Source organism: Ideonella alba, from assembly GCF_018069875.1.
Classification (GTDB): domain Bacteria; phylum Pseudomonadota; class Gammaproteobacteria; order Burkholderiales; family Burkholderiaceae_C; genus Ideonella; species Ideonella alba.
On sequence record NZ_JAGQDF010000001.1, the window covers coordinates 561047 to 618717 of the forward strand.

The following is a 57671-nucleotide window of genomic DNA, read 5'->3' on the forward strand; positions in this document are numbered from 1 at the left end:
AGCAGGCGTTGGTCACTTCGCCATCGCTGCCGCACACACCTACGTAGAGTCTTCACAAATCGTCCGACGACGTACTTGGCAACGACGTGAAGCCCTGAGACGATTGGGACCATGAAGCAGCCCAGCCTGGGGCTGGGAGGGACGGCCAAGGGAACGCGACGCCGTGAGTTCCTGGACGAGATGGAGAAGGTCGTGCCCTGGGCTGACCTGGTGGCCTTGGTGTCGCCGTACCTCCCTGAAGGCAAGCGTGGTCGCCCGCCGTTCTCGCCCGAGACCATGTTGCGCATTCACTTCATGCAGCAGTGGTTCGCGCTGAGCGACCCGGCGATGGAAGAGGCACTGCACGATATGCCGGTGTTTCGCGAGTTCGCAGGCCTGGAAGGCTGGGACGAGCGGCTGCCCGACGAGAGCACGATCCTGCGCTTCCGGCATGTGCTGGAGAAGCACAAGCTGGCTGCCCAGATCCTGCAGACCGTCAACGACCTGCTGAGCGCCAAGGGCGTGATGCTTAAGAGCGGTACCGTGGTGGACGCTACCCTGATCGCCGCGCCCAGCTCGACCAAGAACAGCAGCGGTGAGCGCGACCCGGAGATGAAGCAAAGCCGCAAGGGCCAGCAGTGGTACTTCGGCATGAAGTGCCACATCGGCGTGGAAGTCGAGTCGGGCTTGGGCTACACCGTCAAGGGCACCGGCGGCTCGGTGAACGACGTGATCGAGGCTAACGGCCTGGTTCGCAGCGGTGACAGCGAAGTCTTCGCAGACGCTGGATACCAAGGCGCAGGCATACGGCCCGACGCCCGCGACGATGTGCGCTGGAACATCGCAGTGCGGTCTGGCAAGCGCCGCATGCTGGACCTGGCCAAGCCCATCGAGGCGCTCACCGAAAAATTGGAGCGGGTAAAAGCTGGGATCAGAGCACGGGTCGAACATCCGTTCCGAGTGGTCAAGTGCCAGTTCGGACACATCAAGGTGCGCCATTGCGGGCCGGCCAAGAACACGTCGCAACTGCACACGCTGTCTGCACTGGCAAATCTTTGGCTGATGCGGCGCAAACTGATGGGAGCGTAGGCGTGAGTGCGCCCGGAGTTCACGAAAACGGCCGTGCCGGTGCCTCTCTCGGGGCTAATGAGCTACGAAAGCGGGTGAATCCGGGCTGGAAGCATCACATTCCTGCCAGATCAGGGCATCAGCAAGAGTTCGATGCGTTGTGCAGACCTTCCTCAGTCCAGTGCATTAGTGGGGCTTGGCTTCGCATTGGCGGCCAGTGACGAACCGCCCCCGGCCGGACTGCTTGGCCGTGTAGCAGGCCGCGTCAGCTGCCTCGTACCAGTCTTCCGGTCGCCGATGCTCGGCACTGAGCATCACGATCCCCTGACTGGCCCCCACGGCAAAGGAGTTGCCCTCCCAGGTCATGACGTGTTCGGCGATGGCTCGCTGGATCTTGCCGGCGATGCGAGTGGCGGTGCCTTCGTTGCAGTTCTCTAGCAGTACGGCGAACTCGTCGCCACCCATGCGCGCGACCAGGTCGCCACTGCGAACGCAGTTGGCGATGAGCGCCGCGATCGCCTTGAGCATCGCGTCACCGGCGGCATGGCCACCTGTGTCGTTCACTGGCTTGAAGTGGTCCAGGTCGATGGCGATCAGCGCTGCCAGGGACTGCGTGGCGACGTTGTCGATCAGTCGCTGGGCGCGGCGGTGGAAATTCTTGCGGTTTCCCAGGCCGGTCAAGGGGTCGTGCGACGCCGACCACTCCAGGTCCTCCCGGTCACTGACCTGTTGGCTGACATCCACCACGGTCCAGATCGTGCCGCGCTCAGGATCTTCCAGCAACACGGGCCGGCCCCGCAATTGTCCCCAGAAGACGCTTCCATCGGCGCGCAGCATGCGCCAGTCGCCCATATAGGCCCCAGTGCTCTCGAAAGCTTCAGGCACCAGCTTGCCCAACATGGCGTAGTCTTCGTTGGACGCAAAGATGGCGCTCGCCGGCTGGCCGTTGAGCTCATCAAGGGCGCGGCCGAAAATGCGGCAGAACTCGGCACTGACCAGCTCGAAGTGCTGATTGCGGGTGAAGGCGATACCAACGGGTGCGGCGTTCATCACCGACTGGAGCTTGCGCAGGATTTCTGCATTGAAGGCCTCCAACTGCGCCCGCTCTGCAGCAACGTGATGCAGCACATGAGCCAGGTTGCCGATCTCACCGGCATACTCCGGCCACGGACTGCGCTCGCTGAGGTCGTTGTCGAAGAGGTGCCTGGCGCGCTCAGCCAACGCGTCCAGTGGACGGAACAGACGCCAGAGCCAGAGGACCAGCCCGGTTGCCCCCAATGCTGCCAGGGCTGCAATCCAGCCTGCGACTTTGGCACGAGCTGCCTCGATGGGGGCATCCACGCTGCTGCGGGACCGGACCCGCCAGACCAGCCAATCGGAGGCCTCGACGCCTGCCACGGAGACCAGATAGCGGTCACCATCCAGACCAATGCCCAGGGGCTCGACAGGTGCGCCCATTGCCTGCCACTGGAGCCAGGCGTCACTCACCGTGGGTTCCTGGCTGGCTTTGCGAAGCAGCCAGCTCGGGTCGGAATGGGCCAGGATCTTCCCCGCGCTGTCGGAAATGATCAGCTGGGCTGTGTGGTCCGCATCTTTGTCCCGGTCGGTCGCCACGTCGTTCAGGATGCTTCGCTCGCGAAGCCGCTGCGAGGCCCCGATCACCGCCACCAGGCGCCCGGCCTGGATGACCGGTTGCGCAAACACGATCACGGGACCTGCGGCGGTCTTGCTGTCTATGACGTCCGACACCACCGGACGCATCTCGGTGACTGCTGTCTGGAAGTACGGCCGATCAGCCAATTGCAACGACATCTCGCGGATCCCGGCGCCGTCGCGCAAGCCGAGCACCGCTCCGTCGGGACGGCTGACCAGCACACTTGTGAAGACGGCCAGCAGTGCGGATTGGTCCTCCAGAAAGCGCAGGGCGTCTGACTTGTCGACGCCGTTGTCAGCGCGCAGGCTCTCCGCGGCCAAGGCCAGCATACGTTGCCGTTTGATCAGGTCGTGTGAGAGCAACGACGCAACCTGGACCACTTCGTCCAGTTCATGGAGTCGCACCTCTGCATGAACCTGTACCTCGGACTGGTGCACCAGCAACAGCGCGGCAAGGCCGGTGACTGCCAGCAAGAAGGCCACGGTCACGATGGCGACCCGCGTGCGCAGGCTCTCTGCGACGCTTCGACCGAGCGCAGCCCAGCCAGCGGCGGGATTCCCGAGGTGAACGCGCAATGTCTTGAAGTTCATGGGCTGTCGGCATGGGCCATGGCTCGGCGTGGCCCAACGGGGGGCTGGAGGCCCTGAGCGATGCCATAGGTCTCGCCTGTGGTTCCGGCCTACTCCGCAGTCTCCCCCCCCCCCCCGCAGCGAATGTATGGCCAGCATCCCACTCTCGCAGGACGGAGCCTTGGCCTATCTCGGGAAAAGCGCAACAGGGTCAGCGCAAATGCCTCGCCAAGCGGCGAGGAGCCACGCAATGCCCTGAGGGGGTGCTCGTTGGCCAAGTTGACCCGCATCAACCCTTCAATTCGGGCGCTCCGCAGCGGATCACCTCCCGAGAATGCGCAGTTACAGAGCACAAGTCCCTGTGCGTTGGGATCGTCTTGCCTGCGGGCCACCACGACCAAGAGAGCAGCCATGTCAGCTACCCTTCCTTCCAGCGCCCCTGTGGTGCTGCCCTCACCGGCGATGTCTGACGCCGGCGGGTTCTTCGCGCACCACGGTATCTGGGCCCCGGGGGTGCGGCTGTTCCGGCGCCTGAGCTTTGCCACAAAGGCGCTGATCATCTCGTTTGCCTGTGTGCTGCCGTTGTTGGCGTTGCTCGTCTGGCAGCTGTTCAACGAGGCCGAACAGGCCCTGCAGTCCCGGATGGACGCCACACGGCAGCATGTCGAGATCGCGCATGGTCTGCTGGTCTGGGCACACGCCCAGGAGACTTCGGGCGCGCTTAGCCGGGAACAAGCGCAGGAGCAGGCCAGGAAGATGCTGGCCGGGCTGCGCTACGACGGCAGCGAGTACTTCTGGGTCAACGATATGCAGCAGCGCATGGTGATGCATGCCGCCAAGCCGGACCTGGACGGCAAGGACATGTCCGCGACCAAGGACCCGAACGGCTTGGCGGTCTTCGGGGCCTTCGTGCAGACGGTCCAACAGTCTGGCCAGGGCTTTGTCCGCTACCAGTGGCCCAAGCCGGGCAGCGAGTTGCCGGTGGACAAGCTCTCCTATGTTAAGGGATTTGCACCGTGGGGCTGGGTGCTGGGTTCGGGGATCTATGTGGGCGAGCTGCGCGAGGCCTGGCAGCGGCAGGCGCTGCTCAACGGCGGCACCGTGTTGATGTCCATGCTGCTGGCGGCTTATCTGTTCCTCAGCTTCTACCGGGTCATGGACGGTGGCCTCAAGGAGACCCGGCGGCACCTGCGCGCCATGACTGACGGGGATCTGACCACCTCTCCAGCGCCCTGGGGCCGCGATGAGGCGGCTCAGCTGATGCTCGACCTGCGGGCGATGCAGGACTCGATGCGCTCGATGGTGCTGCGGGTGCGCCGCTCGGCCGAGGACATCGTCCACAGCAGCAGCGAGATCGCCAGTGGTTCGATGGACCTGTCCGCACGCACCGAGCAGGCCGCTGCCAACCTGCAGGAATCCGCCTCGGCCATGGAGGAGATCTCGGCCACCGTCCACAAGACCTCGCAGAACACCGAGGAGGTGGCCTCTCTGGCCAGGCACAACGCCGAAGCCGCCGCGGCGGGCGGTCAGGTGATGGGCGAAGTGGTGCAGACGATGGACGGCATCCGCACGTCCTCGGCCCGGATCGGCGAGATCATAGGCACCATCGATGGCATTGCCTTCCAGACCAACATCCTGGCACTGAACGCCGCGGTCGAGGCCGCCCGGGCGGGCGAGCAGGGTCGCGGCTTCGCGGTGGTGGCCTCCGAGGTGCGCACCTTGGCCCAGCGCAGCGGCTCGGCCGCCCAGGAGATCCGCACGCTGATCGGCTCGAGCGTCGACCAGGTGGAAAGCGGCGCCGAAACCGTTCGCCGTGCAGGTGCGACGATCGACGAGATCGTCCAGTCCTCTCAGCGGGTGCACGCCCTGCTGGGCGAGATCGCCACCGGCTCCAGGGAGCAAAGCCAGGGCATCGGCCAGATCGGCCAGGCGGTGCAGGACCTGGACCGGATGACCCAGCAGAACGCCGCTCTAGTAGAGGAGACCGCGGCAGCATCGTCGGCCATGAAGGACCAAGCACAAGTGCTGTCTCAGGAGGTCATGCGCTTCAAGCTGCCGGCGGGCCTGGAGGCGCCGCCTTCACAGGCCCCTGTCTCGGTGGCCGACTTTGACTTTGACAAGGCCATTGACGCCCACCGCCAGTGGAAGGTCAAGCTGCGCAAGGCCATCGCCGACCACAGCCAACTGGACGCCGACACCATCTGTCGCGACGACCGGTGTCCGCTCGGGCAATGGATCCATGGCCCGGGCGGCCGCCAATGGGGCAGCAGACCGACATTCGCGGACTTGCTGGCCAAGCATGCCGAGTTCCACCAAGTCGCCGGCGGCGTGGCCAAGCAGATCAACCAGGGCCGCTACGCGGAGGCCGAACGCTTGATCGGGTCCGGATCGGCGTTTGCGCAGGTGTCGACCGAGGTGGCGACGATCTTGACCAAGGCCAAGCGGGGTCTGTGATTCTGCCGCCTTGGCCAGGCGCTTCGGTCTGGCATCTACTGGGATGGCACCTGGCTTGGCCGGCGCGACTCGACGCGTTCCTGACTTCGAAGCACCGAGGAAGCGGCCGGTGCCGGTAGTCTCTCGATCGGTCCTTCAGCGTATCGGCATGCGCTGCCAGTGCAGTGCATCAAACGCGGTAGGCCGCGATGAGGATTGATGTGGCGAGGCACATCAGCGCATTGCAGCCACTGACGGCGATGGCGCGGTTCAAGCGGCGTCCGTTGTGTTCGTAGAGCCAGGCCGCCATCGTCGCATTGGCGCCCACCCAGGTGACCCAGGTCAGCAATGAGTGCTGGCTGCTGTCCCCACTGCTGAAAATGGCCAGCAGGGTCGGCAGGTAGGCCAGCACCCGGACAGAATTGAACAGTGTGAACAACCATGTCAACACCACAAGGTAGGTGCCAGGCATGGGGCGGGCTGAACCCAGAGAAGAAGTTGTCGTGTTCATTCGGGCCTCGTCGCGGTGTCGATGGGGTGCATCATCGAAAGGCGAAGCTTCGTTGGGAAGGTGCCCTTTGTTGTCGCCACGTTGAACCGGAAGTTCACGCCCAGGCCCGGACCACCTGCCGGTCATTGGCACCCTGGGTGTGAGGCCGCATTGGTGCTCGGATGCCACGCTGACTGAACCAGGAGTTCAGTCAGCCTCTTCCGATACAGCGCTTCCCATGAGTTTGTCGACGCGGAACACTGTGCACCATTCGGAAGACGGAGCAACGAATGAACCTGCTGTCGAAGACCCTCGCGATCGGCGCAATGGCGCTGTGTATGAGCTCGTCAGGCGCCCAGCCCGCGAACCCCGGTAAGCCAATCCGACTGGTCGTACCGACGCCGGCTGGCGGCCCGAGCGACGCGGCGGCGCGTGCCCTGGCCAAGGGCATGGCCGCGAGCCTTGGCCAGGACGTGCTGGTGGAGAACCGCCCTGGCGGCAACACTGGCATCGGGGCTGGCCTGGTGCTGAACGCAGTTCCCGACGGCCACACGCTGCTGTTTGCGCTGGGAGCCAGCGTGGGGCTGCCCCAACTCAGCAAGGCGTCGCCTTACAAGTCCATCGCCGAGTTCACGCCGATTGCCGCGATCGGCGGCAACACGCAGTGCCTCGTGGTGCCCGTCAGCCTGCCGGTGAAGTCTCTGGCCGAGTTCGTCGCGTATGCGAAGACCAGTGCCAAGCCGCTGTTGCGCGGCGCGAACAACGCGGCCGAAGACATGGTGGCCGGTCAGGTGATCAGCACGTTCGGCATCGTCCTGGAACGGGTGCCCTACAAAGGGGCACCTCAAATGCTGCCAGACCTGCTGGAGGGGCGTATCCAGGTTGCCGTGCTGCCGGTTGGCGCGAGCGTCCCGCACGTGAGGTCGGGCCGGCTGACGATGCTCGGCTGCAGCATCGCCGATCGCATAGCCGCGCTGCCGACGGTGCCCACACTGGCCGAGTCCGGGGTCAGCGCGGCGCCGCTGATCACCGCGCATTTCGTCCTGGGCCCTCCCCGACTGCCGACTGACATCGTCGACCGCCTGGCTGCTGCTGCGCAGCAGGCGGCGCAGTCGGCAGACTTCAAGCAGGAGATGGAGCGCCTGCTCATCGTCGGCAAGGCCCTGCCACCTGCCGAGGCCCGCGTGCTGATGCTTCAGTCGGAGGCGCAGTACGTGCAGTTCGTCCGTGAGACGGGTGCCACCATCGACTGATGCCAAGAGGTTCAGCGGTGGCTCAACCAACTGGATGCACGGCGGCTGTTGCCGAGGTGCCAGGCCGGGCGACCGTCGACGCTGGCCTGCCCCTTCGCATCCGTGAGCTGCGCCAACTCGGCGCAAAGCGAGGCGACGAACTCGGCGAAGACACGCAGGCGCAGCGTCCGACGCATTGCGGGCCGGAAGTACATGGCCAGCGGCGGCGGGTCCATCAGCTCCCAGTCGAGCAGCGCGGGCACCAGGCGACCGCTCGCCAGGTCGGCCTGTGCCGTGGCCCACGCGATGCGCATCACGCCACCATCACTGAGAGCCAGCACCAGCAGGTTGTCGCGGTGGTTGGAGTTCAACCACCCCCGAACCACCACCTCTTCGATCACCTCGCCCTGCGGCCCAGTCTGCCGGTAGCGCCAGAGGTCCAGCAGCTTGCCGTAAGGATTCCGATAGCTCAGGCAGACGTGGTCGGCAAGGTCGCGCGGGTGGCGAGGAAGGCCCTGGCGCTTCCAGTAGTCGGGCGTGGCTGCCGTGACCTGCGCCATCACCGGCAACTCGCGTCGTACCCAGGCGCCGGCCTCGAACCAGCCGTGCAACAGCAGCAGGTCGCAGTCCTTCGCGGCAGCTTCCTCAAGGTGCAGCACGGAGCGAAGGTCCAGCGTCAGATCGGGAAAGCTCGCATGAAAGTCCGACAACGCTGGCACGATGCAGTGCTGAAGCAGAAATGGCGTGCCCCCCACGACCAGCGTGCCTTGCGGCCGCTGCCGCGCCTGCCGCAGTCCGTCGTCGGCCGCCTGCAACTGCGCAAGCAATGGCGCGCAGGCTTCGGCGTACTGTGCGCCATCGGCGGTGAGCTGCAAGCCGCGACTGCCTCGCTGGAAGAGCGTGGCCCCGAGTTCGGCTTCGAGCGCGCTGACCAGTTTGGCGACGGCCTGCAAGGTCACGCCCTGCTGGCGCGCGGCGGCCGACAGGCTGCCGCTTTGGGCCGCCGCGAGAAAGTACTGAATGGCCTTGAGCTTGTCCATGAGACAGGAAGTGTCGCTTGAACATGCCGAGCAACGCAATTGGCCACTGCAACGGTTTCTGCCATGGAGGTGCTCATGTCAGCTGAACCTGCTGAGTTGCCGGTTCTCTCGCCATTCGTCTTTGACGACGGTGCTGCCTACGAGCTGATGATGGGCCGATGGAGCATGCTGGTGGCGCAGCCCTTCCTGGTCTGGCTGTCGCTGCCGGCCGGCCTGAAATGGCTTGACGACGGTTGCGGTGATGGCTCGTTTACCGAGTCGCTCCTGCTGCATCAGCGTCCGTCAATGGTGCTCGGCGTGGACCCTTCACCGGCCCAACTGAGCTACGCACGCCAGCGGATCAGTCACGCCAGGGTTCGTTTTCTGCAAGGTGATGCTCAGGCACTGCCGCTGCCGGATGCATCCGTCGATGCAGCCGTGATGGCTCTGGTGCTCTTCTTCGTGCCAGACCCCTTGCAGGGCGTGCGTGAGATGGTGCGCGTGGTCCAGTGCGGCGGGACCGTCGCCGCCTATCAATGGGACCTGGACGGTGGAGGTCTACCGCTGCAACCCATTCTCGACGCAGTGCACGCTGAGGGCTACCAGTCGCAGGCACCGCCGAGCGCATGGTCGGCAACTATGGCGGCATCGTGCAGCCTGTGGCGAAGCGCCGACATGATAGACGTGCAGACGCGGCAGTTCGGTGTCAGTCGCACCTTTGACAGCTTTGACAATTACTGGCGCACGGCCTACGGAAGTCCGCGCCTGAGGGAGCTCTTTTCGTCGCTCTCACCAATAGCGCTGCAACGCGTGTACGAGCGCGTTCGACTCCGCGTTGGCGGCACGAGCGACCGGCCACTGGTGTTGACGGCCCGTGCCAATGCTGTATCAGGACGAAAGCGCTGAGGCGAGGCTCCAAACCCTTCGCTTGCTCGAGCGCCTGCCTGATCGTGCATGTCTGAGTGTTCGCTCCTGGCCGGCCGGCGGAAGGCATGAACGTCGGGTCCCAAGCCATTGGCATTGGATGGCAGCTTTCCGGCGACGAGTTCAGCAGCCCGGCCGGCGGTGTACGACCCTCAGCGGAACTTCAGCGGTTTGAACAGCAGACAGTCATTTGGACGAGGCCAATCTTGACTGGATGCTCAGCCGAGCGTTCTGGGAGCAGCGCAGGACCGCTTCGACGAGCGGCGCGATAGACGATGGCGGAAACGGCGACACGCAGCTGACGTTGATCTCGCAGAGCACGTAGCGCTGCGCACCGTCGGCAAGCGCATCGCCCAGCATGAAGTCGCAGTCCCACAGCAGTGGCAGTTGATCGCGCGCCAGGCCGACGCGCTCGCGCAGCAGCGTGATCCAGGTCGACTCCAGTTGCTGCTTCAAGTCCTGGAAGCCGGGCAGCTCAGGGCCGTGGTAAAGACGCGGCCCCGGCATGGGCGCATCGGGGTGCAGCGCGTTCACGGCCTGCAGGCCGAAGCCGGTCACGTGGTCCTCCACCAGGTAGGCGCGCACCATGCCTTCGGGCAGCCGTGCCTGCCAGGCCTGGTCGATCATGTGGCCGCCGCCCTCCGGCTCGAAGTAAGGCGCCAGCGTCGCCTTTAGCGCCGGCATGTCCATGTGCTGGGGCGTGCTGCCGCGCTGGGCGTGCTGCACGGTCATTCCGCCGCCGGCAGACGCCTCGACGCGCCACACGCCGATGCCGCTGTGGCCACGGTGCTGCTTGAGCACGCGCGCGCCCTGCCGCAGCCGCTGCGGCAGTTCGGACTCCAGCTGCGCCAGGCTGTCGATGCTGTGAACGTCACTGCCAAATGGCAGGTCGCGGGTCTCGAACAGCACGTCCTTGGTACCCAGGCGCAGGATCGCCTCGGGGTGCGCACTGACGAGCACACCCGCCTTCGCCACTTCACGCAGCAGCGCATCGAGCCGGTCGCGACGGCGGCCGTCCTCGATCGGGTTGCACCACACCAGCACGGCCAGCACGCGGTGCAACTGCGCCGCCACCTCGTCGGCGAAGTCATCGTGATAAATCGCCGGCTCGGCCTTCACGCCGGCGGCAGCCAGCGCTTCGAACAAGGCCGCGAAGCGGCTTGCTGCAGGGTCTGCGCGGTCGCGGGCGGCCCGGTCGCCGGGATAAAGCAGCGCGACACTGGCGGCGCGGGGGCCGGTCATGACGCAGGGCTCCCGGGCTTGTCCACCAGTGGCCTGCCCGCAGCCTGCCAGGCGTCGATGCCCCCGACCAGGTAGCGGGCCTTCAAACCCGCAGCCTGAAGCCGCAGGGCCGTGACACGGCCCACTTCGTGCCCGAAGACGCAGTACACCAGCAGCTCGCGGTCTGCCGGCAGATCTGCTGCCCAGGTGGGCACATCGGCAGGGTCGCACCAGCGTGCGCCGGGGATCATCGTGCGCGCGTTGTTGAACACACCTGCGCGACGCACGTCGAGGACCAGCGCGTCACCCATCTGATCCTGGTTCGCACCAAAGGGCTCGCCGGCCGCATGCACCGCCCGCTGATACCGCCCATAGACTGCCGCCCAACTGATGTTGCCCATGAAGGCATCCACATAGGCGCCCGCCGCCGCGCCGAAATCCATGTGATACGCATGTTCATACATGTCGAGCGCCAGGATCGGCACGCCACCCGCCACCACTTGCGTGTGGTCGGCCGCCCACTGGTTGACCAGCGTGCCCTCGCGCGGCTGAAACACCAGCAGCACCCAGCCCGACCCGCCGCCCAGGGCCTTGCCCATGGCGATGAACTCTTCACGCCAGCGTTCAACGCTGCCGAAGCTGGCTTCCAGCATCAGCTTCGCTGCTGGCTCCATCGTCACGCCGTCGCCGCCCAGGCTGGCGAAGTACAGCTCATGCAACAGCATCGAGTTGGTCGCGATCAACTCTTCGCGCTTCTAGCCGTTCAGCTGAAAGCCGGGCGCCGTGGCGAAGGGCACTGCAGCGAGGTCCTTGCGGATGGCGTTCAGCCGCTTCACCGCGCCACCGTAGTTGTTCTGGTGGTGGCTGGTGATCAGTGCGGGTGACAGCCGGTTCAGTGAGGCCGGGTCGAACGGCAGATCTTGTAGGCGTGCAGTCATGGAAACTCTCTCAACGGATCATGGGAGACAGCCAGGTCAACAACAGGCCGATGCCTGCGCAGGCACCGAGGAGCGGAATCACACCGACCTTGAATCGGAACAGCGCCACTGCAGCGGCGACGGTGATGACGGCCGAAAGTGCATCGAAGCGCCCGGCGAAGCCCTGGGGCCAGAGCACGTGGTACGCAAAGAACATTGCTAGGTTCAGGATCACCCCGACGACGGCCGCCGTGACGGCCGACAGCGGCGCCGTGAAGCCCAGCTTGCCGTGCGTGGCCTCGACCACCGGCCCGCCAGCGAGGATGAACACGAAGGACGGCAGAAAAGTGAAGAAGGTGACCACCGCGGCCGCGACGGCGCCGCCGAGGAACAGTGCCTCAGGCCCGAACACCTGCTTCAGCCAGCCGCCGACGAATCCGACGAAGGCCACCACCATGATCAGCGGGCCGGGTGTCGTCTCACCCAAGGCCAGGCCGTCGATCATCTGCGGGCCGCTGAGCCACTGGTGCGTTTCGACCGCACCCTGGTATACATAGGGCAGCACCGCGTAGGCACCGCCGAAGGTCAGCAAGGCGGCCTTTGTGAAGAACCAGCCCATCTGCGTGAGCGTTCCCTGCAGGCCGTTGAGGGCGATCAGCACCGCCATCGCCAGCAGCCACAGCCCGAGCCCGAAGCCCAGGACCATGGCCAGGTGGCTGCGAGAAAAGCGCGCGTGCATCGGCGTCGGCGTGTCGTCGTCGATCAGCGCAGGCCCGTAGCTGGCCTTGGCGCTGCCATGCCCGCCGCCCAGCGCAAACACCTGCGGCCAGCGGCGTGCGCCGAAGTGGCCGATCAGCGCAGCCGCCAGCACGATGGCCGGGAACGGCGTGTCGAAAGCAAAGATCGCCACGAAGGACGCGGCAGCGATGCCCCACATCCAGCGGTTCTTCAAAGCCCGCGTGCCGATTCGGTGGGCGGCGTGAAGCACCAGGGCCGTCACCGCAGGCTTGAGCCCGAAGAAGATGCCTGCGACCAAGGGCACGTCTCCGAAGCGCAGGTAGATCCACGACAGCGCGATCAGGATGAACAGCGACGGCAGCACGAACAGTGCGCCGGCGACGATGCCACCCCAGGTGCGGTGCATCAACCAGCCGATGTAGGTGGCGAGCTGCTGCGCCTCGGGGCCAGGCAGCAGCATGCAGTAGTTCAGAGCGTGCAGGAAGCGCCGCTCGCTGATCCAGCGGCGGCGCTCGACCAGCTCGGTATGCATGATCGCGATTTGGCCGGCGGGCCCGCCAAAGCTGATGAAGCCGAGCTTGAGCCAGAAGCTGAATGCCTCAGCAAAGCTCACGGAGGCAGGCGCGGCCGGAGTGGCGGGAGGGCCAGCCGACGCTTCGGGCACAGGTGTTGTGGCGGTCGTCATGCCGGGGCTCCAGGGGCGGCGTGCAGGGCGTCGAAGACCGCCGCCGCCGCCAGGGTCAGTTGATCGTCATCGGCGTGTACCTCGCGCAGACCGGCGAGCACAGCCTCCAGGCCGGCCGCCTCGGGCACCGGGATGCCGCCGACGTCCAGGAAGTGAACAGCGCGCGCGATGCGCTGCAGCCGCGGGTCCGCATCCAGGCCGAAGCTCGCGGCCAGCACCTCGAAGCTGACGCGTGCGCCGACGTGCGTGAAGCGCGCGCCGTCGTAGTCGAAACCCAGTGTGCCGCGAGGCGCAGGCGTGGACCCGGCGGGGTCGGCCAGCCAGACGAAGCGCGCTTCCGTATCGATGAAGCGGCGGATCAGCCAGGCGCAGGCCAAACGGTCAACCCAGGGTCGCTCTCGTGTAGCCCAGCGCTTGCCCTGGAACTTGCGCGGGTCCAGCCGTGGGATGCCGTGCGGCGCCTGTGCCACAGGTTCGCCGCGCGAGAAGCGCGCATCGAGCGCTTCTCGCAGCGCATCAAGTTCGGCCTGCGCCTGCTCGGCAGCGGCACCCGGGTAGTAGTCGATGCGCACGAGTGCGTGCAGCGCCTCGGACACGGCGCGCCAACGGCGACGCGCTTCGGTTTCGGGCAGTTCAGGCAAGGCTGCCGCCAGGCGTTGCGCTTCCACGCGCCACTGACCGTAGGCCTCGGTGCGATCGAACAGCGCCAGGATCTCGGTGCGCTGGGCCTCTTCGGAGACGGACAGCTCCAGCACGCTGGCCTGGCCGCCATGGGCCCGGACCTCGGTCACCAGGGGATCGAAGAGAGCCTTTTTGGCGTCAGGCAGGACATAGACGCCATCTCGCATCGACCCGCAGCCCAGCGTCTTCAACGCACGCCAGACACGCAGCCGCACTGCGCTTGGCTGCGTCGGCAAGGTGAGAAAGAGCACGCTCCACATTTCTGAAGCATACGCTACAACTGACGACTCACCTATGTCTAAACCCTGGTGGCCAAGCTCCGGCTTGGAACCGCGAGCGTCTGCTCCTGGTCAGCGGTGGGAACGTCAGCAATTGGCCGGGTCGAGGCAAACAGAGCTTGAGACTCATCGCCGGAAACCGGCCACTCGGAGGAGCATCTGCGCGCGAATTTGCAGGGCTTCGGCTAGGACCGCTTGTGGCCGGCCGCCGACAGCCATGAGGGTCAGGTCACTGGTCGTCCGCCTTGGATGTCGACTACCCCGCGGCGAATTCCGGGGGGCCAGGCTGGCCGTGGACGATCCGCAGCGGGCCTTCGAATTCGTACCTTGCCTGCGCGAAAGCGGGCACTGGATGTGACGGTTCGGGCCAACACGGTCGGACTCAGAGCTGCAGGCCTCCGCCAATCCGGGGGCGATTCACAGTGGCTCGAGCTGCTTCTGTGAGCGCTGCTGTGCCATGGTCTTGCTCGCTAAACACCGCCCGTGATTTGCACGGGTGCCTCGTCCAATTCGGGATGAAGCCGCAGCAATCCCCTGTCGACGCCGTGGAGTCCAAGCAGGAGTACTGTTGAGCCTCCACCCTTCCAATGGGAGGCCGCCATGGACATTCGTCGTTACCACCTTCCGGACTGGATTGCCCAGTTTGCAGATCCTGAGTCGATCACCAACATTGTGATCGGGGTGCTGGCCGTGATGGCCATCGTGGCCTTGATGATCGGTATCTAGCGGACGGGTGTTCGCTCGGGGTGAGCTAGGCCAAAGCTGGGCTGCTGCTTTGGCCGGTCCGGAGCCTACAGCCTTGAACGCACCCGGGCTCAATGCGCCATAGCGTTGCCGATGAACGGCCGTGCTAGCAACGTTCAGAGGTGGTCGCTTAGACTCTACGGACGATGCCAATGCCCGCGTAGACTGCAGACATATTTGCGCTTGGTGGGCGGGACATCGCTCCGCGACATCAGTATCTGCTGACTGGCTGCGTTGTTGCTTCGGTTGGGAACCTCCGTCACGCGGAGCTACAACGGTCGTTCGAGCCTGCAGTTGGGCGGGCTGTCATTGAGCGACCGCCGATGGCAGTGTTAGCTTCAAAGCGAAGGCATGGCTAGTTGACATAATTAAGGCTGCCGCGCAGACCGACGACACTGCCACCAGCGCAATGCCGTACCCCGGGGCAGGCTTGGCCGCACAGTCGGGTGTCGAACGGCCTCAAGACGACCGCATTCGTCGTCTCGGCGATCTCTTCATGACCAGCGAAGGCGACTGTGCCACAGCGTGCGACACGAAGCGCGCAGCGACGGTCCGGTGGCGTCGCCATCGGCGATGCAGTCGCCGATCACAACGGCGCTGACCTGAAGGTCCGGCCAGCGCCTCGATCCGTCGCCGCCTGTGTTTGAATACGGTGACTGGTATGGGGAGTTCCCGGGGACTGACCCCGCCAAAACAGACCAAACCAGCGCAAAATGTGGAATGAGTGGCTCAGAAAAGTTCAATTAAATCAACGGCTTAAGTTCGAAATCTCACCTACGAACCAAGGGGTCGTGGGTTCGAATCCTGCCAGCCGCGCCAACTTCTGAAGGGGCCTACCGTGAGGTAGGCCCCTTTCTCGTTTGGCGGTCACGATGAGGCCGTCGAATTCGCCGATCGTCTGGGAGCCGCCCGCGTAAGCCGCACTGGAACGGCCGCGATGGGCGCTCGCCGAAACCGCTGCTGGGTGGACACCCAGCGTCCAACCCGAACGACCGCTACAACAGCGTCCGCGGGCCGCTGGCGGTCCCGCGCCGCTCGGCAAACTTCATCTCCGCCCACCGGTCCGCCAAGATCCGACTGAACCTTTGCCGGTTTTTGTCCCCAGGCTGGCCACTCCGGCTGGTTCAATCCGAAGCGAAGCGCAGTACGGTAGGCATCTCGCCCCGCACCACCCGCCAAGGAGTCGGCCATGCCACTGGAGGAGAACGAGCAGGTCCACATCGCAGCCATCCGCGAGCACTGGCTGGGCCACCGCTGCATGCCGTTTCCGGCAGACGGCCTGGTGCCGCGGGAATACACACGGCCGCTGCCGGGTACCGAGTTGTCGTCCGGCGCCCAGGCCGTGGCTGCGGCGGACTTTGCTGCGGCGCTGATCGCGGGCGAAGTTCAGCGACTGGAGGCAGCCAAGAACCCCAAGAGCCCCTTCACCACCTTGCTGGCCCACGCGGCCACTGCCTTTGCCACGCGGCATGAGGCACTGCTGTCGCCCGTGTCGATCAAGAGCCGCTACCACCCGGGCGTGACGGTGTGTGGCGCCCTGCGCCAGCTCAGCCTGCTGCGCGACGGGCCTTCAACCGCCATCGACCTGGCACGCCAGCACTGGCGTTCGGTGGACGGGGTGTTCGTCCCCAAGCTGCTGGCCCAGGCCGGCGAGCGCAAGGTGTCCGGGCCCAGGAACCAGGACGGCGTTCGCAAGACCTACGACTACGCCGACGACCCGACCCAACTGCCCTATGCGTGGCGCCCAGAGGCTCCGCTCGACTACCGCTGCACCTGCCAGGACTGCAGTGACCCGGCGGCACCGACCCAGCGCCCCGCAGTGCCGGACCGCCCCAAGCCGCGGAGCAAGAGCCACTTGCAGACCCTGCGGGAGCTGCGGGAGCTGCTGGTCCACCCGGGCGCCGAGTGGTGGCTGCTGAGCCGCCTGTTCCTGGCAGCGCTGCATGGCCACCTGGGGTGGATGCCGGCGCGCACCGCCAGTGCCGGGCAGGTGGTTCTGGATCGCCGTATCGAGAAACTGCTGCGCCGCCGCCGCGACCAGCCCCAGGCCGACCACGACACGGGTCTGGCCGTCGGCCTGGTGGAGGGCCTGCGCTGGCAGGCACCCACAGGACAGCACTGGCACCACGCCACCCTGACCGATCTCGCGCCGCAGGACCCGGCCGCCATGGGGCCCGCTGTCATGAAGTTCCTCAGCAAGCAAGCGCTGGACACCGACTTCTTCCAGACCCAGTGGCCCCTCGTCATGGCGCTGGCCCGCGAGATCGCCAGCGACCTCACCAGCCCCGCGCTCGCGCCGGCCTCCGGTGCGCGTGCCGCCACTGATTGGCAGGCCCTGCAGATGCACATGGACAACACGCGCCGGACCGTCATCTACCACCTGGCGTATCGGGAAGGCGGCCCCAGCGCCGTTCCCGCGGGCAAGGGCCGGCACCCGCCCTGTACCGTGATCAACGCCGATTTCATACGTGACAAGCTGCTGCCCCGCCTGTCCACCATCGCCAGCTACCACGGCTGGATGCACGAGCGCGGCCACGACATCGTCGCCGCCATGCCCGACTCTCTGACCGCCACCCGACCATGAGCCTTGCCCTGACTGACGCCCCGCCGCCCGAGGTCAACCTGCTGTACCCCGAGTTGTGGCTGCTGCTGACCGATCCCACCCAGGAACCCGACGCGGCCCCCACCATCAACGCCCAGTTGCAGGCCCTGGCCGGCCACGACCGACTGGCCGAATGGCGATGGCGCCATCGGCGTGTGCGCGCCATCGGCCCCGATGCCCTGGCTGCCGAGGTGCGCGACGCGCTGGCTGCCGGCTGCCCCGCCGTGCGCGTCCACAGCAGCCAGCCCATGCCTGAGCTGGACCAGGCCATTGACGAACTGGACCTGCCACCGGGCACCGAGCGGCTGATCAACCTGCACGGCTGGGACCAGCCGCTGGCCGTTTGGTGGCCCCGCGTGGCCGCTGAACTCACCCGCCCCGACGCCTGGGTCGAGGTGGGCTGGCGTCTCAGCCGCGGGGCGCGCATTCCGCTGTTGGCCATGCCGGGCGACAAGGCCAGCGGGCGCGATTACCAGGCGGCCTTCAAGGCCTGGCGCGCCGAACGCTTCAAGCTGGGTGACAGCGGCCAACTGCCAAGCGACGAGGGCAACGAGGTGCTTGAGCCGACCATGGAGGAGGCGGCACCCGAGCCCAAAGGCTCCCATGACCCGGACACCGTCGCCGTGCCGCGCCCCCGCTGGCAAACCCCACCTCCGCCGCTCAAGATGCCCACCGCCAACCGCCTGGGCCTGGGCGTTGTGGGCGCACTCGGCGCGGCAGCGCCCTTCAGCCACCCGTGGTTCCCCGTGGCCACGTTGCACGGCGAGGCCCAGGCCCCCGGTGCCGCCGGCCGCTGGCCCTACACCCTGTACATCGAACGCCAAAGCGTCAACGACGCGGACGACGCGTCCTGGCTGGCCGTCCGCGTGCGGGTGGCCTGGGCGCCCGCCGTGGCCGAAGCGGCGCGCCTGCTGGCCCACCGGCTGGTGCTGCTGCCTCGCCTGCAAGCCCCGGTGGTGCTCAGGCTGGCGGCCGGCACCGACCAGGCGCTGTTCAGCCCGGCCGGCGGCGCCATCGCCCGCATGAAAGACTGGCCGAAGGCCTTGCCCGGCACCGCAGCCACCCTGATCCCTCTGCCATGATGCGCTGAGCACGCCCACCGCCCCCACCCGCTTCACATGCCATCCAGCAACGCCCCGGCACCGGCCAGTCCACCTCCCTGGCCCGAGATCTCGCAAGACCAGTTGCTGGCCCTGGTGCCGCGGGACGCCACCGGCTGGCCCGGCCTCTTCGGCCACGCCCTGCGTCTGGCCCAGTCCGGCGACCATGCGCTGCGCGCCCACTGGCTGCAGGCCTGGCCGGCCCAGGCCGCGGCACTGTTCGCTGTGCTGGCCGAGCAGCGCCCGGCCAACAACCCGCTGCTGTGGCCCACCGAAGAAACACCCAGGCAGCAGCTCCAGCGCGTGCTCTACGCCTTGTTCTGCGCCCACGACCAGGCGCTGGAATCCGAGCGCCAGGTCCCGCCCGACACCACCCCCTACGGCCAGACCCTGCTGTGGCGCGACGCCGCTCTGCAAGACGCCGCCGGTCAGCTGGCCTTGAACCCGCAGCACCCCGCCAACCCCGGCGAGCGCGGCGACCCCGCCATCGCCCAGGTGCAGCTGCTGGTGGACGACAGCCTGCGCGGCGCCCTGCGCGCCGTGCTGCGCCTGCGCCTGGTGCCGGCGCCCGGCGCCTTTCTGGCCTTTGTGCCCGCACCGGCCAATGCGCTCACCTTCTGCGCCCGCAGCTTTGTGGATGCGCTGGACACCGTCACCCGGCTGCTGCGCCGCCTGCTGGCCCCGGGCCGGGCCGAGTTGCAGCACATGGCCCTGCAGTGGAACCTGCACACCCCCGAATACCCGCTGCTGGCCGTGGAAGGCCCCTCGGCCGGCGCCGCCTTCAGCATGGCCGCACTCAGCCTGCTGCAACAGCACCTGGACCCGGCCGAACCTGCGCTGCGCCAGGCCCTGGCGGCCGTGGCCCTGCAACCCGGCCTGCTGGCCCAGGCGGGCATCAGCATTGCCATCGACGAACACGGCCAGCTCCACCCGGTGGGCGCCGCACCCGACAAGGCCCTGGCCTACCAGCACCGCCGGCCGGGCCGCCCGCTGCCCATGGACGCCCAGCACCTGTTCCTGCACCCCGACAACCACCGGGAGCTGGACGTGGGCCTGCTGCCCCATGTGCACACCCACCCGGTGGCCAGCCTGCCCGAGCTGCTGCATGAGATGGCCCAGGCCGCGCAGCCGCGCCCGGCCTTCCGCGACGTGCTGGCCCAGATGCCGCTGCACGCCCCGCCGGAAGACGACGACCAGCAGCCCCCACCCCCCGCCGACCAGCGCGAACTGCTGGACCGTCAGTGCGAAGCCGCCTGGCACGAGCGTGACCAGGTGCGCAACCTGCGCGACTACCTCATCGTCCGCTGGGCCTGGTGGGCCCGCCACAGCCAGGGCGAGCTGCACATGCGCTTCGTGCCCCTGGCGCTGAAGGCGGCGGCGGGTTCCGAGGGCCTCGCCCCGACCCTTCCCACCGTTCCACTGCCCGGCCTGTCCCACCTGCTGCGCGAACTGCACGACGCCGACCGCGGCGAGGACCGCGCCAAGGCCCTGCTGCTGCAAGGCCAGGCCGGCGCGGGCAAGAGCACCCTGCTGCAGCGCCATGAACAGGCGCTGGCGCTAGACGGCCTGCGCCGCCTGCTGGCCGGCCCGCAGGGCGCCGCCGCGGCCGATGACACCACCCCCATCGAGCTGCCGCTGTACCTGCCCCTGGCCAGCCTGCCCGCCGATGTGCCCGACCCACTGGCCTGGGTGCGCAGCCGCGCCCACCAGCTCTACCCAGCCTTTGATGAGCTGCACGACCTGCTGGCCGGCCGCCCCACGCCGCGCTGGCAGCGGGTGCAGCTGCGCCTGCTGCTGGACGGCCTGAACGAGCTGCCCGAACCCCCGCACACCGGCCGCTTCCAGCGCGCCCAGCAGGTGCTGGACCGGCTGACCAGTGAACTGAAGCTGCGCCTGGCGCCGCTGCTCAGCGCCCGCGGCCACCACGGCTTTGACCAGCTCAGCCAGGTGCAGCGCGGTGCCTGCGTGCAGGTCCAGCCCTGGCCGGCTGACATGGTGTGCAAGTACGTGGCCCGCTGCTTCAGCCAGCGCGGCGACAACGGCCAGGTGAGCGTGCACCCCAGCGGCCAGGCGCTGATCAAGGCCTTGAACCAGCCCGAACACCGCCACGTGCTGGACCTGTGTGCCACCCCCTTCAACTCCGCCGGTCAGGTGCGCCTGTGGGCGGGTGGCCGCCAGAAGCTGGTGCGCCACCGGGCCGACCTCTATGCCCGGCTGCTGCGCGAAGCCCTGCTGCGCGAACTGGGTGTGAACCACGACGACGGCTCGCTGCGCAACCCGCTGTTCCACGACCCCGCGCTCATCACCCCCGAAGAGCGCCGCTTCCTGCAGGACCCCAGCCACTGGGAAGGCGACGAAGTCACCTGGCCCGATGCCGGCGGCGCCCTGCTGCCCGGCCTGTTCCGCCAGGCCCTGGCCCAGTGGCTGGGCACTGACCGCCCGCCCGAAGAGCGCGGCACCGTGGAAGTGCCGCTGAACCACCCGCGCGACCCCCAGCGCAGCGTGGCCCACTGGCTGGCGCCCGCCACCCGCCACAAATGGCTGCGCGCGGTGCGTGACCTGGGCATGGTGGCCGAAGACACCGAAGGCCGCGGCCAGCGCTTCCGCTTCATGCACCAGAGCTGGGGTGAATACCTGGCCAGCGTGCGCCTGCTGGCGCCCACGCCTGAAGCCATGCCGCCTGAACCGCTTGCTGAACTGCAGGCCCGGCTGCAGCAGGGCCGCGCCTTCGAACGCAGCGCCGAAGACGAACTGGCCCACCAGCGCCAGCAGGCTGACCAGGAATGGTGGCAAGGCGCGCCGGGCCAGGCCTGGTGGCGCTCGCTGCTGGCCCAGCCGCTGCCGCTGCGGCTGAGCGATGTGAAGCGCGAGATTGGCTGGCCTGAGCACTACTTCGCGGAGCATGGTGACGTGGAGCGCAGTGCCTGGGGCGACTGGCAGCGCCTGCATGCTGACGGCGCGCTGGAGCTTGACGCCGCCAGCGACAGCTGTTCCATCACCCTGCAGGGCTGGGGCGACATGCTCGTGCTGGCCGAACTCTACGGCCGCCCCGGCCAGCCCTGGGCCGAGCAGGCGGCTTGCGTGCGGGCGCTGGTGCTTCAGCACTTGTGGACGCCTTGGCAGACCGAAGTGCGCCGCAGGCTCACCGGCCACGTGGGCGAAGACCGTGCCAGGGACCTGTGGCGCAGCAACGGCGCGCTGGCCCTGCCCAGCGTGGGCAGCCTGGACGAAGTGCTGGGCCTGGCCCTGCTGGCCCTGCCGCGGCCCGGCCAGCAGGCCTGGCTGCGCTGGCTGCTGCAGCACGGCCTGTGGGCGGCGCTGCAGCCGGCCCTGCCCGAACTGCAGCGCCAGTTGGAAGACGGCGCCACCGCCTGGGCCGCCGCCCCGCCCTGCGGCGTGCTGCAGCACCTGCGTCGCGTGCTGCTGCTGCGCCAGCTGGATGCCGGCGCGGCCGCCCGCACCGGCGTGGAAGCCTCAGGCCAGGCGGCCCTGCTGGCCAGCCGCGATGCCGATTGCGACGCCGCCCTGGCAGCCCACTGGCGCCAGGAACAGGCCCAGGCCTTCCAGGGCCCCGGGCGCGACCTGCGCGAACGCCTGCACGCCGCCCAGCTGCTGGGCCTGCTGGGCGACAACCTGCGCTATGAAGCCGCCGCCGCGGCCAGCGGCACCGGCCTGCGCCCCAAGCCCGCCCTGTGGGCCGGCGTGGGCCAGCCCGGTCGTGACACGGCGCACCGCATCGGCGACGAGCCGGGCGATGCCCAAGCCTGGCCCAACGAGCAGCGCGCGTTCAACACACCACCGCTGCCCTACTACCAGGTGGCCCGGCTGCCCCTCACCTGCGCCGAATGGCGCTTCTTCGTGCAGGCCGGCGGCTACAACCCGCAGGCCGAGCACTGGCGGCTGGCCGGCCCGGCGGCGCAGCAGTGGCTGCAGAAGTACCTGAAGGACACCGGGTTGCGCTGGCAGGACTACCAGCCCGAAGCCCTGGATGACGCCGACTGGGGCTGGGCGCTCAACCCGGTGACCACGATCAACGTCTTCGAAGCCGTGGCCTATGCCTGCTGGGCGCGGCCAATGGTGGCAGGCACCGCCGGGGCGCCGGCCGCGCCCGGGCAGCCGGCCTGGTGGCTGTGCCTGCCCACTGAAGTGCTGTGGGAAGCCGCCCAGCGCGCGGGGGCCGATGGCCTGCCGGCCCCTGTGCCGCGCCCTTTGCCGGCCGCGCAGGCCCCGGCGGCCCAGGCCTTCAACCATGCCGCCACCGGCTGGAACCGGCCCAGCCCGGTGGGCCTGTTCAGCGCGGCCTATGGCCCGGCCGGCCAGGCAGACGGGCAGGGCAATGTGTGGGAATGGTGCGGCAATGCCTTGCCGGCGGGGCCCCGGCCCTACCACCACCCCGGTTCGCAAGACGAAGCCCAGGCGCGGTGGAACGGCGCGCTGCCCACCTTGCAGACACCCCGAGCCCTGCGCGGCGGGGCGTTCGACGTCACGGCGGCACAGTGCCGCGCCTCGTGTCGCGGCCACAACCTCCCCGGCAGCCTCAGCAGCGGCACGGGCGTGCGTTTCGTGCGTGTTTGGCCGCCCCATTCAGAACCCTGAACACCGTGGACCTTCGCATGTCACCCCGGTGGCCGAAGCGCGCCGGCCGCCGGCCGCCGTCAACCCGGTGCAGGCCCGCGCGGCGGCCCGTCGCCCACCTGGCGCCGCCAACCACCCAGCGGGCGGCCCAGCGCCTCGCACAGGCCACTGAAGTGCTGGTATCGGCCATCGTTCCACCAGCGCCAGGTCCAGGCCAACTGGCCGTACTGGCGCAGCTGGTCCAGTGCCGTGTCCGCCGTGCGCAGTGCGGCGGCGCGCCCGCTGCCGCGCTGGTGGCGCGCTTCCACCAGCGCGTCATGCACGCGCATCGCCAGCGTGGCCATGTGCTGGGTCACGGTGGGGCGGTGCTCGCGCGGTCACCGCGACGGCGCGGGGAGCCGGCAGAACTGCGCTGAGCCCCGCAGGCCGGTATGGCGCGCCCATGGTCTCGGCGTGGCGCGGCCTGGCAACAGGCGGCGCCGCGGCGCATCTCGAACCGGGCCGCACCCTGGATGCATGCATCCCGGTGCGGCCCACCTTTTTTCGGGCCTGCGCTGCGGCCAGAAAGTTTTTTTTTGCGGCTCGCTTCGCGAGCCGGGCCCACCGCCACCGCCTGCGCGCTTCGGCCCTGGTGTTGGCATGCCCAGACCCCTGGTGTTCAGGGTTCAAGGGGGCGGCCACACACGCACCAAGCGCACCCCGAAGTTGCCGTAGTGGAGGCCGGGGCGGTTGAGGAGGCGATACGAGGCGCGGCACCGTGCCGCCGCGTCGGTGAACGCCCCGCCCCGCAGGGCTCTATCGCCGCGGTCGCCATCCTCCGCCGGCTGGTTGGCCGCCACCTGGTCGGCCTCTTCATGCCAGCCGCGCGCAAGTTGCTCGTCGGTCAGGGCATTGGCGCAGAACTCACACACGTTGCCCTGGGTGTCGGCCAGGCCCAGCGCGGTGAAGCCGCGGCTGAAGCAGCCCACCGGGCTGGGGCGCGCCCAGCGGGTGTTGGCATGGTTAAACAGGGTGGCCGGCGGTGGCGTGTCGTGTGCGGCTGCGGGCTCCCCGCGCAGCGGCCCGCGCGCGGCGGCTTCCCATTGCACTTCGGTGGGCAGGGCCAGGTGGGGCCGCGACGCGGGCTGGCCGTCTGGGCCGGGGGCTTCGTCCCACTGCGCATCGGCCCATTCGGCATAGGCGCACAGGGCGCGCCAGCTGATGCCGGTGACGGGCTGCAGCGGGTTGTTGAAGTCGGCATCGTCGGCCATCGTCCACTCCCAGCGCTGGCCCTGCGGGCTGCGGCGGAACCAGCGCCATTCACCCACCGTCAGCGGCAGCCGGCAGGCCAGGAATCCGGGCAAGGGGGCCTGCCAGGCCGGTTGCTCGTCATCCTCGTCACCACCGCCAATCCAGAAGCGCTGTTCCTGGTTGCGCTCGCTCGGCCCCACCTGGGCCCACAGCAACGGGTGGGGCCGCAGCCCTGGGCTGGCGTTCGGGCGGGTGGGCCGGATGAACTGGTAGCGGATGTTGTCGCCCAGTTCACCCAGCGCCAGCCCGGCCTGCAGCCGCAGGCGCAGCCGCTGCCCGGCGCCCTGGAAGGCGGCGGCGCGCCAGCGCTGCCAGGCGGCCTGCAGTTCAGCCGGCAGGGCCACGGCGGGCGGCGCATCCAGCAGATCCAGCAAGCCGCTGGCGCGCACGCCGGCCAGGCTGGCGGCGCCGGCATCCAGGCTGTGCAGCAGCAGCACGCGGCGCAGGTGCTGCAGCGCGGGGTCAGGCGGCCGCGGCTTGGCGCCGGCGGCAGCGTGCTCGCCCCAGGCGCCTTCGGGTTCCAGCCGGGCCTGCAGCGCCGGCAGCACGCCCGCCAGCGCCGGCCACAGCGGCCCGGTAGGCTGGCCGGTGGGCTCGTCCGGGGCGCCGGCCCGGGGCGCGGCAGGGCCATCGACCGCCAGCAGGGCCTGCAGCCAGGCCCGCAACCGCGGCAGCGGCAGGCCGAGCAGCGCCAGGCCCAGCACCTCGGCGCCTTCGGCCGCGGGCGGCTCTTCCAGGCGGCCTTGCTGGCCCTGCAGGGCCTCAACCGCCTCGTCGCCCAGCAGGTCGCGCAGCGTCTTCCAGAACTTGTCCCGGAACACCGGGCGCAGGCGCTGCAGCACCAGGAACTGCCAGCCCGCCGCGCCGGCCTTGCGCGGGTTTCGCCAGTCTTCAGCCTGGCCCAGGTTCAGCGCGGCGCTGACACCGAAGGTGTCGCCCCACAGGCCCAAGTTCGCCCTGCACCAACGCTGGCCGTCTTTCGTGATGTCTCGCCAGGTGCCGTCGCCAAAGAACTCTGGGAAGTCGCTGACCACTTGCCGGCTCGCCAGTTCCATTTCCCGCGCATCGCGCGGCGGTGGGTTGTAGCAGTCGTTGAGTAAGTCCTCCCAGGGCACGGGCAACCCGTCCTTCAGCAGCCCGGCCCACACCGCCTGCGGCACGGCCTGCCAGGCCTGGCTGCCGTCCTGGGCCAGGGCGCTGATCTCGGCTTCGTCGCTGTCGTGCGGCAGCGCCGGCAGCCACAGCCGCCGCAGCAGCCCGGCGCTGGCCGGCGGGTTGGTGGCCAGCAGGGCGCAGCTGGCCAGGAATTCGCCCCAGGCCTGGTGGTCGAATGCCCAGGTGCTGCAGGCGTCGTCCACCTGCACCACGCCCAGGGCGCGGGCGGCGCGGGCGAAGCGCTTGCGCAGCGCCTCTTCGGGGTGGGTCAGGGCGGCGTCGGTGCTGCGGTGCAGCCAGGGGGCCACGCTGTCAAAGGGCTGCTCACCGGCGGTGCGGTCGGTGCCGGCGGCGGCCGGGCCGGCATCGGCGGCCCACTGGGCCAGGGCCTGGCCGGCCAGGCTGCGCACCAACTGGCCCTTGAGCGTGGTCACGCTGGGCGGGCCCTGTTGCTGCCAGCGTTCGTCGTCTTCAATGGCGGCGCAGTCTTCGCTGGTGAGCAGCACATCGTCGGCAGGGCCCACGCCCAGGGCGCTGTCGTCCAGCGCGTTGTCCGCCTCGCGGGCCTCTTCGTGGCCGGATTCCCGGCCGCGGGCGCGGCGCAGCCGCTGCCACAGCCAGGCGTTGAACAGCGCGGCGCGGTCGCCCGGCAGGGCCTTCAGGCCGCTGTCCATCAGTTCGCACTGGGCGGCCAGCTGCTGCGGCCGGCCGCACAGGCTGAGCGCGCCCTTCACCGCAGCCAGGGCCTTGAAGCGGGCTTCCACCTCGCCCGGGAACCACTGGCCCAGGTAGGCCTTGATGTGGCTGTCGGTCCAGTCCTGCACCTCCACCTTCAGCACCTTGAACTCTCCCAGCGCGTCGGCGTGCTGGGGGCGAATGCTCAGCAGCAGCGGCAAGCCGGCAGGGCCGCGCAGCAGCGCCTGCATGGCGCCCACCACCTGGCGGGCGCGCGCCGGGCGCTGGCCGGCATGGGCCACCCGCAGTTCGTTCAGGCCGTCCAGCAGCACGCGGGCCTTCAGGCCGCGTTCGCGCGCCCAGCTGCCCTGGCCGGCCAGCAACTGCAGCAGTTCGGGCGGCAGCTGGTGGCTCAGCTGTTCGCGCAGCCAGGTGTCGGGTGACTCCTGCGGCAGCAGCTTGTTCAAGGCCAGGTACACCGGCAGTTCATGCGGCGGCGGCTGGCCGGCGTCGTCTGCCGTGGGCACAAAACTGCCGGCATGCCACTGCAGCAGCCGCCGTGCGGCGCGCTGCAGGTGGTGACGCAGCAGGGTGCTCTTGCCGGCACCGGGTTTGCCGCGCAGCAGGTAGCCGTTTTCCTTCATCGTGCTGTCGCGCTCGAGCAGCAGTTCGTGCAGGCTTTGGTACTTCCTGTCCTTCTCTTTCAGCGGCACCAGGTCCAGCGGCACAAAGCGCTGCGGCAGGCTGGGGTGCATGGCCTGAGCGCATTGCGCCCAGCAGCGCAGCAGGTACTGGCGCAGTGACAGGGCGGGCTGCTGGGCCACCTGCCGCAGCAGGCCGGGGCTGGGGCTGAGCGGGGCGTCACCGGGCGCCACCAGCAGGTCCCACAGCTGCTGCTGCTCGGGACTCAGCCGGTCGGCCTGGCTGGCCAGGACCTGGGCGGCCTCCAGCACGCTGTAGTAGGGCTGGATGGCCACGCGGCCGGGCGCGGCCTGGCCGGCGCCCACGGGCACGTCTTGCAGGTGGCTCACGCCCAGTGCCAGCGGGGCCTCGGCGCCATCGTGGGCTGCCTGCGCAGCGATGGCGTGGGCCAGCGGCAGCAGCGCCTCGCTCTTCTCGCCCAGGCCACCCACCGGCAGCATCTGCCAGCCCGGCCCCAGCGCGGCCGTGAACGCGCAGCGGCGCAGGTGGCGTGGTTCCAGCGCCATCAGGTCGTGTTGCCAGCTGGGGGGCGCCGCGGCGCGCAGCAGCCACAGCGCACCCAGCGCCAGGCTGGCGCCGGCAGACGGGCCTTCCAAGGTGAGCAACGGCTGGCCGTCGCGGCGGTACAGGTCCCAGGCGATGGCGGTGTCCTGCAGCGGCCAGGCGCCGTTGTCGCGCAGGTCGGCCAGCAGCGCCTGGCGCAGCTGGGCCAGGGTGTCGTCCCATTCGGTGTCCACGCGCAGCAGCAGGCTGCTGGCGGGCGCCGGCACCAGGCACAGGCGGGCCCCGGGTTCAGGCACCAGGCGCAGGCTCAGCTCGGCCTGCACGCCTTGCCGAAGCGCCGTGTTCACCAGCACCACCGGCAGCGTGCAGGCGGGGCCCGCCTGCGGTGGCAACCAGCTGTGCCACGGGGTGCGCGCGGCCGGGTTGGCGGCCTGCGGGTCTGCCGCCGGCCCGCTGCGCACTGCCGCCTGCAGCCAGCGCGCGGCAATGCCCATGGCCTGTGCCAGATGCTGTTGCGTGACGATGCTGAGCGGCGCGGTGTCGGGCCCGATGCCCAGCACCTGGGGCGGGGTGTTGGTGTGCAGGTCATGGCCGGCCAGCAGCGCATGCACCACCCGCTGCACCTGGTGCAACGGGCGCTCCACCCACAGCCGCGGCCGGCCTTGGGCATCGGTCAGCGGCGGCAGCTCAGCCACGATGGGCAGATGCGCGTCCAGCAGCGCCGCCGCATCGGTGGTGTGGGCCGGCAGGTCGGCCACGAAGGGCAGCAGCTGCGGCGGCAAGGCGCCTTCGCGTGCCAGCAACAGGTGCTGCCAGCCTTCGGCGCTGAAGCCGGGCAGGCGGGCGATGAAGTCCTGGATGTCTTCGGGGCGCATGCGTGGACCTGTGGTTCTGGCGCCTGGCGCGGGGGCAGGGCGGCCGGCCCATTCTGCCGTCACTCCTGCGCGTTATCGGGCGCAGCGGGCGCACCATGCCTTTAGGCGACGCTGAACAAGTCGCCGCGGATGGGCGCGCCCTGATTCGGGATGGGCTGCAAGGCGCACACCACAGCCATAGCCCGGGCTATGGCGAGGATGTGCAACGCCGCAGACCGCCCGAAGCAGGGATGCGCACGCCGCGAGGGGCTTGTTCAGCGTTGCCTTTAGCATCGGGCCTGCCCGCTTCACCTGCGGCCATCGGCCCGATGCACCACTTCCTCCACCCCTCCGTACTTGAGAACCGCCTGATCAACCAGGCGGTGGATGTGGCGCTGACCGCCACCCACGAGCGCCCGGCGCTGCCGTCTGAGATCGCCTGGATTCACCTGGGCCGCGCGTTCCCGCCGTGGCTGCTGCTGTGCCACCAGGTCTACTTTGAGAGCGCCCACCGGCAGGCGGGGCAGGGCATGGATGCCCGCGTGGCCCACGCGCTGCAGGCCCGCCAGGGTGCGCTGCAGATCACCGGCTTTGCCGCCGACGACGGTGATGCCCACTGCCGGCCTGCCCACGCAGGCGGCACGCACTTCACCCCCGCCCAGGTGGCTTTCCTGGCCGCACAGGCTGCCGCGGGCCAGCCCGAACCCGACGACCTGCAGGCGGCCCTGCTGGCGCGCTGCTGTGTGCAGGGCGGCCTGCCGCCGCCGGACCTGTCGCTGCGCGTGCTGCTGGTGGGCGGCTGGCAGTACGCCCACGGCGCCAGCCAGCCCGCGTGGCTGGATCTGTGGCGCGTGCCCGAACCTGGCCGCCGCCTCACCCAGCCGCTGAGCCTGGTGCGCGCCCCCGGTGCCGTGCTGCTGCCGGGCGATGCGGTGTTTGAGACCAGCCTGCAGCGCGTGCAAGCCCTGCTGCGCGCGGTGCTGCACCCGGATGCACCCAGCCTGGCCTTCAGCCTGCGCCCGGCCACCGTGCCCGGTCAGGACGAGGCCACGCCGCTGTCCGCCATCACCGGTGCATCGGCCAGTGTCAGCCTGGCCCTGGGTGCGCTGTGGCTGCTGCAGGACCATCTGCAGGCCCCGCACGCCGCCTTGCAGGACCAGCTGCAAGACCTGGCGCTGGAACGCCTGGTGGTCAGCGCCGCGCTGGGCGAGCTGCCGGACCCGGCGGCCGGCGTGCCGCCCTGGCCCAGCGTGCACCCGGTGGGCGGCATGCCGCACAAGCAGGCCCTGTTCGAACTGCTGGACGACGCCGACCGCGACGATGGCGGCACAGGCCTGCTGCTGGGCACTGCCGCCCGGCAGCCCGGCCTGGCGCACGATCCCAGCCATGCCGACCCCGAAACCCTGCCCGCCTTCATCGAGCGCCTGTGCCGCACCGCCGGCAGCGGCCTGGCCAGCCCGGAAGCGCGCCGCTTGCACCACCTGCTGGTGCAGGACGATGCCGACATTGCCGACACCCAACTCATCGAAGCCGTGCGCGCCCAGCCGCGCCCCGCCACGCTCAAGGCCTGGCTGGTGTGGCGCTGGGCGCAGCGTGCCGGCGGGCCGGATGCCGCCTTCAGCAGCAGCCCGCACCGCCTGGCGCAGCGCTACACCCAGCTGACCCTGGCTTCCAGTGAGAAGGAAAGCAACGACCCGAGCACCCAGCCCGAAAAGCCCCAGCCACCCCAGCCCTACCGCCTGGAGCAACTGCTGGACGACCCTGCGCACGCCCACCACGCCGGCTGGTTGATCGACGCCGCGCCCTTTGCCGGCAAGTCCACCCTGCTGGCCTGGCGCGAAATGGGCGCCGCCCGCCGCGCGCTGCAGGCCCTGCGCGGCGTGGCGCCGCTCACGCCCTACGCTGCCGACACGCCCAGCCGGCCGGTGGACCACATCGAGGTCTGCGTGCTGCTGCCGCTGCGCGAATGGAAGCCGCAGCCGGCCGACGAAGCCGGCCTGCGCCAGCAGTTCGAGCAGTTCCTGTTCGACAGCGCCCCGCTGCAGCGCTGGTGGCCGCGCCAGGCGGCACCCGGCCAGCCGCCGCAAGCGGCGCCGCCGCTGCCCTGGCTGCGCCACGGCATCCGCCTGCGCCTGTGCCTGGACGGCCTGAACGAATTCAGCGCCGCCACCGATGAGCTGCGCCAAGCCGCGCTGCACGCCCTGTGCAACAGCCTGGCCCTGCGCCAGGCCTTGCTGCTGCCGCCGATCTTCACCGTGCGTGAACGCGAGCGCAGCCTGCTGCCCCACAGCCCGCTGCACCCCGGCTGGCGGCTGGCCCAGGCCAAGGTGGAAGCCTGGTCGCTGGACGCCTGCGCGGCCTACATCGACCAGGCCGGCCTGCAGGCCGACGCGGCCCAAAGCCTGAAGCGGTTTCTGCAACCGCCCCAGGGCGCTGACGCCCCACCCGACTGGGCCGATCCCTACGCCCACTTCCGCAGCTTCTGCACCACGCCCGGCTTCCTGGCCGCGCAATGCACCCTGCTGCGCTGGCGCCCCGGCCGCGCCCCGGCCACGCGGCGCAGTGACCTGTTCAGCGCGCTGCTGTGGTACGCCCTCAACCAGGACCTGAAGGATCCTGTCCCCACCACCCTGCTGCCCGCGCACCTGAAGGGCGACGACGCCCTGAAGGCCGCCGAGGCCGACCACTGGCGCCTGCAAGACCGCAGCATGGGCCTGCTGGTGGACCAATTGCTGGCCACCGCCGCCGCCATGGTGGACCAGCGCGGCCTGCCCGAGTACGACGTGTCCGCCGACCGCGCCGCCCCCGGCCTGCCGCTGCACAGCGAGCTGCGCCAGCAATGGCTGGACGCCGTGCGCCGCCTGGGCCTGGCCACGCTGCAGGCCGGGCGCTTTGCCTTCGTGCACCAGCAGTGGCATGAGTTCCTGCTGGCCCTGGCCCGCGAGCGCGGTGCCGACCTGCCCGAAAACCTGGCCGCGCCCGCGCTGAACCCCAGCAGTGAGGACCTGCTGGCGCATCTGCAGCAGGAGGATGCGCGGCTGGAGCTGCCCACCGTCTCACCCCACCATGAGCGCTTGCGCTTCACCGCCGAACTCTCGGGCGACCCGGTGGCCTGGATACGCCGCCTGCTGCCGCTGAACCTGCCGCTGGCCGCGCGCATCGCCATCGACCACCAGCACCTGCTGGAACCCGACGGCCCCTACCCCAACACCTCTCCCGGCGACCGTCGCCGCGGCCCGCACGGCGTGCTGCAACTGCTGCGCCATGTGCTGCTGCTGACCCAGTCTGACGCGGGCGCCAGGCTGAAGCCCCGCATCCGCACCAGCGGCGTGCTGGGCATCGTGGAAGCCCCGGTGCTGAACCTGCCGGCCGACGACCCGCTGCAGGCCTGGTGGGCACAGCGCCTGCGCGCGGCCTTTCAGCCGCAGGAGGTGGACCTCCGCCTGCGCATCGAAGCCGGCTTCCTGCTGGGCGAATTGGGCGACAACCTGCGCTACGAACTGGTCACCGCCCAGGCGCCCGAAGGCGACTGGCGCACCGGCCTGCGGCTGAAGGCGGCGCTGTGGGCGGTGTTCGGCAAGCCGGGGCGCAAGCAGCGCTTTGTGATCGGGGCGTCGCGGTGGGACAAGGAGGCCAAAGACAACGAGAAGCCTGCCTGCGCGTTATGGCTCGATGCGTTCGCCATGGCTAGGCTACCGGTGACAGTGGCGGAATGGCGCTGGTTTGCCAAGAAGGGCTATGACAGTGCGGATGCGCCGTGGTGGCGGGCTGTCGGCGGCGGCGCCAGGAGCTGGGTGAGGGACCGTCCTGTCGGCCTATTCACGAGCGCCTGGGCATTGGGTGATTCGCGAGTAGCGCAGGCCGCCCAGCCCATGCTGTGCCTCAGCCCCTATGAGGCACAGGCCTATGTCGCTTGGTGCCAGCCGCTCTACATGCAGGCTGAGCCAAGCCAAGCGCCCGCCTCTGTCGCCGAGCGCTGGCCGGTTCGCGTGCCACCTGAAGGTCAATGGGAGGCCGGCGTTCGCGGACCCGCGCCGTGGTGGTCGCCGTGGCTGCGCGCGCTGCCACGCTGGCCGTTTGAGTTTGAGCATGCTGCCGCCGCGTTGCTTGTGTTCAACCATGGCAAGAAACTCAATCGCACTGCCCCAGTAGGCAGCTTCTCTGCGGGCGTCACCGCCCATGGCGTCTTCGATGCCTGTGGTCAGGTGTGGGAATGGTGCGCGAGTCGGCAGTGGGATTTTACCTATCGAACGATTGATGGCCGGCGCGAGATGCTTGCTGAGTGGTTCGACGACCAAGCGGCGAGGCGAGTGGCCGCACGTGGCGGCACGTTTTTCGACCAATTGGCGAAGTGTCGCCCTTCATGCCGTTTTGAACTTCATCTTGGCCAAACCGGTGTACGTTTGGTACGTACAGCCTACTGAGAGTCAACTACACGCTGGGCCTTCTCCCGCCAGAACAGCGCTGGCTGACCCCGCCACATTGGACGCCTCTGGCGGCCGTGGCCTGCTGCCCGCCCGCTGGCCAGCGCGGGCCGAGCTGCCCTGTGCGCGCGTGGGCTATGCGGGCGGGCTGTCAGCGCAGGCGCTGCCCAGCCAATGGTCGCTGCTCCAAGCGGCTGCCGGCGGCCTGCCAGACTGGATCGACGCTGAAACCACCCTGCGCGACGAGGCCGACCACTTCAGCCTGGCCCGCTGCCACGCCTGGCTGGCCACGGCGGCGCGGCTCGCGGGCGCGGCGGGTTTGCCTTGATGGGCCCACAGTGCTGAAGGGCCCCTACATCACGCATGAATGAAGAACCACCGATCGATGAACTGGTCGCTCAACCACCAGGACGGCCCCGCGCTGCCGTAGCGGAAATTGCGGGCTCCGGCCTGGCTTTGAAGGGGTTGCACGACGTGCCCGTCGGCATCGCGCAGGGCGGCGTGTCCGGCCACTTCCGGCACCACCACGGTGATGTGGCCGGAGCGCCCCGCGGCCTTGCGGTCGGCGCAGATGACACCGATGCCACCGCCGTTGGCCGAGTCCTGCAGGGCGGTGGTGTCGAAGACGCGCGTCCAGCCGAACAGCGGGCCCATGTCGCACAGCCAGGCGAACAGGTCGTCGGCCTTCAGTTCCCGGACGGTCTTGCCGTAGAGAACGGGCACGTCCATGCCCTGCGCGATCTTCACCAGGGCCGAATCGGTCCACCAGACCCGCGGCAGGTAGACGCCCGCCAGGTAGCAGTAGTCGGCCGCGTAGACGTTGCAATAGGTGGCCTGCAGCGTGGGCTGGTACCGCGGGCTGGTGGGCGAGGCCAGCCAGTCGCCGATTTCGGTGAGCTGTCGCACCCGGTCGGCCGGCGAAGCGGCGGGATCGCGCGTCTTGCGCGAGGCCTCGCCGATCGGGAAAGCGCGGCCTTCTGTCGACCCGCGGTGGGCGCTGGGCTTGTTCTCGGCCAGGCTGGCGGCGGGGATTGACACGGCCGCTGCCACTTTGGTGGGTGCCAGCAGCGGCGTGGCCAACGGGCCGGACGCGGGCGCCTCAAGCCTGGACTCGGCGATGTGGCCGATGACATCGCTGCCGCCCAGGGTGGTGCGCACGCGCTGCCATCCGGGGGCCGACGGGCCCAGCAGCCGCACGGACTGCCCGCCGGGCAGAAAGGTCACCGGCTCATTGAACCGCGTGGTGGGGCAGTGGCGGAGGTTGCCCCCGTCGGCCACGACCTGCCGGACCTCACCTTCACCGGCCTGCACGTTGAAGCCCACGGGCTGGAACTGACCGAACTCATCCTGGGCGTCGCAACGCTCAAACTCGGTGCCCAGGTTGCACAGGCTCTGGCCGGTGTTGAGCGTCTGCTTGACAGTCCATGAGGTGTAGGTCTTGGACTCACGCCAGCCGGTGGCCTCGGCCAGCCAGCGGTAGCTGACAAAGCCCAGCGCACCCACCAGGCGACAGGCCAGTCCCGAGCCATACACACCGATCTTCAGGTAGGCCGTGCCACCACCGGCCTCGCGGAAGACCTGGTCAATGGCCCGGAAGTACGGGATCACCGCCTGCTGGATCTCGGCCGCACTGAAGTCGGTGTCCACGGCAAAGTAGACGGCACTGCCGGCCGGTTGCCCGACCTGTCCGGCAAAGACGATGGCGGATTGGGCATCCGCGGTGCCGCGTGCAGCGCCAAAGTCCTCAAGCTTCCGGGCGCGGTCCTGGTACACCGTGGCGACGAACAAGCCGCCACGGGCCAGCGCGGCCGCCTCGGCAGGGTGCAGCCGCTTCTGGGGCTGGGTGGTCGTCCTCGAGTGGTAGCGGAAGACGAAGCTGCGGCCGCTGCTGGCCAGGCAGGCCACCGACGAGTCGCAACGCAGGTTGGTAGACAGTCCGAGCAGCATGGTGGTCGTCCTGGGTGGCTGAGGTGCTTGGCATTGTCAGGCGCCTGGGCTGGATGGCCCTGCATCGGCGTCCACAGGATTGGGGACGAAAAACGCCTGCAGCCCGGATGCCGCTGACGCCACGAACCATGTCCGCCCGGGGCGGCCATGGGGCCACCACTGCGGCCCCTGCGCGTTGGCGCGCATCACCCAGGCCACTGCGGTCCTGCCCCTGCAGTCCGCCGCCGGCCGACTGCGCATTCCAACTGCACAATGGATTCACGCTCGCACCACGCCCAGTCCCACGCACACGCATGAGCCCCGAGAAAGCCCTGCACCTGCTGTACCTGAACGCTGAAGCACACACCGAGTGGCACCGGTCACTGGTGCTGCGCCAGGGCACCCAGCCGCCGGCCTTGCTGGATGTGGCGCGCCTGGCCGCCACCCACGCGGACAGTGCGGCACTGGATCAACTCCGGCTGGCCACGAACAGCCTGCTGCACACCTTTGATGGCTGGACCTGCGACGAAGCCCCGGCTGCGCTGGCCCTGCGCGCGGTGGTCCAGGTGCTGTGGGGGCAGGGCGTTGAAACCGCCCCGCCCGACGACCTGTTCACGCCCCACCCCGCCGTGGCCGCCATCCGCGACGAGTGGCTGCGCCAGGCCTCAAGGATCCACCACACCCTGGACCATCACCCCGCTCTGCGCTGGCAAGCACCGCTGAACCTGGGCGCGCAGGCGCAGTGCGAACTGCCGGTGCTGCTCAGCGGTGCCGGGCCGCACCAGGGTGTGGTGGCCAGCCTGCGCCTGCGCCTGGTGCAGCAGGCCGATGCCCATCTGGCCCTGGTGCCCGCGCCCACCAGCGCCTTGCTGCCGATGACGCCCTTGTTTGCCGACACCTTGCGTGCGGTGACCCGGGCCCTGCGTGCCACGCTGCTGCCGCCGCCCGCGGGCAGTGCACTGCCGCCGCTGCAGCACATCGCCATTGCCTGGGACCTGGCGCCTGCCAACCCGCAGGTGGACATGCCGCTGGTGGACGGCAACTCGGCCGGTGCCGCCTATGCGGTGGGTGCGCTCAAGCTGCTGCAAGACGCCGCGCCCGCGCCATGGCGCCAGTGGCTGCGCCAGGTGTCGCGCAGCAGCCTGCGGCGCACCACCGTCACCGCCGCGCTGGGCAGCGATTGGGCCCTGTGCGCCGTGGGCCAGGTGGACAACAAGGCCGGAGCCCTGCTCCCCCTGGTGCGCGCCCTGGCCGCCATGAAGGGCCTGCCCCAGCGCCTGTATGTGGCCGCCGAGCAGACCGAATACCTGCTGCCGCTGGAGGAGCAGGCGCCGGAACCGGTGGGCCAGGCCAGCATGGCCGACCTGCTGCAGGCCTTGGCCGACGCCTGCGCGCCGCTGACGGACCACCAGCACGCCCTGCTCCAGGACCTGCTGGCCGAAGCCTCGGTGCCGCCGCAGCCCAGCAGCCGGCTGGAAGCCGTGAAGACGGCCGACGCACCCACGCTGCAGCAGGCCCTGCTGCGCAGCTGGGCGCAGTGGGAGGCAGACAACCGCGTGCAGGCCACCTTTGTGGCGCTGGCCGTGCGTGACAACGCGCTGGGCGAAGACGAGCCCAGGATCCAGGGCCAGGACTTCAACGGCCTGCCGCAGCTGCTGCGCGAATTCGACCCCCGCGGCCTGCACGACGCCTACGTGCTGACCGGCCCCCCCGGCGCCGGCAAGACCACCTTGCTGCGCCACCACCTGCAGCAGCTGTGCCGCCAGGCTCTGCAGGACGAAGACCGCGGCCACACCCCGGCCGAGCTGCCACTGCTGGTGCCGCTGGCTGAGCTGCCCGAAGAAGAGGCCGATCCGGTGGCCTGGCTGCGGCGCCGCCTGCGCCTGGAGGCCGCGCCCGAAGAACTGCAACAGTTGCTGGACCCGCAGCGCCCCCGCGCGCAGCTTCCCCAGCCCCGGCTGCTGCTGGACGGCCTGAACGAGCTGCCCATGGCCGACCCGCGCCAGCGCCCCGACCGCGCCGCCGACGTGGTGCGGGCCTTCCGACACGCGCTGCCGGCCGCGCCGCCCCTGCTGCTGTCGGTGCGCCCCCACCATGTGGGCGACATGCCCGGGCTGCGCCTGCTGCGGGTGGATGTGCAGCCCTGGGGCGACGACGGCATTGAGCGCTACCTGCAACTGCGCTGTGCGCCCGACACCGGCCACCGCCCGGGCGTCTGGCAAGAGCACCTGGCCGCCCTGCGGGCCGTGCCCGGCGCCTATGCGCTGTGCAGCACGCCGCTGAACCTGGCCGCCTATGCCGACCTGCTGGAAGCCGGCTTCACCCAGCCGCCCGGTGACCGCTCGGCCCTGTTCGCCGCCTGGCTGTGGCAGCGCCTGCGCCGCGCGCTGGGCCTGGTGCCCGGCCACGCCCTGGTGCCGGCCCACGAGGCGCTGCTGAAGACCGCGGGCCTGCTGAGCAGCGATGACCTGGACGCCATCCGCCACCCCAGCGCCTGGCGCAGCACCCGGCTGCGCCAACTGCCGCTTCAGGGCCAGCTGGTCAGCAGCCTGCTGCAGCAGGCCGAAGACCAATGGTGGGCCGACCTGGACACCGGCCGCCCCGCCCACGAGCGCGGCGGCGTGGCCGTGAAATGGAGCCAAACCGCGCTGTGGCTGCGCGACACCCGCTACCCGCCCCACGATGCGCGCCACGACGCCCTGCGCACCGCCTGGGGCGCTGCCGTCAGTGTGCTGGGTCTGGCGGTGGTGGACACGGTGCACGACAGCTTCAAGTTCAGCCATCAGGCCTGGGGCGAATGGCTGGCCTCCATGCGCCTGCTGCCCGGCGACCCGCCGCCGCTGCCGCAGCCTGCAGGCCACTGGCTGCAGCGCGCCTGGCATCGGCTGAAGCCCCAGCCGGCCCCGGCGCCGCTGCACCCCCACCTGCAGCGCCTGCTGGCCGCGCTGGAACGCAGCCGCTGGCCGCAGCCCGGCACACGGCGCGATGTGGATGAACTCAAGCACCAGGAACGCCAGGCCGATGCCGGCTGGCAGGCGGTGCCGCCGCAGGTGTGGCAGGAGTTGCTGGCCAGCGGCGTGGAGATCGACACCGACGACCTCTTGCGCGCCACCGTGGGCCTGCCGGCGGGGGCTGACCGGCAGGCCTTGCTGCAGCGGGCGCAGACGCTGCGGGCTTGGTGGTTCGAGCGGTTGATCTTCGAGCCCATCGACGGCACCACCCGCTGGAAGGTGAATCTGCGCCGTTGGGGCGACAACACCCAGCTGCGCAGCGTGTACGGTGCCCAATGGGCCAACCGGCCCACCGCTTGGCAGGTGTTGATTCACCAGCAACTGTGGACGCCGGTTGAGGCGGCCTGCTGGGCCTGGCTGGCCCAGCGCCTGCCCCAGGGCACCTTGGCGCGCATGCAGCAGGAGCTCGGCGGCCTGGCCCTGCCGCCGCCGGGTGAGCTGGACGAGGTGCTGGGCCTGGCCCTGCCCGCTGCGGCCCAGCCCGCCGCCTGGCTGGCGTGGCTGCTGTACCACGGCCACTGGCAGCCCTTGCGCGCGGCCCTGCCGGCCCTGGTGCAGCAGCTGGAAGGCCCGCCGGCGCGCACCTGGGCAGATCCCCACCCGGTGCTGCAGCACCTGCGCCGCCAACTGCTGCTGACGCTGTCAGACACCGGCCGCAGCGCCCGCCGCCCGCTGCGGCGCGCCGGCCTGCTGACGCTGCTGCCGCAGGCCATTGCCGGCTTGCCGCCGGCCCTGCAGGCGGCCTGGCAGCGGCAATGGCATGGCGCCCTGCGCGGCCAAGGGGTGGACCTGCGGCTGCGCTGGCTGGCGGCTGAGCTGCTGGGCCTGCTGCGCGACAACCTGCGCTATGCCTGGTGCAGCGCAGCCGAACCTGCCGCTGGCCCCGCAGGCGCCTGGCCCGCGCGCAGCGGCCTGCGCCCGGTGGCGCCGCTGTGGGCCGGCCTGGGCACGCCGGGCGGCCCACCGGCGCGCTACCGCATCGGCAGTTGGCTGGGCTTTGCAGATGAGCAACCCGCCTGGACGCTGCCGCTGCCGCACTTCCAGATGGCGCGGCTGCCGGTGACAGTGGCTGAATGGCGCTGCTTTGTGGACGGCGGCGGCTATGCCAGCGCCGACGCGCCCTGGTGGGTGGCGGCCGGCCCGGCGGCGCAGGGCTGGCTGCGGCGCGCGCTGGCGGGGCAGCCTGTGGGCCAGGCCTACCGGCCCTGGGCCTTGGGCGACCCGCGCTACAACAGCCCGCTGCAGCCCATGGTGGGCATCACCCTGTTCGAAGCCCTGGCCTATGCCGCCTGGGCCGATGCCTTCTACCGGGCCGAGCAGCAAGCCGAGCGCGAGGCCGGCCTCACCGTGCTGGAACTGCGGCCGCCGACCGAGCTGCAGTGGGAAGCCGGCGTGCGCGGCCCGCGGCGGCCGGGCCAGGGCTGGCGCACCGGGCCGTTGCACTTCAACCACGGCCGCAGCCGCTGCAACGGCCCCACACCGGTGGGCCTGTTCAGCGCCGCGGCATCGGCCACCGGCCTGCTGGACGCTGCCGGCAACGTGTGGGAATGGTGCAGCAATGCCCTCGCAGCCGATGTGCGGGCGCAAGGCTGGCGCGGCCCTGGCCCCCGCCACAGCGCGGGCCAAGCTGCCAGGCTTGATGATGAAGACAGCTTCAGAGCCCTGCGGGGCGGTGCGTTCCGCAACTCAGCCACGCTCTGCCGCCCTTCGTGCCGCCTCCGCTACCACCCCGACGACCGCTACGGCGGCATTGGCGTGCGTTTGGTGCGTGAGTGGCCGCCCCATTCAGAACACTGGACACCTGCAGCCGTGGCGGAACCACCCGGTGGGACGGGCGCGCCGCCGGTGGCCTGAGGCCCGACGCGCGAAGCGCGCCCGCAACAGATCTTGCTGCAACGGTCTGCGGGCCGCGCCAGGCCGCCCGGTAACACGCACAGCAAGTGGAAAGGGGGAGCTTTCCAGCAGCGCCAGCGACGGGTGGCTGTGCCGGGCTGCCTGCATGCGTCATCTGCCATGTTGCGTGGTGGGCGCAGCGGTGTGCCGTGGCCGCACCGTCAAGCCGCACGCCGTGTGGCCGTGGCGTTCATGGTGGCCTGCACGGCCGCGGGACCGGCGCCCACCAGGGTGTGGCAGACGGGGCAGTCCATTCGCGCTGCAGCGCGAACGTCATGGTCCAGCACCTGCAGCCCGCCGTCGGGGGTTTCGCTCAGGCGCCGCCGCAGCGGTACGGCCACCCGGCCGGCGTACAGGTGCTCAAGCAGGCGCAGCGCGGCGTGGGCGGCCACGCCTTGCCAGCTGCGGGCGCTGGCCTGGTGCGCGCTGTGCAGGGGGGCGGCGGGGTCGGGCCCGCCCGCGCCGCAGACCAGGCAGCCGGCGCCGGGCAGCACCAGTTGAAGCTCGGCATCAAAGCCCTGCGGGCCGGCCTGGGTGCGCACGGCCAGCAGCGGTTTCAGCAGCGCTTGCGACCAGGCATTGGCCCAGCGCCGGGCCTGCGGGTCCGTGGTGCAGCACAGCAGGCCGTCGGCGCCGGCCAGCAGGCTGCCGGCGGCGGGGCTGGCCACGCTGAGGGCGCGGGCATCGCAGCGCGCGCCGGGGCGCAGCAGGCCGCGCAGTTGGTGCTGCAGCGCCACCGGCTTGGGCTGGCCTTCGTGCAGCGGCGGCAGGTCGGCCAGCAGGCTGCTGGCGCTCATGGGGGCCGGGTCCAGCAGCTGCAGGTTCACGCCCATGCGCGCCAGGCTGTGGGCCAGCAGGGAGCCCACGGTGTCGCAGCCCACCACCATCCAGCGGCTGCGCTGCAGCCGGCTCAGCACCGGCGCGCCCAGGGCGGCGCCTAGGCGGCTGTGGCGCAGTGGCGTGTCGTCAGGCAGGGGCTCGGCCGCGTCGCGGCGGCTGTCCAGCATGCCGGCGCCGGGCAGTGCCACATGGGCCACCGGGTGCCAGGCGGAGCGCGCCCCCGGCTGGCCCTGCAGGGCGGCCCAGGCGTCGCCGGTGCGCAGCCAGGCGTGCAGGCTGCCGTCGGGCTGCAGCCACAGCACCGCGATGTCAGGCACCAGGGCGGCGCAGGCCAGGCGGTGTTCCGGCGCGCTGCGCGCCAGCCACACATCCCAGGCCGCAGGCGTGGCGGGGCAGGCCTCGCCGTGGGCGCTGCGGTAGAGCAGCGCCAGGCCGCTGGGCGCATCGTGCCACGCACGCTGCGTGGCCGGCCCGCGGCAGGCCTGCACCGGCAAGCGCTGCGGCGGGCCGCTGTGCAGCCGCGGTATCAGCGCCTGCACCTGGCTGCCCAGCGCGTGCAGGGTCAGCGGGCCGTGGGCCAGCGTGCCGAGGGCGCTGGCCGGCGCGCTGGACGGCGCCGGCCAGGGGCGCTGAAGCTGCTGGTCCAGCAGCGGGCGCGGCAGCGTCAGTTGCAAGGGCAGGGCGGCGTCGGGGGCAGACGCCAGGGTCAGGTGAAGTGGCATGGGAGGTGGCTCGCTGGGCGCGGCCGCGCCGGCCCCATGCGAGGGACCCGGTGGGACCGGCGCGGCCGCAGCGCGTCAGTCGTGGGCGCTGCGGGCTTGCAGCGCGCGGGCGGCGGCTGCGGCGGCGGCCTGCTCGGCGCGGCGGCGCTGTTGATCGGCGGCGGCCTGGATCAGCGCGACCAGCGGGGGCGGTGGCGCTTCAGCCGCAGTGGGCGCGGGCGCTGCCGCTGGCGTGGTGGCTGGCGTGGTGGTGGGCAAGTCAAGCAAGGGGGTGTGCATGGTGCAGCTCCGTTCAGTGGATGAAGACTGCATTGCACGCGCTGGCGTGCGGCCAGGGGCCACAAAAGGCGGCGAAGCAGGCGTTGCGTTGGGGCGCGGGGTACGGGGTGACCCCTTTCAGAAAAATTTTCGCTGGCGCGCTTCGCGCGCCAGTCCGCAGGCCACCGCTGGCGCGTTCAACCTACCGGGTAGGCACGCCACCTCTGCTGGTGTTCAGTGTTCTGAATGGGGCGGCCACACACGCACGACACGCACCCCGAAGAAGCTGCTGAGGCTGTTGGGGTGGTCGTGGTCGCGGAACGAGGCGCGGCACTGTGCAGCCGTGCTGCCGAACGCCCCGCCCCGCAGGGCTCGCCAACTCCTTTGATCGTCGACTTTGGCAGGCACCTGCGCCGCCCGTTGCCAGCGCTCTTCGCGCCACCCGCCCTTGCGCTGCTCATCGCTGAGCACGTTCGAGCACCACTCCCAGGTGTTGCCCTGTGCATCGAAGAGCCCCGTCGGCGTGGCCCCCAGGCTGTGGCTGCCCACCGGGGCGGTGGTGCCCAGGTGCATGTCGTGGTTGAAGTCCAGCGGACCGGGCGAGCGGGTGCCGCTGCCGTGGGCCCAGCCGGCGGCACGTGGGGCGCCTTGCAGGTCCGGGCCCTGCACCGCGGCTTCCCACAGCACTTCGGTGGGCACGGCCAGCGGGGGCCTCTCGGCCACTTTCCGGCCCTGCTGCTGCCAGGCCACCGCGTCCAGCGCATCGGCCCACGCGGCATAGGCCAGGGCTTCATGCGCCGTGATGCCCACCATCGGCTGCAGCGGGTTGGTGAAGCGCGGGTTGTCCCAAAGCCAGGGCTCTTTCTGGAGGCCGCCGTTGTCGCGCAGCCAGCCCTGAGCAGCCTGACCGGCCTTCACCCACCAAGGGGCTTCCATCTCATAGCCGCCGCCGGCCAAGAATTGCTGCCATTCCTGTACCGTAACGGCATAGCGGGCCGTCTGGAAGGGCTTCAGGTCCACCGTCCAGGTTGGGCGTTCCCACTCTTGCCCGCCGCTGTCGCTGCCGATGCGGTAGGCGGTGAGCTCTTTGCTGCCGGGCTGGCCGCAGCACAGCCAGTGCGGCTGCTTCAGGCGCAGGCCTGCGATGGGCCAGCCATCCACCTCGCCCGACACGTATTCGTAGCGCAGGTTGTCGGCCAGTTCGCCCAGCAGCAGCCCGGCCTCAATGCGGTGGCGGATGTCGCGGCCCTTTCCGCCCAGGAAGTACTGCCACTCCTGCGCCCTGTGCGCATCCAGTTCCTCACCAAAGCCCGCCATGTGCTTGGCCAGCGCTGCCTGGGTGTCATCCTCGCCCACCACGCAACCGGCGCGCAGCCGCTGATGAACCCGCTCGCCAGCGTCCATGCTGCGCAACAGCAGCACCCGGCGCAGGTGTTGCAGTTCACAGTTCGGCGGCTGGCCACTCTTGCCGATGAAGGCGCCTTGGGGTTCCAGGTCATTGCGTACATCCACCGCCACGCGGGCTGCCAGCGCCAGGTTGTCTTCACGCAGTAAGCGGCGCAGCCAGGCCGCCCGGTCGCTGGCCATTTCCACGACGAAGCGCATGCGCTCCTGCTGCGGCGTCACCGCGGGCATCTGGATCCTGGCGCGTTCGACCGTCTCCAGGTGCCTCACCAAGCCCGCCTCGTCCGGAGGATCCAAGGCGGGTGGGGTCAGGTCGGGCAGGTCTGGGCGCTCCAGCCCGCAGCCCAGCGCCGCAAAGAACTCCAGCCACTGCTGGTGCACAAAGGCGAAGTGGCCGTCGAAGGTCTCGGCCGCCAGGCCCAGGGTGGTGACGGCCTGGCGCCAGGCTTCAGCCTGCTCGCCCTGCAGGCCCGGCGGGGCGGTGTCGGCCGGTGCTTCCACCAGGGGCTGGCTCTTCGCGTCCTGCATGGCGTCGGCCTGGCGGCGCAACTGGTCGATCAGCGTGCCCGGCTGGGCGGGCAGCCGCCAGTTCCGCTTGCGCGCCTCTTCCAGCGCACGCGTGCCGCGCAGGCGGCTGGGCAGCAGCCACTCGGGCAGCTGGCCGCCGCGTTCGTCCAGGCAGTGCCACAGCAGTGCCAGGAACAGCGTGCCGCGCTGGCGCGGTGGCAGCAGGTCGGGCCAGCGGCGCAGCAGCGTGCACTGTGCGGCCATGATGCCGGGGCTGCGACAGAAGCGCTCGAAGGGCGTGTCGTCGGCATGGCCGTGCGCGTCGTCCAGGTCCAGGCGCAGGGAATCATGCAGGCGCTGGGCGGCGGTGGCGTCCAGGTCGCGGCGCTGGATGTACTCGTGCCAGTCGCTGCGCCGCCAGGGTTGCAGCACGGCTCGCTGGGCGCGCCATTGCGGGTCGGCCTGCGACACCAGGTCCAGCCCGTTTTCCAGCTCGCGCACGGTGAAGACCGGCGGAAGCAGCAAGCCCTGGTGCTGCTGCAGCCAGGTGCAGATCAACGCCATCACGGCGCGGCGCTGGTCCATGCCGGCTGTGGGCAGCTCATTCAGGGCGTCAATCAGCAAGCGCCAGCGCAGCGGGCATTCGGCGGCAGGCTGCTGCAGGGCCTCGCCCAAGGGCGGCAGGCCGGGGCTGTGGCTGTGGATGAAGGCGATGAAGGCGTCGATCACGGCCTGCCGGGCTGCCGCGTCGGGCTGGTGCGGCAAGGCCGGTGGCTGAAACGCGCGCATCGGCAGGAAGACGCTGACCTCGCCCCAGGGCTCGCCGCGGCGGCGGCGCTGCAGCGCCTGGCGCGCGGTGTCGCACTCGCGGGCGGCCAGCAGCGTGGTCTTGCCGCAGAAGGGGGGCGACTCGATGCACCAGGCCGGCTCGCGCTGGTAGGGGTCATCGTGCAGCAGGTGGCGCAGTTCCAGCGGCTGGTCGGCCAGGGCCCGGCGGGCGGCGTCGTCCGCCTGGTCGCGGTAGGTGTCGGGTGCCTTCAGCTGCAGGCGCTGGTAGTGCTGGTCCAGGCGCACCGGGTCGCCAAAGGCGCTGTGGCTGCCGCTGGCGCGCTTGGCATGGCGCCACACCAGGAAGGCCTTGATGCTGGTGGGTTTGTCGCGGCAGCGGGCCACGCGTTCCAGCAGGTCCATGTCGGTGAAGGGCTCGCTGCGGGTGGACAGGTGGCGGTGCAGGGTGCGGGCGTCGGCATCCAGCCCGCCGTTGCATTCGTCGGCAATGCGGACCACCAGTGCGGCCAGGTCCACGGGCTTGGTGGCGGGCAGCTCGGCGGCGTTGCTGTGCTGGTCATGCGCCACATAGCGGTGGCTGATGTGGCGGCCGGTGGGCAGTTGATCCAGCGCGGCGAGCTTGTCGTCCACGCCGCCCACACGGTGCAGGCAAGGCCATTGGACGGGCGCGTCAGGCGCCATGTCTTCCAGCGGGCCGTCCAGGCCGGCGGTGATGGTCAACTCGGCGGGCTCGCTGTCGTAGAGCTGGTCGGCCAACTCGGCAAACTCGGGCCGCAGGTGGTCGCGCAGCAGGTACAGCGCGCCATAAGCCAGGGTGGCGGTGGCCGACGGGCCGCTCAAGTGTTCCAGCGCGGGCGGGTGGGGCAGGTCGCCCGAAGGCAGCGGGCGCAGGTTCCAGGCCACGCTGGGCGCTCCGGGCTGCAGCACCCGGCGCAGCAGGCGCTGCACGCGGTGCACGCCTTCGGCAAAGTTGTCGTCCACCGGCAGCAGCAGTGCACCCGGGGCGCGCACCAGGCTGGGCTGGGCGGGCTGCAGGCTATCGGCCCGCAGCGGCAAGGCCCACAGTTGCAGCCGGGCCAGGCGGCCGCTGTGGAGGGCGCCTGTCCAGGCGCTCACCAGCAGTTGCACCAGGTCCAGCGTGTCGGCCCGCGGCGGCGGCCAGTGGCCGGTGTACAGGTCCTGCAGCAGAGCTTCGTCCAGCGTGGCCGGTTGGGCGGCGCCGGGCAGCTCGTCGGCAGCGCAACCGGCGGCCAGGGCTGCGGCGCGCGCCGGGCTGAGGGCGGGCAGGGCCGGGCTGCCTGGTGCGGTGTCGGAGTGGGTGCCGCTGTCAAAGGCCAGGCGCTGCAAGCACAGCACACGGGACAGTGCAGCCCGGGTGCCCTCGGCCTGGAAGCTGCGCCCCACCAGCATGCGGTGGCACAGCAGCAGCCACTGCGGCCAGTCGCGCAGGTGCGTGCTGCGCAGCAGGGCTGCGCTCAGCGGTGTGTGGCCGCCGGCGGCCTGATCATGCAGGGCTGCAACGGCAAGGTCCATCGCCGACAACTCGTCGGCCAGCAGGGTGTAGCGCATGGGCTGAAGCGCGGGTAGGCGGTGGCGGGCAAGGTCCATGCTGCCACAGCCGGGCGCCGCGTCGGCCATGGCAAGATCGTGCCAGCCCTGCCTGCCCACGCCCTGGTTGTCGATGTCCGAGTCCGACGAGTCCCTGCAGCCTGCTCTTCAGCGCCTGTTCCAGCAACTGGACGAGGCCCAGCGCCAACCGACTGCGCCTGAGGCCGTGCAGCCCTTGCCGGCCGACTGGCTGTTCCTGCCCGATGCCGACACCGCGCCCTGGCCGTACTGGCTGCACCTGTGCCGCTGCCTGATGCTGGGGCAGGGCACGGCACCCGGCAGCGGCGAAGCCGCCTGGCTGCGTGGACACATCACCAGCCGCCAGCTGAAGGTGGATACGCTGTGGCTGCCCGGCTGGGGCCAGCCGTCACTGACCCACCGCCCCCTGTCGCCCGCGCGGGTGGCGCAGCTGGCGGCCTTTGGCCTGCAGCAGGACGAAGGCATAGGCCGCAGCCAGTTGCAGGGCTTTGCGCCAGTCTGCCTGGAGGAAGACCTGCTGCGCGCCGCGCTGGATGCCGGCACCGTACCGCCGCCGCGGCTGCGCTTTGTGCAGCCAGTGGTCTCGGCCCTGCTGCGCAGCCATGGCTATGGTGCCTTGACCGAGGTCCAGTTGTGGCGCCACGACGAGGCCCCGGCGCAGAGGCCCGCCGACGCCGGCCGCCTGGTGCGCGCCCCCATGGCCGCCCTGGTGCCGCTGGATGAACAGTTTGCCGAGGGCCTGACCCGCGTGCAGGCGCTGCTGGACATCCTGCTGCGCCCGGGTGCACCGGCCGTGTCGTGGTGCATGCGGCCGCTGAAGGAACTGGGCGCCAAGCATGCGCCGCACCCGCTGCCGGCGCTGCTGGGCCCGTCGGCCACCGCCACGCTGTCCCTGGGCTGCCTGGTGCTGCTGCGCGACCATGTGCGTGACCCGCAGCACGACCTGCTGCCCGAGCTCCTGGCCGGCCACGCCGCCGAGCTGGCCCAGCTGAAGGCCGCGCTGTACGACTGCCAACCCACCCGCGCCATTGTCTCGGCCGCGCTGGGCGACTGGCCAGCGCCCGGCGCCGCCACCCCGTGGCCGCCGCTGCGGCCGGTGGGGGGCGTCACCCACAAGCTGGGCGTGACGGTTGATGTGTCGCCGCAGTACGGCATCCGCTGCCACTATTACGCCCAGGGACAGGACGGCGTGGGCGTGGACCGCTGGCACCCGCCGGTGCAGCACCTGGGTGAGCTGGTGCAGCGCGTGGCCGACGACACCAGCGACCTGTCACCCGCCGCGCGCCTGCTGCATGCCCAGCTGGTGGACCCGCACGCCGACGAGGCCGCGCTGGACCCGCAGTTGCTGAAGAGCGTGGCGGCCGGCACCTCGCCCACCAGCCTCCGCGGCTACCTGCTGTGGCGCTATGCGGTGCATGCGGCCGGCGAGCACCAGCCGCTGGGCCCACCGGTGCGCCTGCACCGCCACTTCGTGCACCTGCACCTGCGCGACAAGCAGGCCCGTCGCGACACGGCGGCTGGGCCCCCGCCCGAGCTGCCGCGCGATGAAGACCCCCACCTGCGCCGCGACCTGGCCACGCTGCTGCAGGACGACGAGTTCCGCGACGCCTGCGCCTGGTCCATCGAGGCTGCGCCCTACGCCGGCAAGACCACGCTGCTGTGCGAATGGGAGATGCGCTGCGCCCGCAACGCCCTGCGCCAGCACCACCAGGACGGGCGAAGTTGGGGCGACGAGATCTGCCTGCTGCTACCGGTGGGCACGCTGGCCCAGGCGCTGCGCGACGGCCGTGGCAGCTTTGAAGAGCGCCTGCTGGCCTGGATGCAGGGCCACGCCCCCGGCCTGCCGCCGATTGACCAGCTCTTGCGCGGCGAGCCCACCTCGCCGGATGAAGCGCCACCGCGTCTGCGCCTGCTGTTTGACGCGCTGGACGAACTGCAGGCCCCCACGCCGGAAGAGCGGCGCCGCATCGAGCGCGCCTTGTGCACCTGGCTGGCCGCGCCCGGCCGCGCCGGCGCCCTGCCGCCAGTGTTCACCGTGCGCGAACAGGAGCGGGCCGGCACGCTGGACGTGGGCCATTGGCAGCCCCGGCGCGTGGACCTGCTCACCTGGCGCCCCAGTGACATGCGCAGCTACCTGCTGGACCGCTTGGCGCCCGGTCTGCACCCCGGCACTGAGCCCGCCGCCGGCAGCCCTGCCGCCCAGCTGCTGCAGGTGCTGGGCCTGTCGGCCACGGCCGACGCTGCGCAACTGGACCGCCAGCCGCTGAACAGCATGGCCAGCTTCTGCGCCACGCCGGGCATCCTGTCGGCCCAATGCACGCTGATCCAGACCTGGCCCGGCCGCCGCCTGCCCGAGCGCCGCGCCGAGCTGCTGCTGGCCCTGGTGGCGTACAGCCTGCACCGCAGCCAGCACCGCGACGAGCTGCAGCCCGAGGCCTGGCTGCCGCAGAGCATGCGGCAATGGCTGCAGGACCTGCACACGCTGGACGACTGGCGCCTGCCGCCCCACCCCGGTGGCCTGCTGCAAGGCCTGGCCCGCGTGGCCGATGCCATGCAGGACGACCAAGGTGGCCGCACCACCGTGCTGCCGCTCGACAAGGTCTTCGACGCGCTGGCCGGGCCTGACGCGCAAGGCTGGTGGCAGGCCGTGCGTGCTACCGGTCTGGCCTACGCCACGATGGACCGGCCCACCAGGCAGTGGCAGTTCCGCTTTGTACACCCGCAGTTCCAGGAACTGTTTGCCGCGCTGGGCCTGCAGCGCGATCGCCTGCCCAAGCTGCATCCGCCCGACCTGGAGCCGCCCACCGAGCAGGCGCTGGCCGACAGCCTGAAGTCGTGGCGCGTCAGCTTCGACCTGCCCCAGGTCACGCCGCACCACGAACGGGTGTGCATGGCCGTAGCTGTGGCGCTGTCCCATGAGCGCGCTGCTTGGCTGCGGTGCCTGCTGCTTGCCGGCAACCTGCCGTTGGCGGCGCGGGCAGGCATTGAGGCGGCGTCCGAGCTGGAGCCTCAGGGCGCCTTCATTGGCAAGAGCGGCCGAGCACCGCAACGTGAGCTGCAGCACCTGCGCCGCACTTTGCTGTTGCGAAGTATGGATGCGGGAAAGCAGGTACGAGAGCGGCTGCGGGCCGGTAACGTGGTGGGTGAGGATGACACCCAGGCTGCTCTAGCCGAGCACATGGCGGGCTTCGACGACGAACTGGATGCGCTTTGGGCTCAGGAGTGGCAGCACTTCTGCAGCGGCCAGGGCCGCGACATTCGGCACCGCATCGAGGCGGGGCTGCTGCTGGGTGAGTTGGGCGACAACCTGCGCTATGAGTATGTGTCGGGAACTGTGCAGGGCTGGCCGATTTCTGGTCTGTACTTGAAACCGCCGCACTGGCTGTGGCGCGGGCAGCCCGGCAATGCGAAACGCACCTCCTACCGAATTGGCAGTGATGGCGGTGGCGACGATGACGAACGCCCATCCTGGACGGTGGAGCTGCGGCGGTTCCAGACCGCCCGCTATGCCGTGTCCGTGCAGGAGTGGCAGCACTTCATGGCCAGCGGCGGTTACGAGGTGGAGGCCCCCTGGTGGGTGACGGCAGGACCCGCCGCACAGGGCTGGCTGCGTGACAACGGTGGACGTCAGCGACAACCCTGGCGGTGGGGCGACGCGCGGTACACGAACCCTCTGCAGCCGGTGGTAGGCATTACGGTGTTTGAAGCAATAGCCTATGCCGCCTGGGCCGATGCTCTGGACGCTGTGGCCTGGCTGCAAAGAGGGCTTGACCAATCTGAGCGACAACCTTTGACCCTGCCCACCGAAGTGCTTTGGGAAGCAGGGGTGCAGGGGCCGGATTTGAGTGGCCCCCCGCGGCTCCCAGGCTGGGCCCACGGCATCGGCACCCGGCCACCCGGCTTGCTGGATTTCAACCATGACCTTTACCAGGGCCGAAGCGCCCCGATCGGCTGCTACAGCTTAGGGTCAACGTCGGCGGGGCTGTTCGATGTTCAAGGCAACACCTGGGAATGGTGCTCAAACGTTTGCGGCTTTGAACAGCGTAGGTACGGTTGGAATGAACATCGATTGAGGCTCGAGGCCCAGAAAGCTGCCGAGCTTGACGATCGACAGAGCGACCGATCCCTCAGGGGCGGGGCCTTCAACATCACTGCTGATCAGTGTCGCGCCTCGTACCGCAATCACCACTACCCCAGTTTCCAGAACGTCAGCTTAGGGTTGCGCCTAGTGCGCGCCTGGCCTCCCCATCCGGAACCCTGAACACCTGCAGCCTTGGCCTGCTGACCCGGCGAGTTTGCTGTACCAGAGGCGGTCAGTGGATGGGCCGGAGGAGCGCGCCCACAGCTCGTCACACCGAGGATTCATCCGGCCACGATGCGAACGCGCTCATGGCCGCGTTTTGTGCGCACTGCGCGGCAGCCTTGTCGTGCAATGGCGCCGCTGACCGCAGGGCGATGGCATATCGCCTCCATCCCGGGTCAGCGCACCCTCCACTGTGCGCCCGAACGCCTTGCTGCCAACCCCCAACCCCGACCCGGCCCCCACGGCACTGTGCCTGCCCAGGGCCCAGCTCGACACCCTGTTGCACCTGGCGCTGGCCCGCCCCGCCCAGCCGCCGCACACCCTGCTGGCCCATGCGCCGCTGGTGCTGCAGCCCGCGCCCGGCGGCCTGCAGGCCCTGGCCGGGCCGCTGAGCACACAGCGCCTGCGCGCCCTGCCGCCGCAACCCGGCCACCCGCCCGAACCGCCACCGACCCACGGCCTGGTGCTGGTGGCCGTGGCATCGCCCGGTGCCCCGCCGCCGCAGGGCGATGCGGCCTGTGAGGCCTGGCTGCTGCAGCACGCCCCCGGCTTTCGGCTGGCCACTGCGGCCATCAACCCTGCGCTGGTGCTGCTGTGGCTGCGGCTGGACGGCCAGGCCACGTTGCTGTTTCGCCATGGCCGGCAACCGGCCAGCGCTGGCGCGCCACGCTGGGTGCCGGTGCCGCAGTTGCATCTGCCCGGGGGTGGCATGCAGCGGGTGGACCTGGCGGCCACCACTGGGCGGCAACCCGACCCCGAACCCGACGCCAACGAGCCCGACCCAGGTCCCGACGACCGCCGCGACAGCCGCCACCTGGCCGCTTTCGGCGCCGCACCGCTGCGCCACCTGCAGCGCAGCCACATTGTGCTGGTGGGTGCGGGGCGCGTCGGTTCGGTCTTCGCCCATGGCCTGGTGCGCCTGGGTGTGCAGCGCCTCACGGTGATCGAGCCCGACCACATGGAGCCGCACAACGAAGACGGCGATGTGGCCCCGCTGTGCGAGGGCCGACCCAAGGTGGAGGCGCTGCAGCGCTTCGTGCGCGGCCTGCAGCGCCCCGGCGCGGTGCTGGACCTGCAGCCCTGGCCGGTGTCCAGCGCCCGGGCGGGCGCGCTGATCGCCCAGGCCGATGCGGTGCTGGTGTGCGTGGACAACGACGCCGCCCGCCTGTGGGCCAACGCCTGGGCCCTGGCCCACAACCGCTGCCTGCTGGCCGTGGCTACCCGGGTGCAGCCCCAGGGTGCCGAGGCCGACCTGCGCCTGCTGCCCGCCGGCAGCGGCTGCCTGGCCTGTGTGGGCGGCTATGTGCAGCGGGCAGAGCTGCTGCAGCAACTGGCACTGGACGGCCCGGTGCCCACGCCGGCGGACTTTCGGCAGCAGCGCCAGGGTTCTCTGCGGTCCTGGTCGGCCCTGGCCGCCCACCTGGGCCAGCGCCTGCTGGAGCAGCACCTGCTGCGCCCCGGCGGTGGCGCCCTGTTCCGGCAGTTGCAGGAAACGCCGCAAGGTGGCCTGCAGGTGCGTGACTGGCGGCCCGAGGACGACGGCCGTCCGCGGGCCTGTCCCTTCTGCAGCACCTTGCAAGGCGCTGGCCAGGCGGCCGTCACGCCGCAGCGTCTGCGTGCCTTGGTGCGCCTATGGCTGGACAGCGCGATGTAGGCCGCTCAACCCCACCCACAGCACCAACCCGCAGCAGGATGGCAGCTGTCAGCTCCGGCCGGCGCGCCGGAACTTGCTATCGTGTCAGGGCGCCAGCCCGGTTGTGCGCACAATGCGCTCCAACACGACGGCCTTCGCCTGCCATGACCACTTCACCCCGCCAGTTGCCCGCCGGTCCGGCCCGCATCGAGTACCTGAAGGTGCAGAACTTTCGGGCCCTGCGGGATGTGGAACTGAAGGACCTCACGCCGATGACCGTGCTGCTCGGCCCCAACGGCAGCGGCAAGTCCACGGTGTTCGATGTGTTCGCCTTCCTGTCTGATTGCTTCGAGTCCGGCCTGCGCCGCGCCTGGGACCGCCGCGGCCGCGCGCGTGAACTCAAGACCCGTGGCAGCGAGGGGCCGCTGTCCATCGAGATCAAGTACCGCGAGCCAGGCTACCCGCTGATCACCTACCACCTGGCCGTGGACGAGCGCCACGGCGCCCCGGTGGTGGTGGAGGAGTGGCTGCGCTGGACGCGGGGCCGTGGCGGCAAGCCGTTTCGCTTTCTGGACTACCGCGAAGGGCGGGGCCAGGCGGTCAGTGGCGAGTTGCCCGATGCGCAGGACCGCCGCATCGACGTGCCGCTGAAATCGTCGGACCTGCTGGCCGTCAACGCCCTGGGGCAGTTCGCCGAGCACCCCCGGGTGGCGGCGCTGCGCGACTTCATCACCGGCTGGCATGTGTCCTACCTGTCGGCCGACAGCGCACGCGGCCAGCCCGAGGCCGGGCCCCAGGAGCGGCTGTCGCGCAGTGGGGACAACCTGGCCAACGTCATCCAGCACCTGGCCGAGCGCCATGGCGATCGGCTGGAGGCCATCTTCCAGTCGCTGCGGCGGCGCGTGCCACGCGTCGAGCGGGTGCTGGCCGAGCCCATGGCCGACGGCCGCCTGCTGCTGCAGATCAAGGACGCGCCGTTCAACCACCCGGTGATGGCCCGGTTTGCGTCTGACGGCACCTTGAAGATGCTGGCCTACCTGGTGTTGTTGCACGACCCCTTGCCGCCGCCGTTCATTGGCATTGAAGAGCCCGAGAACTTTCTGCACCCGCGGCTGCTGCCGGAGCTGGCGGAAGAGTGCCGCCAGTCCACCGAGCAGACCCAGTTGATGGTCACCACCCACTCACCCTTCTTCCTCAATGCCCTGCGTGCCGAGGAGGTGCGGGTGCTGTGGCGCGACGAGGCCGGCTACACCCAGGCCGAGCGCGCTGCCGACCTGCCGGGTGTGCGCGACTTCATCCAGCACGGCGCATTGCTCGGCCACCTGTGGATGGAGGGTCACTTCGGCGTGGGGGATCCGCTGGTGAACCAGGGCGCCGCCTCGCTGCCGCTGCACCGGGGCTGAGCCATGCCTGCGGCCAGGCACTTGGTTCTGCTGGTGGAAGAGCCCTCGATGGAGGCCTTTCTGCAGGCGTTGTTGCCGCGCGTCCTTCCGCAGGGCTGCAGCTTCCAGGTCCGTGCCTTCCAGGGCAAGGACGACCTGCTGGCCAAGCTGGAGAGCCGGCTGCGGGCCTATGCGCAGTACCTGCCCAGCGATTGGCGCCTGATCGTGGTGGTGGACCGTGACGATGAGGACTGCCAAGCCCTGAAGGCGCGGCTGAACGCGTTGAGCGACCGCGCCGGTCTGCTGTCCCGCAGCCAGGCTGTGGCCGCCGGTGCGGCCGACTGGCAAGTGGCCCACCGCATCGCCGTGGAGGAGCTGGAGGCCTGGTACTTTGGTGACTGGCAGGCGGTGCAGGCGGCTTATCCGCGGGTGAGCCCGGGCATTCCCAGAGGCCGTGGGTTCAGGGATCCGGACGCGATCGCCGGCGGCACCTGGGAGGCCTTTGAGCGGGTGCTGCAGCGCCATGGCTACTTCAAGGCGGGCTTGGCGAAGATCCAGGCCGCGCGGGAGCTGGGCCGGCACCTGGAGCCCGCGCGCCAACGCTCGCCAAGCTTCCAGGCCTTTCACGCTGCCCTGATCGACGCCTGCGCCGAGCCAGTGCAGCAGCAGGCTTGATCCGCCGCAACATTTCGCACCCACCCAGGAACGCCCGCCATGACCGAGCACCCTCTGAACCCCGACGACCGCGCTGGCCTGCAGCGTGCGCTGGACCACGCCCGCCAATGGGCTGCTCAGCACCAATGGCAACTGGGTGCGGTGGAGATGGCACTGGGCGCCAGCCTGCTGGCCTGGGGCGTGCAAAGTGGTGCGGTGGAGATGGGTCAGCAACTGGTGGCCTCGGTGCTCAGCGACGGCCAGCAGCAAGGCCTGTTTGGCGCCGCAGCGGGCGCGGCGCTGGGCACCCTGCCGGGGCTGGTGCTGCAAACGGTGGGCGTGGCCGCGATGGGCACCGCCTTCTCGGTGCCCGCGCTGGTGCTGATGGGCGGGGGCGCGCTGCTGATGGGCCTGGCTGGCTACGGTGCCGGGCGATTGGCGGCCGACTACCTGCAGGCAACGCCGTCCTTGGCCGAGGCCATCGGCCCGGGCTCGCTGGTGGTGGTGGGCGTGGCGCTGCTGCTGGATGGCGCCCGCCGCATCGCCAGCGATGCGCAGGTGCGCGCCGCCGTGTCGCGCTTTGCCGATGGCGTGCTGCATCTGGGCAGCGTGGCGGCGCAGCAGGTCCTGTCCAGCCTGCAGACCCTGGTGGACCACCTCAACGAGGCCATGCAGGACCTGGCGCGCAGTCCTTTGGCCATGGGCTCGATCGCCGCCGCCACCGCGGGCGGTGTGGTGGCCGGAGGCGCGCTGGCAGCGGGCTCGGTCACCGTGCTTGGCTCGCACACCCTGGGTGCCGCCGCAGTGACCCTGGGCCTGGTGACCGCGCCCGTGTGGCCAGTGGTGGCCGGCGGTGTGGCGGCGGCGACCGGGACTTACGCCGCCTGGCGCTGGTGGCGCCGGAAGGGCCAGAAAGCGCCGGGCGAGGCAAGCGCCGGGACCCCGTTGATGCTGCCGCGCATGACGGCGCTGGCCATCACCTGGGAGCCTCCGCCAGCGGCTTGACCGGCTGGCATTCAGCCGGGGGGAGGAGCGCCTGTCGTGGTCACACGGCCGGCGAAGGGGTGTTCACTGCACGCTGGTTCGTCCCGCAGCTCGTCCGCAGTTCTGGGGACGACGCGGCCCATTGCATCCGGACAATGTGGCGCGCCATGCTGTGGGTGACAGCGTGGTCTATCCATCCACAGGGGGCGCCAATGTCGAAGATCGCCACATGGGCTTGTCTGCTGCTCCATGCGTCCTGGGCTTGCGGGGCCGGTCAGCCTGACGAGCGGCTGGACGGCCTGCTGCAACAGACCCGGCAGGACCGGGAGGTTCTCCACGGCGGACGAACGGCCGCAAGGTTCGTGACCTACCGCGACGCGGACCCGGCGTCCGCGACCTATGGCGTGGAGCTGTGCGTGCTGGAGGCGGGCTCGGCTCGCTTGCGCGTCAAGGATATTCGCCAGAACCAGTCGCCCAGGCAACTGTTCCCGTCCGTGTTCCGCGACAAGGCCTTGGGTGCCATGACCGGTGGCTTCTTCGGCAAAGGGAAGGGCGGTGAGTTGGTCCCGATGGGATGGGTCAAGTCTGAGGGACGCGAGTTTTCGCCGCGCCACCCCTGGACCAGCGGCGGCTTCGTGGCCTGGGGATCGCAGGGCGCAGCCATCGTTCCTGTGTCCAAGGCTCGGTCGCTGTCGGCCTACCCCCAAGTCCTGCAGTCCAAGCCACTGCTGATAGAGCAAGGGCGCAACGGCATCAGAACGGCGGGCGAGGATAGGTTCGACCGCAGCGCGGTGGCGCTGGATGACAGGGGGCGTCTCTACTTCATCGTGCTGCACGAACCGGCGGGTCGGGCCGGCAGTCTGGCCGAGTTCTCACATGTGCTGCTGCGCTACCGCTCGGCCGATGGGCAGGCGCTCCGGCAAGCACTGGCGATGGACGGTGGGCCTGGTGCACACCTGTATGTTCCTGCCCTGGACAGGCATTGCGGTTCCGGGGTGCCCAACTATGTTCCCAACGCCTTGTATCTTGAGCCATGAACGCACCCCACACCGAACCCCGACCGGCCGATGAGCGCAAGCCGCTGATCGACCTCAAGCCGATCCTGATGCCCGTGCTGGTGGCCGTCGCCTCGTCAGTGGGCAGCCTGGTCGCCTACGTCTTTACGCCACTGAAGGAAGTGGTCAACGGCATGGTGTGGGAGGAACAGGCCGAGGTGCTGCTTATCACCCAGTCTGCCCATCCTGTCGAGGGCGAGGCCCTGGCGGTGGATGTACTGGTCCAACCCCGCTCGCCGGTTCCGCTGTCGGAAGGGGTGCTGCAGATCACCACCCAGCCTGCGGGCTTGCTCCGGCCTGCCCCGGAAAACCCCAAGCGACTGGCGCAAACGACCAAGAAGATCGATGCCGCCACCAAGCTCACCCAGGAGCCGCTGGAGTTCATTGCCCAGGCCTCTGGCAAGGCAGAGATCAAGGCCACGCTGACCACCCGCTCACGGCGGGCCTTCGAGACCGTCCTGCAGGTGGAGATTGCGCGCTCCACAGGTGAGCGTTTTCCGACCCGCCGCAGCTTCACGGGCGTGTGGAACATCGATCTGGATGGCATCACCGGGACCATGACCTTGACGGATGTGGCTCGCACACTGAAGGGCAGCTATGTGCTGTCCGATGGCCGACGCGGCCTGGTCGAGGGCACGCGAGATGGCAAGACCTTTCGCGTGACGTTTTACGTGGAGGGTGATTCGCCTGCCCGCTATGCTGTGGACGCGACGTTTGATCCGGACGACAAGGCCGACCTGGAGCTGACCGGGAGCGCCCGATTGCGAACCCCCACCGGCAACAACCTGGAGCCCTGGAAGGACCTTCGGACCGTCACTTTCCACGGGGTCGCGCGCGCGCCCTGATGGCGCCTCTCAAGGAAACGCAGGGCCGTCCCAGGTTTCCTTGTCGCCCGCGGGGGGCGGGCTGGGCGTAGCCCGGCCCTTGGGGGCTCAGTACCTGCATACTGCCGTACTTTGTCGCCCCGTGTCGCCCTGACGCGCCGACCATGACTCCCGTGCCTTGCCGATGGTGCAGGGCCCACCCAACGGGAGTCGACGATGTCCAATGCTGCACGATCGCTGGCCGCCGCCTTGGCGGCGGGCCGTGAGGAGGAACAGGCGGAGCTGGGGGCCTACCTGCATGACCTGACGGCGCAGGCCCAATCGGGCCGGCTGTCGCCGGTGGTGGGGCGCGAGTCCGAGATCCTGCAGGTGCTGGAGGTGGCCTCGCAGCGGCGCAAGGCCAATGCGGTGCTGATCGGCCCGGCCGGCGCCGGCAAGACCGCCGTGGCCGAAGGGCTGGCGCAGCTGTGTGCGCTGCACGGTGAGCGCCTGCCCGGGCACCTGCGTGGACTGCGCATCCTGCAGCTGGATGTGGGCGCGATCATGGCCGGGGCGGGCGTCTACGGCACGGTCGAGCAGCGCATGGGCATGGTGCTGCGCGCGGCCGAGGCGCCGGGCACGCTGCTGTTCATCGACGAGCTGCACACGCTGGTGGGGGCGGGCGGCCGCGCCGGCCAGAACGACCTGGCGCAGTGGCTCAAGCCGCACCTGGCGCGCGGCGACCTGCGCGTGCTGGCGGCCACCACCGCGGAGGAGTACCACCAGATCATCGCCCGCGACGCGGCGATGGAGCGGCGCTTCAGCCCCATCTACATCAGGCCGATGAGCGATGCCGCGGCGCTGCGCGCCTGCGAGTCGCACGCCCGCTGGCTGAAGCTGAACACACCCCCGCCGCAACTGCGCCCGGTGCTGCGCCATGTGGTGGCGCTGGCGCGGCGCCTGCTGCGCCACCGTTCGATGCCCGATGCCGCGATCGACCTGCTGGAGCGCAGCGTGGCCATCGCCCAGCTGGCCGACAAGCCGCTGGCCAGGGCCCATGTGGCGCAGGCGGCCGCGCGGCTGTCGCACCTGCCCGAGGACCTGCTGCGCCGCCTGCGCGTGAGCCAACGGACGCCCGGTGCGCGTGGTCCTGTGGCCGAGGGCGACGACGCCGTGGTCAGGCGAGGCGTGGCCCAGGCCTGCGCGCACCTGCTGGCCCTGTTCAGCGCCGCAGCGCCGCCGTCGCCGGATCACGCCGCCTGCATGGTGGAGGTGCCCGGCAGCGACAGCGTCGGCCGGCGGGTGGCTGATCGCCTGGCCATGCTGCTGGAAACCCAGGTGGTGGAGCTGGACGCCGAGCTCAGCGAGCGCGAGGTCTATGGCGCCGAGCCGGGCTACATCGGCCAC

31 protein-coding genes and 1 pseudogene (1 of these 32 cut by a window edge) are annotated in these 57671 nt (G+C 70.2%); 19 read left to right on the forward strand and 13 right to left on the reverse strand.

Annotation, left to right across the window (positions count from 1 at the left end; genetic code table 11):
- Positions 1–111: 111 nt before the first annotated feature.
- Complete coding sequence (locus tag KAK07_RS02570; RefSeq protein ID WP_210858837.1) at positions 112–1068, forward strand: IS5 family transposase; 957 nt, start codon at positions 112–114, stop codon at positions 1066–1068.
- A 165-nt stretch (positions 1069–1233) separates the two neighbouring features.
- On the opposite strand, the gene KAK07_RS02575 is transcribed toward KAK07_RS02570, so the two are convergent.
- Entirely contained in the window at positions 1234–3291 is a 2058-nt protein-coding gene (locus KAK07_RS02575) for a sensor domain-containing diguanylate cyclase (RefSeq protein WP_210858847.1), read from the reverse strand.
- 441 nt (positions 3292–3732) lie between these two features.
- Here KAK07_RS02575 and KAK07_RS02580 point away from each other — a divergent pair, with 441 nt between their 5' ends.
- Complete coding sequence (locus KAK07_RS02580) at positions 3733–5724, forward strand: methyl-accepting chemotaxis protein (RefSeq protein ID WP_247664197.1); 1992 nt, start codon at positions 3733–3735, stop codon at positions 5722–5724.
- 169 nt (positions 5725–5893) lie between these two features.
- Here KAK07_RS02580 and KAK07_RS02585 read toward each other — a convergent pair whose 3' ends face one another.
- A complete protein-coding gene (locus tag KAK07_RS02585) occupies positions 5894–6175 on the reverse strand; it encodes a hypothetical protein (RefSeq protein ID WP_210858849.1) in 282 nt (93 codons plus the stop codon).
- Positions 6176–6483: 308 nt separating this feature from the next.
- Between KAK07_RS02585 and KAK07_RS02590 the strand changes: the two genes are divergently transcribed.
- Entirely contained in the window at positions 6484–7446 is a 963-nt protein-coding gene (locus tag KAK07_RS02590; protein WP_210858851.1) for a tripartite tricarboxylate transporter substrate binding protein, read from the forward strand.
- Between the two features lie 11 nt (positions 7447–7457).
- On the opposite strand, the gene KAK07_RS02595 is transcribed toward KAK07_RS02590, so the two are convergent.
- A complete protein-coding gene (locus KAK07_RS02595) occupies positions 7458–8465 on the reverse strand; it encodes a LysR family transcriptional regulator (RefSeq protein WP_210858852.1) in 1008 nt (335 codons plus the stop codon).
- A 75-nt stretch (positions 8466–8540) separates the two neighbouring features.
- On the opposite strand from KAK07_RS02595, the gene KAK07_RS02600 reads away from it, so the two are divergent.
- Entirely contained in the window at positions 8541–9350 is an 810-nt protein-coding gene (locus KAK07_RS02600; protein ID WP_210858854.1) for a class I SAM-dependent methyltransferase, read from the forward strand.
- Between the two features lie 204 nt (positions 9351–9554).
- Here KAK07_RS02600 and KAK07_RS02605 read toward each other — a convergent pair whose 3' ends face one another.
- From KAK07_RS02605 to KAK07_RS02620, 4 genes and pseudogenes are all read right to left on the reverse strand, one after another.
- Positions 9555–10610, reverse strand: a complete 1056-nt coding sequence (locus KAK07_RS02605) for a Cj0069 family protein (protein WP_210858856.1) — start codon at positions 10608–10610, stop codon at positions 9555–9557.
- Positions 10607–11527, reverse strand: a pseudogene (locus KAK07_RS02610) (Fe-Mn family superoxide dismutase). The gene KAK07_RS02605 and the pseudogene KAK07_RS02610 overlap by 4 nt, the downstream one beginning before the upstream one ends.
- Positions 11528–11537: 10 nt before the next feature.
- The gene (gene chrA, locus KAK07_RS02615; protein ID WP_210858858.1) at positions 11538–12929 is read right to left on the reverse strand and encodes a chromate efflux transporter; all 1392 of its coding nucleotides are present in this window, start codon (positions 12927–12929) and stop codon (positions 11538–11540) included.
- Positions 12926–13870, reverse strand: coding sequence for a chromate resistance protein ChrB domain-containing protein (locus KAK07_RS02620; RefSeq protein ID WP_210858860.1), 945 nt, complete (start codon positions 13868–13870; stop codon positions 12926–12928). Before KAK07_RS02620 ends, chrA begins: the two co-directional genes overlap by 4 nt.
- 618 nt (positions 13871–14488) lie before the next feature.
- Here KAK07_RS02620 and KAK07_RS25570 point away from each other — a divergent pair.
- The 4 genes from KAK07_RS25570 to KAK07_RS02635 all read left to right on the forward strand — a co-directional run bounded on the left by KAK07_RS25570 (position 14489) and on the right by KAK07_RS02635 (position 22930).
- Positions 14489–14614 carry a hypothetical protein gene (locus KAK07_RS25570; protein WP_256441015.1) on the forward strand — a complete coding sequence of 42 codons (126 nt, stop codon included), beginning with the start codon at positions 14489–14491 and terminating at the stop codon, positions 14612–14614.
- A gap of 1207 nt (positions 14615–15821) precedes the next feature.
- Positions 15822–17216 (forward strand): hypothetical protein, encoded by a 1395-nt coding sequence (locus tag KAK07_RS02625; protein WP_210858862.1) that lies wholly within the window; start codon positions 15822–15824, stop codon positions 17214–17216.
- Complete coding sequence (locus KAK07_RS02630; RefSeq protein WP_210858864.1) at positions 17213–18316, forward strand: hypothetical protein; 1104 nt, start codon at positions 17213–17215, stop codon at positions 18314–18316. The genes KAK07_RS02625 and KAK07_RS02630 overlap by 4 nt, the downstream gene beginning before the upstream one ends.
- 36 nt (positions 18317–18352) lie before the next feature.
- The gene (locus KAK07_RS02635) at positions 18353–22930 is read left to right on the forward strand and encodes an SUMF1/EgtB/PvdO family nonheme iron enzyme (RefSeq protein ID WP_210858871.1); all 4578 of its coding nucleotides are present in this window, start codon (positions 18353–18355) and stop codon (positions 22928–22930) included.
- A 59-nt stretch (positions 22931–22989) separates the two neighbouring features.
- Here the strand turns inward: KAK07_RS02635 and KAK07_RS02640 are convergent, their stop codons facing one another.
- Positions 22990–23265 carry a four helix bundle protein gene (locus KAK07_RS02640; protein WP_210858872.1) on the reverse strand — a complete coding sequence of 92 codons (276 nt, stop codon included), beginning with the start codon at positions 23263–23265 and terminating at the stop codon, positions 22990–22992.
- A 309-nt stretch (positions 23266–23574) separates the two neighbouring features.
- Entirely contained in the window at positions 23575–28110 is a 4536-nt protein-coding gene (locus tag KAK07_RS02645; protein ID WP_210858873.1) for an SUMF1/EgtB/PvdO family nonheme iron enzyme, read from the reverse strand.
- A 308-nt stretch (positions 28111–28418) separates the two neighbouring features.
- Between KAK07_RS02645 and KAK07_RS02650 the strand changes: the two genes are divergently transcribed.
- Together KAK07_RS02650 and KAK07_RS02655 are read left to right on the forward strand one after the other, a co-directional pair.
- Entirely contained in the window at positions 28419–32513 is a 4095-nt protein-coding gene (locus tag KAK07_RS02650) for an SUMF1/EgtB/PvdO family nonheme iron enzyme (protein WP_210858874.1), read from the forward strand.
- A gap of 58 nt (positions 32514–32571) precedes the next feature.
- A complete protein-coding gene (locus KAK07_RS02655; RefSeq protein WP_210858875.1) occupies positions 32572–32841 on the forward strand; it encodes a hypothetical protein in 270 nt (89 codons plus the stop codon).
- A gap of 29 nt (positions 32842–32870) precedes the next feature.
- On the opposite strand, the gene KAK07_RS02660 is transcribed toward KAK07_RS02655, so the two are convergent.
- Positions 32871–34460, reverse strand: a complete 1590-nt coding sequence (locus KAK07_RS02660) for a DUF1906 domain-containing protein (RefSeq protein WP_210858877.1) — start codon at positions 34458–34460, stop codon at positions 32871–32873.
- A gap of 293 nt (positions 34461–34753) precedes the next feature.
- On the opposite strand from KAK07_RS02660, the gene KAK07_RS02665 reads away from it, so the two are divergent.
- Entirely contained in the window at positions 34754–39304 is a 4551-nt protein-coding gene (locus KAK07_RS02665) for an SUMF1/EgtB/PvdO family nonheme iron enzyme (protein ID WP_210858879.1), read from the forward strand.
- A gap of 200 nt (positions 39305–39504) precedes the next feature.
- Here KAK07_RS02665 and KAK07_RS02670 read toward each other — a convergent pair whose 3' ends face one another.
- The 3 genes from KAK07_RS02670 to KAK07_RS02680 form a co-directional block, all read right to left on the reverse strand.
- A complete protein-coding gene (locus tag KAK07_RS02670) occupies positions 39505–40905 on the reverse strand; it encodes a ThiF family adenylyltransferase (protein WP_210858881.1) in 1401 nt (466 codons plus the stop codon).
- Between the two features lie 75 nt (positions 40906–40980).
- Complete coding sequence (locus KAK07_RS02675) at positions 40981–41184, reverse strand: hypothetical protein (RefSeq protein WP_210858883.1); 204 nt, start codon at positions 41182–41184, stop codon at positions 40981–40983.
- A gap of 213 nt (positions 41185–41397) precedes the next feature.
- On the reverse strand, positions 41398–45432 hold the full coding sequence (locus KAK07_RS02680; RefSeq protein WP_210858884.1) for an SUMF1/EgtB/PvdO family nonheme iron enzyme: 4035 nt from the start codon (positions 45430–45432) through the stop codon (positions 41398–41400).
- 112 nt (positions 45433–45544) lie between these two features.
- On the opposite strand from KAK07_RS02680, the gene KAK07_RS02685 reads away from it, so the two are divergent.
- The 8 genes from KAK07_RS02685 to KAK07_RS02720 all read left to right on the forward strand — a co-directional run.
- The gene (locus KAK07_RS02685) at positions 45545–49711 is read left to right on the forward strand and encodes an SUMF1/EgtB/PvdO family nonheme iron enzyme (protein WP_210858894.1); all 4167 of its coding nucleotides are present in this window, start codon (positions 45545–45547) and stop codon (positions 49709–49711) included.
- Between the two features lie 250 nt (positions 49712–49961).
- Positions 49962–51407: a ThiF family adenylyltransferase gene (locus KAK07_RS02690; protein ID WP_210858896.1), complete on the forward strand. Its 1446-nt coding sequence runs from the start codon at positions 49962–49964 to the stop codon at positions 51405–51407.
- Between the two features lie 143 nt (positions 51408–51550).
- On the forward strand, positions 51551–52789 hold the full coding sequence (locus KAK07_RS02695; protein ID WP_210858898.1) for an AAA family ATPase: 1239 nt from the start codon (positions 51551–51553) through the stop codon (positions 52787–52789).
- Between the two features lie 3 nt (positions 52790–52792).
- Positions 52793–53443: a DUF4276 family protein gene (locus tag KAK07_RS02700; protein ID WP_210858900.1), complete on the forward strand. Its 651-nt coding sequence runs from the start codon at positions 52793–52795 to the stop codon at positions 53441–53443.
- 39 nt (positions 53444–53482) lie between these two features.
- The gene (locus tag KAK07_RS02705) at positions 53483–54427 is read left to right on the forward strand and encodes a hypothetical protein (RefSeq protein ID WP_210858902.1); all 945 of its coding nucleotides are present in this window, start codon (positions 53483–53485) and stop codon (positions 54425–54427) included.
- 191 nt (positions 54428–54618) lie between these two features.
- The gene (locus KAK07_RS02710) at positions 54619–55443 is read left to right on the forward strand and encodes a phosphodiester glycosidase family protein (protein ID WP_210858904.1); all 825 of its coding nucleotides are present in this window, start codon (positions 54619–54621) and stop codon (positions 55441–55443) included.
- Positions 55440–56306, forward strand: a complete 867-nt coding sequence (locus KAK07_RS02715; protein WP_210858906.1) for a hypothetical protein — start codon at positions 55440–55442, stop codon at positions 56304–56306. Before KAK07_RS02710 ends, KAK07_RS02715 begins: the two co-directional genes overlap by 4 nt.
- A 195-nt stretch (positions 56307–56501) precedes the next feature.
- Positions 56502–57671, forward strand: the 5' portion of a protein-coding gene (locus tag KAK07_RS02720; protein ID WP_210858908.1) for an AAA family ATPase. It continues 213 nt past the right edge of the window; 1170 of the gene's 1383 nt are visible here — the first part of the coding sequence; its start codon is at positions 56502–56504; the stop codon falls past the right edge of the window.

Excerpts from the sequence above, each read along its gene's own strand:
- KAK07_RS02570 (WP_210858837.1), top strand. The coding sequence starts at position 112 with ATGAAGCAGCCCAGCCTGGGGCTGGGAGGGACGGCCAAGGGAACGCGA.
- KAK07_RS02575 (WP_210858847.1), bottom strand. The coding sequence starts at position 3,291 with ATGAACTTCAAGACATTGCGCGTTCACCTCGGGAATCCCGCCGCTGGC.
- KAK07_RS02580 (WP_247664197.1), top strand. The coding sequence starts at position 3,733 with ATGTCTGACGCCGGCGGGTTCTTCGCGCACCACGGTATCTGGGCCCCG.
- KAK07_RS02585 (WP_210858849.1), bottom strand. The coding sequence starts at position 6,175 with ATGCCTGGCACCTACCTTGTGGTGTTGACATGGTTGTTCACACTGTTC.
- KAK07_RS02590 (WP_210858851.1), top strand. The coding sequence starts at position 6,484 with ATGAACCTGCTGTCGAAGACCCTCGCGATCGGCGCAATGGCGCTGTGT.
- KAK07_RS02595 (WP_210858852.1), bottom strand. The coding sequence starts at position 8,465 with ATGGACAAGCTCAAGGCCATTCAGTACTTTCTCGCGGCGGCCCAAAGC.
- KAK07_RS02600 (WP_210858854.1), top strand. The coding sequence starts at position 8,541 with ATGTCAGCTGAACCTGCTGAGTTGCCGGTTCTCTCGCCATTCGTCTTT.
- KAK07_RS02605 (WP_210858856.1), bottom strand. The coding sequence starts at position 10,610 with ATGACCGGCCCCCGCGCCGCCAGTGTCGCGCTGCTTTATCCCGGCGAC.
- chrA (WP_210858858.1), bottom strand. The coding sequence starts at position 12,929 with ATGACGACCGCCACAACACCTGTGCCCGAAGCGTCGGCTGGCCCTCCC.
- KAK07_RS02620 (WP_210858860.1), bottom strand. The coding sequence starts at position 13,870 with ATGTGGAGCGTGCTCTTTCTCACCTTGCCGACGCAGCCAAGCGCAGTG.
- KAK07_RS25570 (WP_256441015.1), top strand. The coding sequence starts at position 14,489 with ATGGACATTCGTCGTTACCACCTTCCGGACTGGATTGCCCAGTTTGCA.
- KAK07_RS02625 (WP_210858862.1), top strand. The coding sequence starts at position 15,822 with ATGCCACTGGAGGAGAACGAGCAGGTCCACATCGCAGCCATCCGCGAG.
- KAK07_RS02630 (WP_210858864.1), top strand. The coding sequence starts at position 17,213 with ATGAGCCTTGCCCTGACTGACGCCCCGCCGCCCGAGGTCAACCTGCTG.
- KAK07_RS02635 (WP_210858871.1), top strand. The coding sequence starts at position 18,353 with ATGCCATCCAGCAACGCCCCGGCACCGGCCAGTCCACCTCCCTGGCCC.
- KAK07_RS02645 (WP_210858873.1), bottom strand. The coding sequence starts at position 28,110 with ATGCGCCCCGAAGACATCCAGGACTTCATCGCCCGCCTGCCCGGCTTC.
- KAK07_RS02650 (WP_210858874.1), top strand. The coding sequence starts at position 28,419 with ATGCACCACTTCCTCCACCCCTCCGTACTTGAGAACCGCCTGATCAAC.
- KAK07_RS02660 (WP_210858877.1), bottom strand. The coding sequence starts at position 34,460 with ATGCTGCTCGGACTGTCTACCAACCTGCGTTGCGACTCGTCGGTGGCC.
- KAK07_RS02665 (WP_210858879.1), top strand. The coding sequence starts at position 34,754 with ATGAGCCCCGAGAAAGCCCTGCACCTGCTGTACCTGAACGCTGAAGCA.
- KAK07_RS02670 (WP_210858881.1), bottom strand. The coding sequence starts at position 40,905 with ATGCCACTTCACCTGACCCTGGCGTCTGCCCCCGACGCCGCCCTGCCC.
- KAK07_RS02675 (WP_210858883.1), bottom strand. The coding sequence starts at position 41,184 with ATGCACACCCCCTTGCTTGACTTGCCCACCACCACGCCAGCCACCACG.
- KAK07_RS02680 (WP_210858884.1), bottom strand. The coding sequence starts at position 45,432 with ATGCGCTACACCCTGCTGGCCGACGAGTTGTCGGCGATGGACCTTGCC.
- KAK07_RS02685 (WP_210858894.1), top strand. The coding sequence starts at position 45,545 with ATGTCCGAGTCCGACGAGTCCCTGCAGCCTGCTCTTCAGCGCCTGTTC.
- KAK07_RS02695 (WP_210858898.1), top strand. The coding sequence starts at position 51,551 with ATGACCACTTCACCCCGCCAGTTGCCCGCCGGTCCGGCCCGCATCGAG.
- KAK07_RS02700 (WP_210858900.1), top strand. The coding sequence starts at position 52,793 with ATGCCTGCGGCCAGGCACTTGGTTCTGCTGGTGGAAGAGCCCTCGATG.
- KAK07_RS02705 (WP_210858902.1), top strand. The coding sequence starts at position 53,483 with ATGACCGAGCACCCTCTGAACCCCGACGACCGCGCTGGCCTGCAGCGT.
- KAK07_RS02710 (WP_210858904.1), top strand. The coding sequence starts at position 54,619 with ATGTCGAAGATCGCCACATGGGCTTGTCTGCTGCTCCATGCGTCCTGG.
- KAK07_RS02715 (WP_210858906.1), top strand. The coding sequence starts at position 55,440 with ATGAACGCACCCCACACCGAACCCCGACCGGCCGATGAGCGCAAGCCG.